This window comes from Veillonella sp. ICM51a (assembly GCF_000524355.1).
Taxonomy (GTDB): domain Bacteria; phylum Bacillota; class Negativicutes; order Veillonellales; family Veillonellaceae; genus Veillonella; species Veillonella atypica.
Map to the genome: position 1 here is coordinate 1 of NZ_JAPX01000011.1, position 45,761 is coordinate 45,761.

Annotated in this window: 47 protein-coding genes; 37 read left to right on the forward strand and 10 right to left on the reverse strand. The window is 39.6% G+C overall.

Annotation, left to right across the window (positions count from 1 at the left end):
* The first annotated feature begins 97 nt into the window (after positions 1 to 97).
* The 4 genes from HMPREF1504_RS01290 (at position 98) to HMPREF1504_RS01305 (ending at position 4,222) form a co-directional block, all read left to right on the forward strand.
* Complete coding sequence (locus tag HMPREF1504_RS01290; protein ID WP_038122762.1) at positions 98 to 1,084, forward strand: IS30 family transposase; 987 nt, start codon at positions 98 to 100, stop codon at positions 1,082 to 1,084.
* 561 nt (positions 1,085 to 1,645) lie between these two features.
* Positions 1,646 to 3,112: a DASS family sodium-coupled anion symporter gene (locus tag HMPREF1504_RS01295; protein ID WP_005381470.1), complete on the forward strand. Its 1,467-nt coding sequence runs from the start codon at positions 1,646 to 1,648 to the stop codon at positions 3,110 to 3,112.
* Between the two features lie 145 nt (positions 3,113 to 3,257).
* Positions 3,258 to 3,662: a PACE efflux transporter gene (locus tag HMPREF1504_RS01300; protein WP_005384425.1), complete on the forward strand. Its 405-nt coding sequence runs from the start codon at positions 3,258 to 3,260 to the stop codon at positions 3,660 to 3,662.
* Between the two features lie 59 nt (positions 3,663 to 3,721).
* Positions 3,722 to 4,222 carry a hypothetical protein gene (locus tag HMPREF1504_RS01305; RefSeq protein ID WP_038122766.1) on the forward strand — a complete coding sequence of 167 codons (501 nt, stop codon included), beginning with the start codon at positions 3,722 to 3,724 and terminating at the stop codon, positions 4,220 to 4,222.
* Positions 4,223 to 4,347: 125 nt separating this feature from the next.
* On the opposite strand, the gene HMPREF1504_RS01310 is transcribed toward HMPREF1504_RS01305, so the two are convergent.
* The gene (locus HMPREF1504_RS01310) at positions 4,348 to 4,623 is read right to left on the reverse strand and encodes a membrane protein (RefSeq protein WP_005381441.1); all 276 of its coding nucleotides are present in this window, start codon (positions 4,621 to 4,623) and stop codon (positions 4,348 to 4,350) included.
* A gap of 713 nt (positions 4,624 to 5,336) precedes the next feature.
* Here HMPREF1504_RS01310 and HMPREF1504_RS01315 point away from each other — a divergent pair.
* The 6 genes from HMPREF1504_RS01315 (at position 5,337) to HMPREF1504_RS01340 (ending at position 12,043) form a co-directional block, all read left to right on the forward strand.
* The gene (locus HMPREF1504_RS01315) at positions 5,337 to 7,337 is read left to right on the forward strand and encodes an S-layer homology domain-containing protein (RefSeq protein ID WP_038122769.1); all 2,001 of its coding nucleotides are present in this window, start codon (positions 5,337 to 5,339) and stop codon (positions 7,335 to 7,337) included.
* 239 nt (positions 7,338 to 7,576) lie between these two features.
* Complete coding sequence (locus tag HMPREF1504_RS01320; protein WP_038122771.1) at positions 7,577 to 8,062, forward strand: GNAT family N-acetyltransferase; 486 nt, start codon at positions 7,577 to 7,579, stop codon at positions 8,060 to 8,062.
* A gap of 157 nt (positions 8,063 to 8,219) precedes the next feature.
* Positions 8,220 to 8,969, forward strand: coding sequence for a DUF969 domain-containing protein (locus tag HMPREF1504_RS01325; protein WP_038122773.1), 750 nt, complete (start codon positions 8,220 to 8,222; stop codon positions 8,967 to 8,969).
* Position 8,970: 1 nt separating this feature from the next.
* Positions 8,971 to 9,900: a DUF979 domain-containing protein gene (locus HMPREF1504_RS01330; protein ID WP_005381544.1), complete on the forward strand. Its 930-nt coding sequence runs from the start codon at positions 8,971 to 8,973 to the stop codon at positions 9,898 to 9,900.
* 53 nt (positions 9,901 to 9,953) lie between these two features.
* A complete protein-coding gene (pcp, locus tag HMPREF1504_RS01335; protein ID WP_038122774.1) occupies positions 9,954 to 10,607 on the forward strand; it encodes a pyroglutamyl-peptidase I in 654 nt (217 codons plus the stop codon).
* 107 nt (positions 10,608 to 10,714) lie between these two features.
* Positions 10,715 to 12,043, forward strand: a complete 1,329-nt coding sequence (locus tag HMPREF1504_RS01340) for an S-layer homology domain-containing protein (protein ID WP_038122776.1) — start codon at positions 10,715 to 10,717, stop codon at positions 12,041 to 12,043.
* 164 nt (positions 12,044 to 12,207) lie between these two features.
* Here the strand turns inward: HMPREF1504_RS01340 and HMPREF1504_RS01345 are convergent, their stop codons facing one another.
* Positions 12,208 to 13,401: a protein kinase gene (locus HMPREF1504_RS01345; protein ID WP_038122778.1), complete on the reverse strand. Its 1,194-nt coding sequence runs from the start codon at positions 13,399 to 13,401 to the stop codon at positions 12,208 to 12,210.
* A gap of 159 nt (positions 13,402 to 13,560) precedes the next feature.
* Here HMPREF1504_RS01345 and HMPREF1504_RS01350 point away from each other — a divergent pair, with 159 nt between their 5' ends.
* Positions 13,561 to 13,962, forward strand: coding sequence for a hypothetical protein (locus HMPREF1504_RS01350; protein WP_038122780.1), 402 nt, complete (start codon positions 13,561 to 13,563; stop codon positions 13,960 to 13,962).
* A 303-nt stretch (positions 13,963 to 14,265) separates the two neighbouring features.
* On the opposite strand, the gene rbsB is transcribed toward HMPREF1504_RS01350, so the two are convergent.
* The 7 genes from rbsB to HMPREF1504_RS01385 form a co-directional block, all read right to left on the reverse strand.
* Entirely contained in the window at positions 14,266 to 15,168 is a 903-nt protein-coding gene (gene rbsB, locus HMPREF1504_RS01355; RefSeq protein ID WP_038122782.1) for a ribose ABC transporter substrate-binding protein RbsB, read from the reverse strand.
* 9 nt (positions 15,169 to 15,177) lie between these two features.
* Positions 15,178 to 16,113: an ABC transporter permease gene (locus HMPREF1504_RS01360; RefSeq protein WP_038122784.1), complete on the reverse strand. Its 936-nt coding sequence runs from the start codon at positions 16,111 to 16,113 to the stop codon at positions 15,178 to 15,180.
* Positions 16,113 to 17,594: a sugar ABC transporter ATP-binding protein gene (locus tag HMPREF1504_RS01365; protein WP_038122786.1), complete on the reverse strand. Its 1,482-nt coding sequence runs from the start codon at positions 17,592 to 17,594 to the stop codon at positions 16,113 to 16,115. Before HMPREF1504_RS01365 ends, HMPREF1504_RS01360 begins: the two co-directional genes overlap by 1 nt.
* Positions 17,595 to 17,639: 45 nt before the next feature.
* Positions 17,640 to 18,053, reverse strand: coding sequence for a D-ribose pyranase (rbsD, locus tag HMPREF1504_RS01370; protein ID WP_038122835.1), 414 nt, complete (start codon positions 18,051 to 18,053; stop codon positions 17,640 to 17,642).
* 204 nt (positions 18,054 to 18,257) lie between these two features.
* Positions 18,258 to 19,145, reverse strand: coding sequence for a ribokinase (gene rbsK / locus HMPREF1504_RS01375; protein WP_038122787.1), 888 nt, complete (start codon positions 19,143 to 19,145; stop codon positions 18,258 to 18,260).
* A 186-nt stretch (positions 19,146 to 19,331) separates the two neighbouring features.
* The gene (locus HMPREF1504_RS01380; protein ID WP_038122788.1) at positions 19,332 to 19,508 is read right to left on the reverse strand and encodes a hypothetical protein; all 177 of its coding nucleotides are present in this window, start codon (positions 19,506 to 19,508) and stop codon (positions 19,332 to 19,334) included.
* 24 nt (positions 19,509 to 19,532) lie between these two features.
* Positions 19,533 to 20,189, reverse strand: a complete 657-nt coding sequence (locus tag HMPREF1504_RS01385) for an NAD(P)H-binding protein (RefSeq protein WP_038122790.1) — start codon at positions 20,187 to 20,189, stop codon at positions 19,533 to 19,535.
* A 213-nt stretch (positions 20,190 to 20,402) separates the two neighbouring features.
* Between HMPREF1504_RS01385 and HMPREF1504_RS01390 the strand changes: the two genes are divergently transcribed.
* The 23 genes from HMPREF1504_RS01390 to HMPREF1504_RS01500 all read left to right on the forward strand — a co-directional run bounded on the left by HMPREF1504_RS01390 (position 20,403) and on the right by HMPREF1504_RS01500 (position 41,172).
* A complete protein-coding gene (locus HMPREF1504_RS01390) occupies positions 20,403 to 20,648 on the forward strand; it encodes a type II toxin-antitoxin system prevent-host-death family antitoxin (protein WP_005381552.1) in 246 nt (81 codons plus the stop codon).
* 2 nt (positions 20,649 to 20,650) lie between these two features.
* On the forward strand, positions 20,651 to 20,971 hold the full coding sequence (locus HMPREF1504_RS01395; protein WP_038122792.1) for a type II toxin-antitoxin system RelE/ParE family toxin: 321 nt from the start codon (positions 20,651 to 20,653) through the stop codon (positions 20,969 to 20,971).
* A 190-nt stretch (positions 20,972 to 21,161) separates the two neighbouring features.
* Positions 21,162 to 21,629, forward strand: coding sequence for a hypothetical protein (locus tag HMPREF1504_RS01400; RefSeq protein WP_005384467.1), 468 nt, complete (start codon positions 21,162 to 21,164; stop codon positions 21,627 to 21,629).
* Positions 21,630 to 21,813: 184 nt separating this feature from the next.
* Complete coding sequence (locus HMPREF1504_RS01405) at positions 21,814 to 22,122, forward strand: MazG-like protein (protein WP_038122793.1); 309 nt, start codon at positions 21,814 to 21,816, stop codon at positions 22,120 to 22,122.
* A 103-nt stretch (positions 22,123 to 22,225) separates the two neighbouring features.
* Positions 22,226 to 23,800, forward strand: a complete 1,575-nt coding sequence (locus tag HMPREF1504_RS01410) for an energy-coupling factor ABC transporter ATP-binding protein (protein ID WP_038122797.1) — start codon at positions 22,226 to 22,228, stop codon at positions 23,798 to 23,800.
* The gene (locus HMPREF1504_RS01415) at positions 23,793 to 24,602 is read left to right on the forward strand and encodes an energy-coupling factor ABC transporter ATP-binding protein (RefSeq protein WP_038122800.1); all 810 of its coding nucleotides are present in this window, start codon (positions 23,793 to 23,795) and stop codon (positions 24,600 to 24,602) included. Before HMPREF1504_RS01410 ends, HMPREF1504_RS01415 begins: the two co-directional genes overlap by 8 nt.
* 9 nt (positions 24,603 to 24,611) lie before the next feature.
* The gene (locus tag HMPREF1504_RS01420; protein ID WP_038122802.1) at positions 24,612 to 25,280 is read left to right on the forward strand and encodes an energy-coupling factor transporter transmembrane component T; all 669 of its coding nucleotides are present in this window, start codon (positions 24,612 to 24,614) and stop codon (positions 25,278 to 25,280) included.
* A 339-nt stretch (positions 25,281 to 25,619) separates the two neighbouring features.
* A complete protein-coding gene (locus HMPREF1504_RS01425; protein ID WP_038122804.1) occupies positions 25,620 to 26,120 on the forward strand; it encodes a GNAT family N-acetyltransferase in 501 nt (166 codons plus the stop codon).
* A 76-nt stretch (positions 26,121 to 26,196) separates the two neighbouring features.
* On the forward strand, positions 26,197 to 27,063 hold the full coding sequence (hisJ, locus tag HMPREF1504_RS01430; protein ID WP_005384476.1) for a histidinol-phosphatase HisJ: 867 nt from the start codon (positions 26,197 to 26,199) through the stop codon (positions 27,061 to 27,063).
* A 305-nt stretch (positions 27,064 to 27,368) separates the two neighbouring features.
* On the forward strand, positions 27,369 to 28,973 hold the full coding sequence (gene hisG / locus HMPREF1504_RS01435) for an ATP phosphoribosyltransferase (RefSeq protein ID WP_038122806.1): 1,605 nt from the start codon (positions 27,369 to 27,371) through the stop codon (positions 28,971 to 28,973).
* Between the two features lie 80 nt (positions 28,974 to 29,053).
* The gene (gene hisD / locus HMPREF1504_RS01440; RefSeq protein ID WP_038122807.1) at positions 29,054 to 30,331 is read left to right on the forward strand and encodes a histidinol dehydrogenase; all 1,278 of its coding nucleotides are present in this window, start codon (positions 29,054 to 29,056) and stop codon (positions 30,329 to 30,331) included.
* 51 nt (positions 30,332 to 30,382) lie between these two features.
* A complete protein-coding gene (hisB, locus tag HMPREF1504_RS01445) occupies positions 30,383 to 30,982 on the forward strand; it encodes an imidazoleglycerol-phosphate dehydratase HisB (RefSeq protein ID WP_005375466.1) in 600 nt (199 codons plus the stop codon).
* 60 nt (positions 30,983 to 31,042) lie between these two features.
* Entirely contained in the window at positions 31,043 to 31,774 is a 732-nt protein-coding gene (gene hisA, locus HMPREF1504_RS01450) for a 1-(5-phosphoribosyl)-5-[(5-phosphoribosylamino)methylideneamino]imidazole-4-carboxamide isomerase (RefSeq protein ID WP_038122809.1), read from the forward strand.
* Complete coding sequence (gene hisF / locus HMPREF1504_RS01455) at positions 31,768 to 32,526, forward strand: imidazole glycerol phosphate synthase subunit HisF (RefSeq protein ID WP_038122812.1); 759 nt, start codon at positions 31,768 to 31,770, stop codon at positions 32,524 to 32,526. Before hisA ends, hisF begins: the two co-directional genes overlap by 7 nt.
* Positions 32,527 to 32,546: 20 nt before the next feature.
* Positions 32,547 to 32,861 (forward strand): phosphoribosyl-AMP cyclohydrolase, encoded by a 315-nt coding sequence (gene hisI / locus HMPREF1504_RS01460; protein WP_005375309.1) that lies wholly within the window; start codon positions 32,547 to 32,549, stop codon positions 32,859 to 32,861.
* Between the two features lie 64 nt (positions 32,862 to 32,925).
* Positions 32,926 to 33,255: a phosphoribosyl-ATP diphosphatase gene (gene hisE / locus HMPREF1504_RS01465; RefSeq protein ID WP_038122815.1), complete on the forward strand. Its 330-nt coding sequence runs from the start codon at positions 32,926 to 32,928 to the stop codon at positions 33,253 to 33,255.
* Positions 33,256 to 33,265: 10 nt separating this feature from the next.
* Entirely contained in the window at positions 33,266 to 34,348 is a 1,083-nt protein-coding gene (gene hisC, locus HMPREF1504_RS01470) for a histidinol-phosphate transaminase (protein WP_038122816.1), read from the forward strand.
* Between the two features lie 16 nt (positions 34,349 to 34,364).
* Positions 34,365 to 34,976 carry an imidazole glycerol phosphate synthase subunit HisH gene (gene hisH, locus HMPREF1504_RS01475; protein WP_038122819.1) on the forward strand — a complete coding sequence of 204 codons (612 nt, stop codon included), beginning with the start codon at positions 34,365 to 34,367 and terminating at the stop codon, positions 34,974 to 34,976.
* 196 nt (positions 34,977 to 35,172) lie between these two features.
* Positions 35,173 to 37,005, forward strand: coding sequence for a carbon starvation protein A (locus HMPREF1504_RS01480; protein ID WP_005381399.1), 1,833 nt, complete (start codon positions 35,173 to 35,175; stop codon positions 37,003 to 37,005).
* 242 nt (positions 37,006 to 37,247) lie between these two features.
* On the forward strand, positions 37,248 to 38,522 hold the full coding sequence (locus HMPREF1504_RS01485) for an ammonium transporter (RefSeq protein WP_005381549.1): 1,275 nt from the start codon (positions 37,248 to 37,250) through the stop codon (positions 38,520 to 38,522).
* Positions 38,523 to 38,594: 72 nt separating this feature from the next.
* Positions 38,595 to 38,957 carry a P-II family nitrogen regulator gene (locus HMPREF1504_RS01490; RefSeq protein WP_005375366.1) on the forward strand — a complete coding sequence of 121 codons (363 nt, stop codon included), beginning with the start codon at positions 38,595 to 38,597 and terminating at the stop codon, positions 38,955 to 38,957.
* A gap of 128 nt (positions 38,958 to 39,085) precedes the next feature.
* The gene (locus HMPREF1504_RS01495; protein ID WP_005381559.1) at positions 39,086 to 40,708 is read left to right on the forward strand and encodes a hypothetical protein; all 1,623 of its coding nucleotides are present in this window, start codon (positions 39,086 to 39,088) and stop codon (positions 40,706 to 40,708) included.
* Between the two features lie 110 nt (positions 40,709 to 40,818).
* On the forward strand, positions 40,819 to 41,172 hold the full coding sequence (locus HMPREF1504_RS01500) for a hypothetical protein (RefSeq protein WP_038122821.1): 354 nt from the start codon (positions 40,819 to 40,821) through the stop codon (positions 41,170 to 41,172).
* Between the two features lie 96 nt (positions 41,173 to 41,268).
* On the opposite strand, the gene HMPREF1504_RS01505 is transcribed toward HMPREF1504_RS01500, so the two are convergent.
* Positions 41,269 to 41,982 carry a copper amine oxidase N-terminal domain-containing protein gene (locus tag HMPREF1504_RS01505; protein WP_038122823.1) on the reverse strand — a complete coding sequence of 238 codons (714 nt, stop codon included), beginning with the start codon at positions 41,980 to 41,982 and terminating at the stop codon, positions 41,269 to 41,271.
* 436 nt (positions 41,983 to 42,418) lie between these two features.
* On the opposite strand from HMPREF1504_RS01505, the gene HMPREF1504_RS01510 reads away from it, so the two are divergent.
* The 3 genes from HMPREF1504_RS01510 to HMPREF1504_RS01525 all read left to right on the forward strand — a co-directional run.
* Positions 42,419 to 43,252 carry a hypothetical protein gene (locus HMPREF1504_RS01510; RefSeq protein WP_038122825.1) on the forward strand — a complete coding sequence of 278 codons (834 nt, stop codon included), beginning with the start codon at positions 42,419 to 42,421 and terminating at the stop codon, positions 43,250 to 43,252.
* 431 nt (positions 43,253 to 43,683) lie between these two features.
* Positions 43,684 to 44,040 (forward strand): hypothetical protein, encoded by a 357-nt coding sequence (locus tag HMPREF1504_RS01515; RefSeq protein ID WP_038122827.1) that lies wholly within the window; start codon positions 43,684 to 43,686, stop codon positions 44,038 to 44,040.
* Positions 44,041 to 44,568: 528 nt separating this feature from the next.
* A partial coding sequence (locus HMPREF1504_RS01525; RefSeq protein WP_038122833.1) for a hemagglutinin repeat-containing protein occupies positions 44,569 to 45,761 on the forward strand: 1,193 nt, incomplete at its 3' end.

The window sequence follows — 45,761 nt, forward strand, 5'->3', positions numbered from 1 at the left end:
TTTTACCTTGAATTTATAATCTAAGTGCAACTAAAAAAGATTCATGGCTTTCTGATAAAATAGTGTTTGCAAAGACATCTAAAAATCAGGAGGAGCCATGAATCATTATACTCATTTTACACTAAAAGAGCGCGAAATTCTAAAACATTTTATTGATATAGGAAAAAATCAAACAGAAATTTCAATTTTACTTGGGAAAAATAAATCGTCTATATCAAGAGAAATCAAAAGAAATAGTCAAAATGGCGAGTACATACCTTGTGAAGCCCATGACAGATATAAAAATAGACGCTTTAATTGTAAACCAAGAAAAAAGCTAGATAATCCAAGTCTATATGAATGTGTAAAGAATTTATTTTTGAGACATCAATGGTCTCCGGAACAGATCTCCTCTCGATTGAAATTTGAAAATTCAAGCTTCACTATTAGTTACAATACAATTTACAGGGAAATATATAATGGTCGTTTTGATGAAAAAGAATTATCACATGGAAATAGAGGAGTTGTTCGCAAACTACGACATCGTGGTAAAAGTCGTCATACAAAAAATTATGAAGAAAGACGTGGAAAAATTCAAATTAGTAATTTAATTACAGATAGACCAGCTCCTGCAAATAATCGAGAACGATTAGGTGATTGGGAGGCTGATACAGTTATGGGGCAGACTGGTAAGGCTTGCTTAGTAACATTAACTGATCGAAAAAGTAGGTATCTGCTATGTAAAAAAATTGCAAAAAAGAATGCATTTTTAGTCAAACAAGCGATGATTAAGCTTTTAAAAAATCAACCTCTAGAAACAATAACTCCAGATAGAGGGAAAGAGTTTTCTAAACATGCAGAAATTAGTCAGGAGTTGAATTTAGTAGAATTTTATTTTCCATTTCCACATCATCCTTGGCAAAGAGGAACAAACGAAAACACCAATGGATTGCTTAGAGAATATTTCCCGAAAACTGTGGATATTAATCAATCAGATAGCTATGTTGAAGCAAAAATGAAAGAAATAAATCTTAGGCCGCGCAAATGCTTAAATTGGAAAACTCCATACGAGGTTTATCATTCAGTAGAGTTGCATTTGACTTGACAATTCAAGGGAGAATATCCTAATATGGGACTCTATATTGGAGCGCCAATTATACTAGGATTATTATTCTTATTTAATCGATATAGATAAATAAAGGGGCTGTAACAAAACAGCCCCTTTTGTCTCTGTGCCAATAATTTATGGAACGTAAAAAGACAGCCCTGTACAAGTATGCGACTTTAGTAGTGTCTGTTAGTACATAGCGTAAAGAAACCCCTACACAAGCACAGCGACTTTAGTAGGACAAGGCCAATGGCCTTGTCCGTTAAGCTAGCTGGAGCGAGCATGTGTAGGGGTTTCTTTCGCTTTAAATTCTTATTCCTGCCGCATAGTTTTCATAGAGTTCTTTATAGTGACCACCACGCTCTATCAGTTAGTGATGTGTCCCTTGTTCTACAATGTGCCGTTTTCTACTACTAGTAGGATGAAATTTATTACTAAAAGTTTATTATCAATTAATAAGTGTTATGATTGAGTTTATATCATCTTATTAAAATTTTTGATATACTAAATAGGTATTTTTTTGCAATTTTTGTTTTGAAGTAGTAAGGAGAGTTTCTGATGAAGTTGAATTGGAAATTATTCGCACCGCTTGTAGTAGCTATTATTGTATGGCTCATCGGTGCTCCTGAAGGTCTTAGCGCAAATTCTTGGATTTATGTAAGTATTTTCGCAGGCCTTGTGGTAGGGTTGATTTTAGAGCCAATCCCACCAGCTTTCATCGGTATCATTGCAGTTACCGTATCTATGTTGTTTAAGGTTGGTCCTGCCCCTGTGGTAGATAAAGCAACCGGTGTCGCTAAGGCGATTACTGATGCGCAAGCTATCAGCTGGGGCCTTAGTGGTTTCTCTAATGCCATCGTATGGTTGATCTTTGCCGCTTTCATGATTGGTATTGGTTATGAAAACTCTGGCCTTGGCCGTCGTATTGCTTTGTTCCTCGTAGCAAAGCTTGGCAAGTCCTCTTTAGGTCTTGGTTATGCTATCGCTATTACGGACCTTGTATTGGCTCCATTTATTCCAAGTAATGCGGCTCGTTCTGGTGGTACCATTTATCCAATCGTATCTAGTATTTGTCCGATGTTTGACTCCTATCCAGATAAGAACCCTCGTAAAATTGGTTCCTATTTGAACTGGGTAGCGTTGGCAACTACATGTGTGTCTAGCTCTATCTTCTTGACTGGTGCAGCGCCAAATCCATTGGCTCTAGAATTGTCTGCTAAATCTGGCATCGTAGCGGCGAACTGGGGCACATGGTTCCTCGCATTCTTGCCAGTAGGCCTTATCTTGTTCATCATCACTCCATTATTGACCTATGTATTCTGCAAACCAGAGGTGAAAGGCTCCCCTGAAATTGCAGCCTGGGCAAAGGATGAGTATAAGAAACTAGGTTCCATGACACGCAGTGAAATCTTCATGGCCTTAATTTCTGTATTGGCTCTTGTACTGTGGATTGGTGCTTCTACATTCAAAGTAAACCCTACAACAACAGCTTTGATCGTTATTATCTTGATGATTTTCACTAAGATTATGACATGGCAAGACTTCCTTGCTAACAAACCAGCATGGAATGTTTTGACTTGGTTTGCGACACTCGTACCTATGGCTTCTGGCCTTAAAAATGTAGGTTTCTTGGAATGGCTTGCTAAATCTGCTGGTGGTTCTTTGGTTTCTTTAGATCCTACAATGGCAGTTCTTGGCTTGTTATTAGCATTCTGCTTACTTCGTTACTTCTTTGCTTCTGGCACTGCTTATGTAACAGCTATGGTAGGCTTGTTTGCTACTCTAATTCTTCAAATTCCTGGTGTTGATCCAGCTCAAGTTATGTTAATTCTGTTAGTACCAATGGGTATTATGGGTATCCTCACACCATATGGTACTGGTCACAGCCCAATCTGGTTTGCTAGTGGCTATAACAAAGGTCCTGAATTCTGGAAATTAGGTGCTATCTTTGGGATTATCTACCTCGCTATCTTTATCGTAGTGGGTATTCCATGGATTCAGTTCGTAATGCCACTTTTAGGCTAGTTTTAAAGCCCTAATATATCTCTCTGCGCTCCAGTTCTTCGCAAGTCGCTCGATAGATATATTAGGGCTTTTTCATACCTAAAATGAAACGCTAGATTGTGTTATAATAACGCATATAGAGGTTGCATATAAACGCGAGGTATATATGTCTATTCTTGAACGTACGATACAATCAGTAATATTTGAACTGGGTGCGATTTTAATCGGGATGCTAGTCATTGAATTTATTCCTCATGAGGGGCAACCATTGTTGTTGATGATATTAATTTCGTTGACTGCAGTCATATGGAATTTCATATTTAACTGGATCTTTGATAAATTAGTACCAGGTGATCGATTGGCACGAGGTCCCGTAATTCGCACGATTCATGCTGTATTGTTTGAAGGTCTATTATTGGCGGCTACGGTGCCAATGATTATGTATATGATGAGTATCACCCTGTGGATGGCTTTTATTACGGATATTTCTATGACATTGATTATCTTGGTATACACCTATGTCTATAACTGGGTATATGATCGGGTACGTTTATTTTTTGTGAAAGCTTAATATATGTATTTGAGGTAAGTACCTCTTGTAAAGTATATATCGTATAAGAGGAGGTTCTTATGTCTACAAAATCTATTACAGGCACCGGCCTTTTGTTGGCCGTAGCCTTGTTAGCGCAAAGTTTGCGTCTTATGTTTCCATTTATTCCGAATCAGATCAGTATGTTCCTTATTGGGTCTATCACATCGGCTACATTTGTGCTTGCCACATGGCGTTATGGATGGAAAAATGGTCTTGTTATTGCCTGGGTTGCACCAGTTGTAGCACATTTACAAGGCATGTTACCATTGCCACCATTTATTTTTATTACAGGATTAGGCACGACAGCCTATGTATTAGTCGCACATTGGTTGCAATATAAACAAAAACTTTTACTTATCATTGTGGCTGCATTGGTGAAAGCAGGTGTTCTATTTGGTGGATATTCGTTGTTTTTCTCTTTGTTCCAACTTCCACCAAAGATTGTAAATGCTATGCTCTTTGTATCTAGTTGGCCACAATTTGTGACATCCTCATTAGGGATTATATTGGCATTGCTAATTATGAAACGTGTTAAATAGGTTTGATGGTTCTTTTATAATACATCAAATAGATAATAAAAAGGTGTTACACATCCTCGTTGTATTGATAACAGCTAGTACTGTTTCAATAGGGGATGTAGTAACACCTTTTTATATTTGATATTCTATTGTTTTTTCTTCATAGATTTAAGAATAAAACCACCCACAGTTCCGGTGATACCGAAACCTAAGAGCCCCATACCAATTGTATGCATTAAAATACTTGTTTGATTGTTTTTAGAGATTTCTTGTGCCGCTTGCATTGCACTAGTAGCTTTTTTGGCAATCTCCACATTGTTAGCTGATGGATCTGGAATAACAAATAAGATTACGATGGCAATAATTAAACTAATAATACCAGCAATGAATAAATACTTTCCACGTTGGTTTACTTTTTCCATAATACCCTCTCCTTTATATATTACGAAATAAGATATATACTATTTGGTTTAATTATATACTGTATGTATATAAATGTAAATTGATAAATTTGATATGTGGGTTTTGGGATTAAAGGATTAATGAGTCCGATAAGAATTAAGTGAAAATTATCGGTTTATAAATAATTTAAAAAAAGTAAAAAAAGTACATGTTTTATTTCAAAGGGAAGTAGATATTGAGAATATATAAAAATACATAAAAATACTTAATAATTCAATATAGCATATAGATAGTATTCATATGTGATTCACGTTAAATTCATGAAAGTAGAATGGAGATGGTGTGTATAAGATTGTTGTATCTTATTAAAACATTGATTATTTATAAGTAAAAGAGTCTATTATAGTAAAAGTACATAAAATTTTCCAATTTTTAAACTTATCATAAAAATTGATGAGTATATGAATATGTTGAAGAACAATGGCAATCAAGCTATTTTTAATGTATATGAAGAGTTATTAATGAACTTTATATGGAAAAAAAGCTTGTACATATCGTAAAATTTTGATATGCTGTGCAAGTAATTAACAATATAAATTTTTCTTAAACTGACTTAGATGTTATTTTTGAAGAGAAAAAATATATTTAGGTTAGGCTAAAGAGAGAGGCGAATAGAGAGGCTGAAAAATTGTATTGTATATTGTTAAGGATTTTAATTTAGTGAGGGTGTAAGATGAGAGAAAACAAATATTCCAAAAAATTAGCGTTTGCAGTATTGGCTGCTACAGCTGCTGTAGGCGTATCCGCAGTGGCGCCTGTTAGTGCGGCTGAAATCCAAACTGCACAAGGTTTTATTTTTGCAGCAGGTAATGCAACAGAGTCTCCAGATACTACGCACAATAGTGTTTCTTATGGTACTGTTGCATCTGGTACAGCTACTAGCATCGCAGTTGGTCAAGGTAATAGTATTACAAGTGCTACTGGTTCTAGCAGTGCTTATGGTAACCAAAATACAGTTAATGGTGACCAAGCTAACGCATTTGGTGATGGCAATACTGTAGAAGGCTCTTATGCACAAGCATTTGGTGATAGCAATGTTATTAATGGTACACATGCTATTGGCTATGGTTATAAAAACACTGTAGGTGAATCGACTTCTAATTTCCGTGATCGTGATTATGATAACGAACCAGATAGTGCAACATTACGTCCAGGAGATTGGAAATCTAATTCTGTAGCTATTGGTTCCGAAAATACTGCATTAGGTAGTTCTGCATTAGCAGTAGGTAATGGGTCTCAAGCTAAAATGAGTGAAGCTATTGCTATCGGCCACGCTGCAGATGCTGAACGTACTTGGTCTACTGCAATTGGTACACGTGCAAATGCATCTGAAGTTCGTTCTCAAGCTATTGGTTATGAAGCGCAAGCTGCTGGATACAAATCAAATGCAATTGGTTCTAGTGCACAGGCAACTGGTGCACATACTAATGCAATCGGTTCTTCCGCTATTGCTTCTGGTGACCATGCACAGGCTTATGGTGCGGGTGCACAAGCTCGAGGTCTACGTGCTAATGCTTTTGGCTCTGATGCACATGCTACAGCTGACCATGCTATGGCAATTGGTGACCACTCCGTTGCGACTGATGCAAATTCGGTTGCTATTGGCTTCCAATCTCAATCTGCTCCGGCAACAGCTGTAAATAATGCTTCTATCACAACAACTAGCATTACAAGTGGTGCTCCAATCGCAACTCATACATATGGTGGTTTTGCTGGTGTAGGTTCTGCAACTAAAGGCTCTGTTTCTGTAGGTCAAGTTGGTCAAGAACGTCAAATTAAGAACGTAGCAGCAGGCGAAATCTCTGCTACATCTACAGATGCTGTAAATGGTAGTCAATTGTTCTCTGTAGCAAAGGATTTACAAAATCAAATCGATAACTCTACACCAGGTACCATCAACAATAACATTACTAACTTGACTAACCGTGTCGGCGATGTAGAACAACGCGTTAATAAAGTAGGTGCAGGTTCTGCTGCATTGGCTGCGTTACATCCATTAGACTTTAACCCAGATGATAAATGGACAGTAGCTGCTGGTTATGGTCACTACCATAATGCTAACTCTGCTGCATTGGGTGCTTTCTACCGTCCTAATGAAGACACAATGTTCTCCATCGGTAGCACAGTAGGTAATGGTAATCCTCAATTAAATGCAGGTGTATCCATTCGTCTTGGCAAACGTGCACCTGAATCTCGTTCCCGTGTAGCTATGGGCCGTGAAATTGCTGAATTGAACGCACGTCTTCAAGATATTGAAAATAAATACAATAACTTGTTACAAGTATTGAACCCACATGCAATCGATCCTAGCAAAACTGCTGAATTCCCAGATGTTCCTCGCAATCACTGGGCTTACCAATACATTAGCCAATTGGCTGGTAATGGTATCCTTGTTGGTTACCCTGATGGCACATTCAAAGGCGATGCAACAATGACTCGTTACGAATTCGCAACTATGTTGTACCGTGCTCTTCAAAACGGTGCACCTATCGATGATAACATGCGTCGTGCTATGGACGAATTCCAACCTGAATTACAAAATATTCGTCTTAACCATTACCGTGTTGACCGTATTTCTGGTGGCGATAATGACCGTCATAAAACAGAACGTGTTCGCGTTAACAACGAACCTAAAAACCAACGCGACGTATATGGTTCCCGTATTAGCCAATAATACATTGACTATAACTTCCCCTCGAGCTTGTGAAAGCTCCAAAACAGGATGTATCCTCGTGATGCATCCTGTTTTTGTTTTATTATAAAGCTTATAAAACTTCATCAAATATTTATGTAAAATTATTGCATTTAGATACATATAGGAGTATAATTACGTTTATGATAATAAATATACAGAATATATGTATAAAATATAAATATAGTAGTTTGATAAAGATATAAAATGAGGGCAAGACAATGAAAGAATTCAGACAATTAACAGTAGAAGATACAGCGGAATACCATAAGGTTTTAATTGATGGTTATGCAGCTATTAAAGATTTTCCAATCACCTTTGATGCCATCGATTTTACCGAAGAAGAATCTAAAGAGTGGATTGAAAACTATCCTGTATATGGATTGTATATTGACGGACAATTAGTGAGCTCTATTACATTCTGCATGCCATGGGTTAAATACTCTACACCGGATAAATTTCCACATATTGCCCATTTCGTAACAGCACCAGCTTTCAAAGGCAAAGGCTATGCACGGGAAACACTTGGTTATGCAGAAGAGTTGTTAAAAACTCAATTTAAGACACCAGCTGTTACATTGGGGACGGCTAAAGAGCACCCATGGTTGCCTAAGATGTATGAATCCTTTGGATTTAAAGCTTATGATAAAGTACATTTTAGAGGAAAACAACATACAACGGTATTGTTTAAAAAAGACTTGATATAACTAATACAAGCACCTCGTGAGGATATTCCTCGTGAGGTGTATTTTTTTGTACAAGATAGTGCAGAATTTTTACATTTGGATATATAATATATACATGTATGTCATATCTATGCGTTCGTTTTGAATGGTAGATGGTTTATTGAAAGGATGTGAGACTATGTTAGTCTTATCTGGTATTTTAGTGATGGTCATCGGTCTGATGCTGCGCTTTAATGCCTTGTTAGTTGTCGTAGCCGCAGGTTTTGTAACGGGCCTTGCAGGTGGTCTCAGTATCAACGATATCGTTGGTGCCATTGGGGAGGCTTTCGTTAAAAATCGTTATATGTCATTATTTATTTTGATTTTACCTGTTATTGGTCTTATGGAACGTCATGGTTTACGTGAACGGGCAGAAATTTTGATTGGCAAGATCAACGCTGCTACGGCTGGTCGTATCTTTATGATTTACTTATTTGTGCGCCAAGTAACTGTAGCTTTTGGTATTAACATGTCCGGTATGGTTGCCATGGTACGTCCGTTGATCGCACCTATGAGTGAAGCTGCAGTAGCTCAAGGTCGCCCAGTATCTCAACGTACCCTTGATAAGGTGCGTGGTATAGCTGCTTCTGCAGATAATACAGGCAATTTCTTCGGTCAAAACTTGTTCCTTGCTGCTGGGGGGTTATTGCTTATCAAAGGTGTTATGGAACAATTAGGCTATTCTGTAGAGTTAACAGATATGGTGTTATACGGATTGCCAACTGCTGTTTGTGCCTATATCGTTAACTTCATTCGCTTTATTATCTTTGATAAAACAATTCAAGCCTCTGTAGCTCGTGACGAAGAGGATATGAAAGCTGGTAAATTAGTACCTAATGAATTTAATATCCTTGTTACACCAGAAGAATTAAAGAAGGAGGCTGAATAATATGTTAGAACTTATCTATAAAATGCAGCCCTTAGATTATGTATATCTTCTCGTAGGGATTATTCTATTTATCTTTGCCATTCAATCATTCCTTGATAAAGAACATAAATATCGCATTGGTACAGGTTTATTCTGGCTCTTGTACAGCGTGTCCTTTATCTTTGGCTCTTATCTATCAAAGGAAATAAATGGCTGGCTCGTTATCGCCATGGCTGCTATCGTCTTGGTAAAACAACTCGGCAAAGGTCATTACTTTGAATCTCCTATTGAATTCAAAAAAGGCGAAGCAGTTCGTATTGGTAATGTTATTTTCGTACCAGCGTTGCTTGTTGGTATCATCACATTTATCATTGGCTTCTTTACTAAATTAGGCGCTCTTGTAGGTCTTGGTATTGCGGCCATCATCGCAATGTGCGCTGCTCTTTACATCACTAAGGGTTCATTTAACCAAGGTTTCCATGAAGGTCGTCGTCTTATCGATGCTATCGGTTGGACTGCTATCTTGTCCCAATTATTAGCGGCCCTAGGCTATCTATTTAATTTGGCTGGCGTTGGTAAAATTATCTCTAGTGCTGTAGCTAGTGTGGTGCCTGCAGATAATGTATTCCTCGTAGTTGTAGCATACTGCATCGGTATGGTCATCTTTACAATGATCATGGGTAATGCTTTTGCAGCCTTTGCGATGATTACAAGTGCCATCGGTGTTCCAATGCTCGTTGTAGCCCATGGTGCAAACCCAGCTGCTATTGGTGCTATTGCAATGCTTGCTGGCTATTGCGGTACCTTGATGACACCTATGGCTGCCAACTTTAACATTGTACCGGTAGCGCTTCTTGAAATGCGTGATCAATACGGTGTTATTAAAGCTCAACTTCCAATTGCATTGATTATGCTCGTGTTGAACATCCTATTGATGTACTATTTTATTTAAGACCTTGTTCTGTGGATGAACAATCTTTTGAAATATCCTTATGAGGTGTTATGATGAAAACTATTTTAATTACTGGATTTGATCCATTTGGTGGCGAACCTATTAATCCTGCATGGGAAGCTGTAAAAACGATGGATGGTTATACTGATGGCGATTACAAGGTGGTAACTCAAATGGTGCCAACTGTACGTTATACTTCTGTTGATACTGTGAAAGCAGCGGCTGAACAATGTAAGCCAGACTTTATTCTATGTGTAGGTCAAGCAGGGGGCCGTCCAGATATTACAGTGGAACGAGTTGCTATTAACTGCGATGACTTCCGCATTCCAGACAATGCAGGCAATCAACCAGAGGATGAGCCAATCGTAGCTGATGGGCCTAGTGCGTACTTTGCTACATTGCCTATTAAAAATATCGTCAATGCATTGCATCAAGCGAGCATTCCTGCAAAAGTTTCTAATACGGCTGGTACCTTTGTATGCAATCATTTGATGTATGGTGTATGCCATTATGCGGCACAAAAGGGCAATATCAAGGCTGGTTTTATGCACATTCCGTACTTGCCATCTCAAGTGGTGGATAAACCAAATCAACCAAGTATGGCTGTTGAAACTGTGCGTGCCACATTAGAAACCATCGTTCATGTATTGGCTCATGGTGAAAGCTACAAGGCACAAGATATTAACTATACAACACCTCATGAATAGGCGGTATCTTTAATACGTGTATCGCATGTTATATAGTATGATGATGCGGTGTAGAGCATATAGATTCATATATTTTGTTTGTGTATAGATGAGAGTGGGTTATCTCTATGAATAAAAAATTAGTAGCAAGTTTAGTTTCTTGTTTTGTATTGGGTTCTGTCAGTGCCTATGCAGCCAATCCATTTAGTGATGTAGAGCCTTCTAGTTGGGCCTATCAATCAGTAGAACAATTGGCATCTGCCGGTATTATTAATGGTTATCCAGATGGGACTTTCAAAGGCAATAAAGATATTACACGCTATGAAATGGCTCAAATGGTAGCGAAAGCCATGGCGAATCAAGACCGCGCTAATGCAGAACAACAAGCTATGATCAATCGCTTGGCCGATGAATTTAGTAATGAACTCAATACATTGGGCGTGCGTGTAGCAAAATTAGAAGATCAAGTGGGCAATGTAAAGGTAACCGGTAATTACCGTTTACGTTATCGCGGCAGCCAATTGAAAAATGATGCGTATGCTTATGGAAAGCATTCCGCCTTTGATTATCGGGCGCGTGTGATTTTTAATGCTAAGGTCAATGATAAAACCGATGCCGTTGTTCGTGTACAAGGTTCCGGTGAGCTCGGCAATAGCAATGCTAATATAGCTCAAGTAAATCTTGCCTATGTAGATCATCATTTTGGCAAGGACACAACATTGCGCGTAGGTCGTCAACTTTATACGCCTGCACTAGGGCTCATGTATGATGACCTCATCGATGGGGCGCGCCTCATGTATAAACATGGTAAGCTAGATGTATCCGCTAGCTATGGTTACTGGTGGGGTGGTGCAGGTACGTACCAAAATAAGGAAAATACTATCTCTGCAGCTATGCTAGAAGTGAAAGGTAAACTTAACAAACATGTTACCCTTGGCGGTATGTATGGCCGATTCCATAATGGTAAATTATACCAAGGTCAAGACATTGATGCGGCTACAGGTAAACAAGTTAAATCCTTTATCGATTCCCCGTACAAAAATATTTGGGGCCTTAACGCGAATATGAACTTCAACCGTTGGAACGTATTCGGCGAATGGCTTACAGCACCAGGCATATCCAATTCCCAAGCTTGGATGGCTAGTGTAGGTTATGGTAATTACAATATTAGTAAAGCTCGTACTTATAGCGTACGTGGTCAATATTACTATGAAGAAGCTAACTCGCCTGTCTTCAGTAGTGCCTTTGCACCGGCCTATAGCTTCTACAATCAACACTATGTGGATACTAAGGGCGTTGCTCATGTACGTAATGGTTTTAAAGGCTTTGTAGCTAATGTAAACTACGTACCATTCCAAAATGTATCCATCGGTGCTTACTATGGCTTCGGCAATAAAGACATGGACGGTAATAAATTAGGTGATTACTGGCGTACAGACGTGAACTTTATGTTCTAATCTCAGAACGTCCTATACATGTGGTTTCAGAATTAGTACAGGCCTGTACTAATTCTCAGAAAGGATATATAGGGGTACTACAAAATAGAACAGGCCTGTTCTATTTTGTAGTAGGGGTTGTTCAAAATGTAATAAGAGGCTGTCATTGTTGACAGCCTCTTTTGCTATTGTTGAGCTATATTGGGATGAATAAAATTGATGTATTTTTCGTCGAGTAAACGTATGAAATAAGCAGATCGTTGTTGGATATAGGATTCTAATATATCTAATTTTGCATCTGTTAATATATCTGATGGAATACGATTAAATTTAAAATTTAGTAATGGTGTTAACATGGCACGGTGCGAATCGTGAAGATATAATTTTGCCAATGTATCAAAGGAGAGTCCCCAAAAACTGATATCTTTCACACCATTTAAATCGGCATATTCATCGTTAGTTATATTGTAGAATAATGAATTTCCATGATCAAATAAAGGTGCAGGACCTAGGATACGATTGCTTTCATTATCGATGAGAACACCAAAATTGTTGAGGTGTCGATCAGTATTATGAATGAGTGCATCAAATACCATCATATCAGAAAATGGGATAATACCGTACAAGCTAGCTATATCGTGCTGTGTGTCATATAACATAAGTTCGTCACGAGATATCGTTTCTTTTAGAAGACCAGATATAGGCATGTATCCGACCTGTTCCGATGTGAATAGAGGGCACGCACTAACTAGTTGGTCGTGGAATGTAGTGAGTTTATATTCCACATGTGCTAACCCCATAGCTGCTGCAATTTGACTAGCATATACTTCACTGAGTGCCTCAAGCCCTCCATTGGCATAGCGAGGTGTTGAACCTTTATATAAATAAATGACATCATTTTCACGATGCCAACATTTACGGAGCATGCCGTTTGTCGTGTATTCTGGGGTTGTTACAATGCCTTGTATATGACTATCTTCACCTGTGAAAGCGATGCCTGCTACAGTTTCGCTAAATGAATTGTCGTATAAATTAACATCTGACCATGAAATAGTAGCATGCGCTGGTTTTACCCAAAATGTATCATTTAGAGATAGACCATAGGTCACATCTAAATACCGATAGGGATTCTCTGTATCTGCAATGGCATCTAATAAATTTTCAACAAATGCACGGTTATTTGGAATCTTGCGTTGTAATAACCAGTTTTTTAGTCCTTTTATGGTAGGTTGCATATTTATTGGTAATGTCGCATTATCTATGATTGTTAAATTAGAAATATCCATGCGAACCAATGTGGTTAAGTTGACAACGTCTTCGTGCCTCTCGATGCGAAACTGCAAGAGAGGGGTATCCTTGTTGAGTAATACATACTCCATGTGAATCCTCCTTTCCTTTGAGTTTTATATATGCTCATTATAGCATAAGAAAAAACCTTTCTATGGATGTAGTTACAACTCAGATTATCTGAGTTTATTAGCTTTTAGATTGGATGCTATAATAAACTCAGATAAAGTTGTTTACGGAGAGTAATGATAATGTATGAAATTGTAAATGAATCTAATTTAACAATAGCATTTGATATGAATACACAACTATCTCCTTTTGGAGCCTTTGGTATTTATATCAAACAAGGGAATCATTGTTGCTCAGCTATCATTGATACCGGTGATTGGTGGGGGATACATAGAGGTTATAATGAGCTTGTCGACATGAATCAAACTTGTAAAGGAAAAGCGAGTTTTCGCCATTATCTGAGTAACGGTGGCAATAAACTTATATTTACATTAGATTCCAAAGGTGGTCTTAACATCAATGTTGTTATATGTGAGTATAATTACGAGTGTAAGATGACTATTGAAAGCTTAGACCAAACGTATTTACCCAAGTTTATTGAGTTTTTCAAAGTTTTTCTTGAGCGAGAACCTAAAGAAATTTAGTTTATATTGCATAAATTTAAAAAATTATTGAAGTAGGCATATAATAGCTATATATTTTATAAATTAGTACACACCTGTACCAATTTCAAAGTAGCTTATATATGTGGTTTCAGAATTAGAACAGGCCTGTACTAATTCTCAGAAAGGGGATATAGGGGTACTAAAAAAATAGAACAGGCCTGTTCTATTTTGTAGAAGGGGATGTATTCGAGCCCCTATCTCCTAATGTTCTATAATTTAGCAATTAAAAAGAGTCGCACCATATGATGCGACTCTTTTTCTGTACCCAGTTTCTATATACAATTATTTTGTAACAACTTTAAGATCTACAGGGATTTTAGCTTCTACAGCTTCGCCTTTGATAACTTTTTGAGCTGTATCGATAGCGATTTTACCCATTTGGTCTGGTTGTTGAGCAATCGTTGCAGCCAATGTGCCGTCTTGAACAGCTTTGTCTGCGTCAGCAGTACCGTCGAAGCCTACGATGAAGATTGTTTTGCCTGCGGATTTAGCTGCTTGGATAGCGCCCAATGCCATTTCGTCGTTATGAGCGAAGATAGCTTGTACGTCTGGGTTAGCTTGCAAGATATTTGTTGCTACGTTCAAACCTTTTGTACGGTCGAAGTCAGCGCTTTGTTTTGCTACTACTGTTAAGTCTTTGTCAGCTACGTTGTGGAAACCTTGGCCGCGTTCACGAGTTGCGGAAGCACCAGGGATACCTTCGATTTCAGCTACTTTTGCAGCTTTGCCTACTTTATCAACGATTAGTTGAGCTGCCATTTCGCCGCCTTTTACGTTATCGGAAGCGATATGAGCTACTACTTTGCCTTTGTCAGCAGAGCGGTCAACAGTGATTACAGGAATGTTTTTAGCGTTTGCTGCTTCTACGGAAGTAGAGATAGCTGCAGAGTCTACAGGGTTGATGATCAATACGGAAACGCCGCTTTCAATCAAGTCGGAAATATCATTTGCTTGTTTTGCAGGATCGTTTTGAGCATCAACGATTTTAACTTTAAGACCAAGCGCTTTAGCTTGAGCCTCAACGCCTTCTTTCATAGATACGAAGAATGGGTTGTTCAATGTGGAAACAGAGAAGCCAATAGTGCCGGATTTTTTGTCGCCACCGTTATCAGCGCTTTTACCACAGCCTGCTACAAGACCGATAACCATAACGGCCATCGCCAACAGTAACAATAGTTTTTTCATAGGAACCTCCTAGGCTTTCTTACGGTCTGCAAGAACAGCCAGTAAAATAACAATACCTTTTACAACTTGTTGATAGAAACTGGAAACGTCGAGAATATTTAACCCGTTGTTGAGGGTACCGATAATTAGGGCACCAATTAATGTGCCAACGATATGACCAAGACCACCAGCAAGGCTTGTACCGCCAAGAACTACTGCTGCGATAGCGTCAAGTTCGTAGCCTGCACCTGCTGTAGGTTGTGCAGAGTTAAGACGAGAAGTGATGATTGCACCAGCGATACCACAGAGCATACCAGTCAAGGCATACACGAAGATTTTAACGCGGTCAATCTTGATACCAGCAATGTAACTAACCTTTTCACTACCACCTACGGCGTATGTTTTACGGCCTAAGGATGTGCGGCTCAATACGAACCAGAGGATGATGAAAGCAAGGAACATTGTGATGGCTGGAACTGGAAGGCCTGCAATATCCCCTTGGCCAAAGCCGTGGAATAGAGGATCTTGTGTAAGACCGGAGATTGGGTTACCGTCTGTGAATACTAGTGTCGCACCACGGTAGATTGTCATGGTCGCCAAGGTAGCGATAAATGGAGCTACGCGGCCATAAGTAATAACGAGACCGTTAATACCGCCCAATACAAGACCTGCACCGGCGGCTAATACGATAGCCAATACAGGGTCAGTACCAGTTACGATGAGGTTGGCCATTACTGCACTAGAGAGGGCAAGGATGGAACCAACAGATAAGTCGATACCGCCCGTTAAGATAACGAAGGTCATACCAAAGGCGATGATCGCATTGATGGATACTTGGCGTAACAAGTTACGCAAGTTAGAGAATTCAAGGAAACTGTCGTTCATGACAGAGATAATGATAAATAATAGGATGAGGCCGATGAGGGGGCCTAATTTTTTCACATATTGTAGAGCTTTGCTGTCCATTATTGTCCTCCTGTGGCTAATGTCATAATCGATTCTGGTGTTGCATCGCTGCGGTCCAAGATACCTGCTACGCGACCTTCATGAATGACCATAACGCGGTCGCTCATGCCGAGCACTTCAGGTAACTCAGAGGACACCATGATAATGGACACACCATCGTTCGTTAATTCGTTCATTAAATCATAAATATCACGTTTCGCACCGATATCGATACCGCGTGTCGGTTCGTCCATGATGATAATGGATGGCTTTTTACCAACCCATTTAGCGATAACCACCTTTTGTTGGTTACCACCAGATAGGGACGATGCCGGTTCGTGAATAGATTGTGTTTTAACGCCTAGCTTTTTAGACAATTCGTTAGCAAAGGAATTGAGCTTGCCCTTATCCAGCACATGAGATGGACAAATGTCGCCAAGGTTCGGCAATGTAATATTGGAACCGATGGAGAAATCGAGGATCAAGCCTTCGCTCTTTCTATTTTCTGTGATGAAAGCAATGCCAGCTTTGATGGCATCTTCTGGTTTTTTACAATTGAGAACGGATCCGTTAACTGTTACGGTACCGCCATTGTGTTTATCTACACCAAAGATAGCGCGCATGATTTCTGTACGGCCAGCGCCCATAAGGCCTGCTACGCCGAGGATTTCGCCTTTGCGCAATGAAAAGGAGATTTCGTTGTCGAAACCTTCTGGTTTGAGGTTATCGACGCTCATCACAACTTCGCCTGGTGTAGTTGTACGAGCAGGGTAGAACTCGTCGATAGAACGACCTACCATGTGGCGTACCACTTCATCTACAGAAATCTCAGCAGTTGGTTTTGTAATGATGGTGTGACCATCACGCATAACCGTGATGGTATCGCATTCGCTAAATACCTCTTCCATACGGTGAGAGATATATACGATTGCCACGCCACGGGCTTTCATTTTGCGCATCATTTTGAACAATGTCGCCGTTTCACGTTCTGTGAGGGCTGCTGTCGGCTCGTCCATGATGACAACCTTGGCATCTAACATCAAGATACGAAGGATTTCCGTCATCTGTTGGTGACCGACGGAGCAAAGACCTGCTTCCGTTGTGAGCGGCAATTCGATACCTAGTTCGCGGCACGTATTTTGTGCTTCTTCGAGCATCGCTTTTTTATCGAGCATACCGAATTTATTGCGCTTCGGTCTCATTAAATATAGATTTTCTAACAATGTTAGATTTGGCCAAATGTTGAGCTCTTGGTGGATGAACGCCACACCGTTTAGCTCGGCCTCTCTCGGGTTCGGGAAGGTGCGCTCTACGCCATCGATGGTGATTTTACCAGCGTCTGCCTTGTGAATGCCCGTAAGGATATTCATGAGGGTGGACTTGCCGGCGCCGTTTTCGCCCATCAAGGCGTGAACCTCGCCCTCCTTGAGGGTAATACTTACATCGCGTAGTACTTGGTTTGTACCAAATGCCTTTGCAATGCCTGACATAACAATTTCCATAACTACTCCTATATGATTGGTGAAAGTATATCTTAATCTATTGCTCTAGGGACGATCGCTGAAAATACAATCGGCACGCAAGATAATGTTCGCATACGGAGATGCTTCACCAGTTCTAATAATGCATTTGCATTGTTTTGTTGCTTCTTTGAAAGCTTCATGGCTCGTTTCAATCCATTCGTATTGATTGGATGGGAAGGTAGACTCCAAGAAGTCATAAGCTTCAGGATTATTTTCCTTAATTTCCTTTGCCACATGAATCGCTTCGGATTTCATATGCTTAGCGATGATGGATACCACTTGCTCGAAGCTTGGTACACCAAAATCTAAGGCTAAGTCAATCTTTTGAACTCCTTCGGGTACTGGCAATCCGCAGTCGGAGATACAAATTGTATCTGTGTGACCTAAATCAGCAAGCACCTTAGCAATATGGCTATTTAAAATACCGTGTCGTTGCATATAAATTCCTTTCATTCCAATGAATGAGGCTGCTAAAGCCTCGTTCATTGTTCCTTTTATTATATAGAGGTCGAAAGTATTCGTTATTAGGTAAATGTTTGTTGGAGCTGACTAGGACTTTCAAAGCGACTTTGGCCCTGCGAAGGCCGTAGGCCGTAGTCAGACCCGGCCGGTGGAGCTTTTAAAGTCCTAGTCAGCTCCCCACTATTTATCTGATAAGAATGCGTCGACCTCATCCTTCGTAGGCATGCCACCTTGGGCGCCTAAACGTTGGATGGAGAGGGCCGCAGCTGCGTTACCGTAGTGCAATGCGTCGGCTAAGCTTTTACCATTGACGATAGCTGTTGCAAAGGCACTGTTGAAGGTATCGCCTGCGCCTGTTGTATCTACTGGTTCTACCTTGAAACCAGATACGGTGTGGATTTCGCCGTTGTAGGCATAGCCCACGCCTTTACTGCCAAGAGTAACGATGATTTTGTTTTCGTTTGCTAACAATGTTTCCTCTGTAGATTGGTTAGGGTAGAGGGCAGATAACTCATGTTCATTTGGCGTGATATAGGTTGCTAATTCTAACCATTCAGGATTGAGGTCCGCCGCTGGAGCCGGATTTAAGAGGACCTTTACATTAGCATTGTGACAACGACGAACGATATATTCGATAGTTGGAATAGGAATCTCGTTTTGTACCATTACAAGATCTGCTTGTTCGATAGCAGACCAAGCATTATCTACGACAGATTGGTCCACCTTAGCATTAGCACCTGCAATAACAATAATACTATTGTCACCTTCAGCCAATGTGATGTGGGCTGTGCCAGTTGTAGTATTTGGAACCGTAACGATGTAGTCTGTATTGATATGATTTTCTTTGAGGTTATCCAAAATCATTTGGCCGTATGCATCTTCTCCGATGCAACCTACCATGGTAACCTCTGCGCCTAGGCGAGCGGCAGCAACCGCTTGGTTTGCACCTTTGCCACCGTGAGCGATGTGCAATTCGTTGCCCATAATTGTTTCGCCTGCTGCGGGACGCTTATCCGCGAGGACCACAATATCCATGTTGCAACTACCTATAACAACAATGCGATTCATGATATCTCCTTACCTGTTTATTAGTGTATCTTAATTCTGTTATTAGTATAGCGTAAATAACGTTGTTTATCTACATAAATAACCATAAATTATAGGTATAAAAAATCGGTATACATTTTCTTAAGTAAGAAATGTATACCGAATGAATTTTATAGTTTTATAAACCGTAAGGATATTAATATTAGGTTAGTCTAATTGATGTATCATTTTATCAATACTATTAAAAGTTTCCTCTATGGTTGTTGTACGTCCTTGAATGATATCATTTTGTCCTTCCACTAGAGCGGTTAATATTTCTAACTGGGATTTTAATTTATTATATGTTTTACTTTCTAGGATGATTGTATCATTTGAATTTCCCATAGATATCTCCTAATATATGGTAGCTTATAAAAACGATGGTTTATCGTAGTGTGTACCCGGTTCACCCACACCAATACTGGCACGGCTGAGTGGCGTTTCATCTTCAACGTGTAGGATATCATACACGGCTTTTACCACAGCTTCTCGTGTAATTTGTGCGTCGTTGAATGGAGCCCCTACAGGGATTAATTCATAATTTGTGTTCTCCATATTGTTATAGAGCCAAGGTAGACGTAAAATCGTGTAGTTCAGATTGGATTCTCGTAATACGTTGCGCGCCTGACGTTCGCCTTGTACATAGCTAATTGGTAGACTATCGAAGGTAAATTTTTCTAAAGCTGTTGGAAATTCACCAGATAAGCCAGCCATGGATAAGCCGATGATGCGACGAATGTTTTGGCGAGCAAGTGCTTTCACAATAGCTGCCATATCACTGCCCGTTTCCATGGCACTAAGGAATACGACTTCTGTATTCTTAACGGCTTCCTCTAATTTTTTAGGATTTTGAAAGGATCCTTCGATAACGGTTATCTGTTCGTGTTCTAATATTTCGGGATGAATGCGTGTGCTCAATTGACGTCCATATAATGTGATGTGCATATCTGTATATGTTAATAACGTCGCCGTTAAGCGTTGTGCAATTTGGCCTGCAGCGCCTAAGATTGTAATATATTTGTACATGTAGACCTCCTGTGTGGGCGTAATTAATATATGCATTATATCATAACTATGTGACGAGGAAGTGAGAATGGTATGTATAGTGAGGTTACAATTTATTCGTTTATATAATGCTGTAAAATTTATTGTTGAATTTGCATGATAATTTAACTACAATAATAATAAGACATTTGAAAAATGAGTGTTATATTACTAAAGTTTCTTGGAGGTGATAGTATGCCGAATATAAAACCTATTTCAGATTTACGTAATTATTCTGAAGTATTGCGTGATGTTGCTATAGATAGTCCCGTATTCTTAACTAAAAATGGTAGAGGTCGATATGCAATTATGGATATTCAAGACTATGAACGTGTAATGGCTACGATAAAACTTATGGGCGCTTTAGAGACCGGTCGCAAATCTGGTGAAGAACAAGGGTGGATTTCATCAGAGCAACTAAAGAGTGAATTGGGGATTTAACTATGGATCATCAAATTAGTTATGCACCTAAAGCACGAGAAGATTTGCTTAAAATAAAATCCTTTATAGAAGAAGAAACCGGGGATATTGAGTTAGCTAAGAAAACTATTTCGGATATAGTGACTACGAATGATTCTTTAAGAGCTTTTCCAGAAATGGGACAGCGATTATTGATAAACATGGGAAGTAAAATTGAATATAGATATTTGCTTTGTCATAATTATTTAAGTTTTTACCGTTATTTAGATCGGACTATTTATATTGATAGAATATTAAATAGTAGACGTGATTATCTTAAAATACTATTGAATGAAGTACATTAGTTTTTAAAGGCACTATCATTAATAGATGGTGCTATAAAATGATTTTAATAGTAACATGAAGATGCGTGAACACTCTTTATAATTTGAATGCATTGTGATTTAATGATATAAAAGTAAGATTTTATTTAATTTTAATCTGTAATTGAAAGAGAAAAGGCATTCATTACAAAATTATTTGGAGGGAATTAACATGAAGTTTTTAGATCAATTAGGAGATGCTGTAAAGGATGTAAAAGAATTAGCTAAGTCTAAAGCTAGTGTTGTAAAAGATTTAACTGCTGATGCTGCACAAGAAGTAAAGATATTGGCTAAAGAAAAAGCAAAAGATGTGAAGGCTAAATCCGCTGATGCAGCGCAAGAAGTAAAGGTATTAGTTCAAGAAAAGACAGCAGATGTTAAAGCTAAATCTGCTGATGCAGCACATGATGTAAATGAATTGGTAAAAGCAAAGTCTGCAGATGTGGCAAAAGATTTAGAAGCTACCCTTAAGGTAAAGGCTGAAGAGCTAAAACAAAAGGCTAGAGAAGTAAAAGATATAACGGCGGATGCGGCAAAAGATATTACTGAAACCGTTAAAGAAAAATCTGCAGGGGCGGCAAAAGATATTAGAGCGAAAGTTGCTGAAACAACTAGCGAAGATAAAACTTCAGGAAAATAAAAATGAGAATGACTTAATATTTCTTAGTTGGGTATTAAGCCATTCTTATTCTATTTTTAACACCAAGAGAACAGGTAAATCTAGATTTTAGCTATTTAATTGATTTAGCATATATTGATAATAGATTAAGACGAATCAGGTTATACTAGATTTGGGTATTAAGAAATCTTTCTAGGAGGACATCATGGATTTAAAAGAAGTAAACTTACTTTCAAAAGAAATAAGAAATAAATATTTTGAACTAGAAAAAGAGATACATGGTTCTGTTTGGTCGGTAGAAGAAGATGCGTTGGCATTCTTAACTGATGCGGGCTTAGTGGGTCGATTGACTATGGATAATCAAGGTCGTTGGCCTAGTGCAGACAAAGAATTGTTACCATCTAAAATCGGCGAATGTGTATGGTGGTTAGCAATCCTTGCGGAACGCATGGATCTAAGCTTTGAGGAATGTGTAGAAACGTTTCTCTCTGAAAGATTAAAAGATCTGAAGTGATTTTATACAAGTTGAGATATTACTTTTAACCGTCATGCGTGCAAAAGTCCTCGAAGAGTGATAAAATATAGATTATATATTCATTTTTAGAAAAGAGGCTATTATGGAACGGATAAAGGATCTCGTGTACACCCATGACCAGGGTGGACAGTTTAGATGGGTAACGGTGAGCACCTTAATGCTTGCGTTAGGTACAATTTTGCACTTGGTGAGTCCTAGTTTTGCAGGGATTACGCCAAACTGGATGATTTCAGCGTACTGTGTAGCGATCTTGTTGACGAAACCTAGTGTATCTCAAGCATTGGGCATTGGTTTAGTGGCGGCCTTGATTGAGGTGTTGACATCAAAATCTGGTTTCCCATATGGTAACTTGTTATCCGAACCAGCTGGTGCATTGGTGATAACATTTATTTCTCGTACCATGACATCTATGAAAATCGGTAAAATTGGTTCCTTTGAAATCACGCCGATTGTAGGTTCATTCTTTACGACTGTTGTATCTGGTGGTATTTTTGTTACGTTGTTATGGCAAATTGCAAACTTGCCTAATAATGTATATCTTTATGCTATGTGGCCTCTTGTGTTAGTGGTAGCGGCTGTAAATGCAGCGATTACACCAGTGTTGTACATTCCGGCTCAAAAGATGTTCGCTAAGCGAGGCATGTTGCCTACCGGTAGCGAAGCTTCTAGCGACCATAGTGGTCTCGTTATTACGCCAGAACGGGATGCAAAGATTTCCATTGAGCATATGAACTATTACCATCCTAAGGCGACTGCGCCTACGTTAAAGAACATCAACCTCGATGTGCATGATGGTGATTTCCTCGTTGTAACAGGTCCTGCCGGTTGTGGTAAAAGTACGCTTTGTATGGCCATGGTTGGGGCGGTGCCAAAATTCTATGGCGGTCGTCTAGAAGGTATGGTATTTGTAGATGGTAAGGCTACAACGCAATTATCGATTCCTGAGTTAGCAAATCATGTTGGCGTTGTTCTTGCCGATTATGATACACAACTCGTAACGATGACGGTTCGCGAAGAAGTAGCCTTTGCCATGGAAAACCGTGGTTACGATCGAGCAACCATCGATGCTCGTTGTGCAGAGGTGTTTAAACAAGTTGGTATTGAAGGCCTTGAAGACCGTAAAATTACGAGCTTGTCCGGCGGTCAACGTCAACGGTTAGCGATTGCTTCCGTGCTGGCAACCAATCCATCTGTCCTCGTTCTCGATGAACCAACGAGTTCTCTTGACCCAGATGGGACAGCCGAACTATATCGCCTCGTTAGTGATTTGAACCGCAATCATGGTATCACTGTTGTGGTTATCGACCATGATTTGCATGCTGTATTGCCATATGCTAATCGCATGGCGCTTATGGTGGACGGTGAAATCGTATGCGATAACGATGTGGCTACAACATTGGAATATATGTATAACCAGGATATTTATGTAGAAGCATTGCCATCCGTATTTACAACGTATATGGAATTGGAAAAGGCCGGTTACCATAGTGATGAACCTTGGCTTAGCATCGAATCAGCTATTAAGGGCCTTCATCACATTGAAATGGCCAAGGCTATCGACCGTTCTCGTTATGAACATACAAGTGATGCTGGTGAAAGCCAAGTTCAACATAGTAATCATGTAGGTGAAAGCACAGGAGGTGGCGCACATGCTTAAGGTAGAAAACTTACGATTTGGCTATGTGCCTACCGTAGATATTTTTAGAAATGTAAACTTTACCATTCATGAAGGCGAATTTATTGCTGTGGGTGGTAAAAATGGTTGTGGTAAAACGACGATTACCCGTCTCTTAGTAGGCCTCGAAAAGGCTGCTGAAGGCCACATCCGTTATAACGGCAAGGATATTACATCTATGCCACCATCTAAACGCGGCCAATTTATTGGGTATGTATTCCAACAACCAGATCGCCAAATGTTTAGACCTACTGTGGCTACAGAGGTGGCGTTTGGTCCTGAATCCTTAGGTCGTTCTAAAGATGAGGTTACACACATTGTAGACGAAGTATTAGAACGCTGCGGTATTAGTCATTTGCGCAATGAGTATCCACCTACATTGCGCCGTGGCGAAAAACAACGTGTTGCCATTGCATCTGCATTGGCTATGCAGTCTAAAATTCTTATCCTCGATGAACCTACAAGTGGTCAAGATGGTAAGGAAACAAAAGAATTGTTAGCCTTGCTCCGTCAGTTGAACAACGAAGGTATTACAATTTTATTGATTACTCATGATATGGAAATCATGGCTTCTGAATGTTCCCGTGCCATCATCATGGGCCATCGCACCGTATCCTTTGACGGTACACCAGAAGAATTATTTTCGAAATCTACCGATGAATTACATGATCTTGGCCTCACAAAACCACCAAGTGTAGAGCTTTCACAAGCGGTACCAGGACTAGGCTACTGCAAATCGATGGATGAATTACGGACGCGCCTTATCGCGCAATTGGCAGAATAGGAGGGGACCATGGAACGATTAGTACCATTAACAAAAATTTTGATGACCCTCGCTGTATCCATATGGGCCATCTTCTTGCGAGACTGGATGTCGTTGATGGCATTGGTTGTCGTAGAATTAGTAGCATTGTTGTTGACCGGTTTATTATGGAAACAATACAAGGCGGTGTTTGCTTTAGTTGTGTTCGCCGTATTCCTAGGAGCTGTTCAATACTTAGGTAGCGGGGACGTTGTATCTGCCGTTGTATCTGGTCTTCGTATGCTTGCCATGACACTCGTATTTATTGCACTTTTGGCAACGACTAAATTACAAGATTTAACCGCGGCCCTTGTAACACAATGCAAAATTCCTTACGCATATGCATTTATGTTTACAGCAGCCCTCCGATTTGTACCAGATTTTCTTGGTGAAAGTAAGGCTGTTCAAGAAGCTCAATCTTGTCGAGGCCTTTCCTTAGAAGGTAATATCTTTAAACGCATGAAATCCTATGCCTCTGTTATACAACCATTGCTGCTAAAATCCTTGGGCCGCTCTGAAACGATGGCATTATCCTTGGAACTTAGAGGCTTTGGTGGCAAGACACATAGCTTTGCTGCATCCGTAGGCCTTAAACTATTAGACTATATAGTGATTGTTGCGTTAGTTGTAGTTACGCTTATTCTATTTGGAGTATTATAGAGATATAATTGACTATCTTCTATTACTAGTCAGTGTTATATATTTATGATATACTACAAATAGGTAGTAAAGCGTACAAAATTACCTACAATATAACAAAAAAGGACGAGTTGCAGCTCGTCCTTTTTCTTGCTTATTTTTTTGTCTTATTGTTGAGCCAATAGTTATAGGTAGTTACAACTAAGGCTACAATAAGAGGGGCAAGCAAGGTACCCCAAAGCGTACAAAATAACGCCTCCAATATAACACCTCCTTTCTTCTGGAGGTTCTTTTATTATATCATTTTATAGACATAAACTGATAATTTATATAATAATATAAATTGTTTTAGAGGAATATATGAGTGAATTAATAATTCGATCAATTGCAAAAGATGATGTGTTTGCTTGTTTAACTATTTACAACTACGAGGTCGAACACGGCGTAGCTACCTTAGACCTCGAACCACGCACATTAGAAGAGTGGCATGAATGGTATAAGGCTCACAGCGATGAGCATCATCCTATTATTGTAGGCATCATTGATGATGTGGTGGTAGGCTATGCATCGCTTTCACCATATCGATTAAAGGATGCTTTCAAAAGTACTGTAGAATTATCTATTTATATTCACCAAGATTACCGTGGACAAGGTGTGGCAACACAGTTGATGGAACGTATTTTAGAGATGGCTAAAGAAGATACAATGCTTCATAATGTAGTATCTGTTATTACGGCAGGCAATGAAGAAAGCACGAAATTACACAATCGATTCGGCTTTACCTATTGTGGACTTACCCCTGAAGTTGGTTTTAAACATGGAAAATATCAGGATACCGAAACTTACGCATTATTGGTATAATAATAGATATTAAATCATTCATATATTCGTGGGGTTGCAGATTATATGTTACGCATAGACAGGGGTTAAGTAAGTTATGATAAATATGAAAGCAGAACGGCAATTCATAGGCAATAGTACGTATCGTAGCCGATTGGTAGATGGTCATTTTCATACTGAATTATGTCCACATGGTAGCGGTGATAGAACGGCATTGATGATTGAAAAAGCCATTGAATTGCGCATCGAAAAGGTGTGTTTAACAGAGCATGCGCCGTTGCCAAAGGCCTTTGAGGCAGAGTACGGTGGTGACAAGGTTGCTTATGATACGGCGTCTCTTAAACTCAATCAAGTGGATTCTTATCTTGAATTGGGACGTGAATTACAACGTGCCTATGGTACGCATATCGATATTTCCCTTGGCTTTGAGGTGGATTATATCCCTGGTTTTGAAAGCGACATTCAAGACTTTCTTGATCGCTATGGTCCATTGACAGACGATAATATTCTATCTGTTCACTTTATGGATGGCGTAGGTGGCAAATACTACTGTGTTGACTATAATACAGAGGAATTTGAAAAGGGCTTTGGTCCTTGGATTTCTAATCAAAGTGAATTGTACTATAAATACTTTAGTATCATTCGCCAAGCAGTGCGTGCTGATTTGGGTGCCTATACGCCAAAACGAATCGGTCATTTTGATTTAATTAAGAAATACCAACACCATTTCGGTTTTGAACACCATTTAGATAAACGAAATGCTCAATTAGTGAGCGATATATTACATATTATGCGCGTTCAAGGTAGAGAACTAGACTATAATATGAGTGGATTCTTTAAACCTGATTGCGGTGAGATGTATCCGAGTCGTTTTATTCAAGGGATAGCTGCCATTATTGGTGTACCCTTTGTGCTAGGATCTGATGCGCATAGTGTAGCAGATGTAGCAAAGGTTTGGGACTAGATATATTATGTGATTATGATATAATAAAAGTAAGAAGAGCCAATTAACGTTGTGGAATGCGTTAGGCTCATCTCCAAGAAAATAGAAAATGAGAAATGGCCTAATGTCCCTTACGGGGTGTTAGGTCATTCTTTTTAGTAATTTATACTTCAGTATAAGTAGTAAAATATGAATATTTTATTGACTTTTTTTTCTATAAGTATTATTATAATTTCATGCTTTAGCGTGATAAAGTGATAAAATCCAAAAGAATCTATATATTTTAAATAGTAATATTAGCATGGTTTATAGAAAGGATGATCCTCATGGTACAGAAACAGTTGCCTACAGGTTTTCGTGATGATATAGGGGCTGTAGCGGAGCGCAAGGATGATGTGAGTCAGTATTTGCTTAGCCTTTGCCGCAATCGTCAGTATACAAAAATTTCTACACCTCTTGTAGAATACAAAGATGTGTTTAATGGTTATACATTAGGCCGTGGTCAACATATGTACGAATTCTTTGGTAGTTCTGATGCATCTGTGGTTATCCGTCCCGATTTAACCATGCCAATCGGTCGTTTTTTGGCGACTACGAATATTGAATTGCCTCGCAAGTTCTACTATCTTGGCGATGTATTGATGAAAAACAAACAGCATCGTGGCGATATTAACCAAGTTACACAAGGTGGTATCGAAATGGTCGGCTATGAAGGTATTGATGCCGAGCTAGAATGCTTTGCCATCATTAAAGAGGTGAATGAATCACAGCTCAATAATACCTTATTATTAGAAATTGGTGATGCTCGTTTCTCCCGTGCTATCACCGATGCATTGGGCTTGACCGATGGGGAACGGACAGATTTGCTCGATGCGTTATTTACAAAATATTTGCCACGCTATAACGAATTGATTAGCGAATTTAAAAATAATGCATTGTATCCATTCCTTATGATTTGGCCTCGCTTATTCGGCACTGTAAATGATATTAAAAATGAGCTTAGTCAAGTCATCTTGCCTGCAGGGGCACAACGTATTTTAGATAGCCTTATGGACCTAGCGGGACAAATTGAAGCGACTGGCCAACAAGTTCGCATTGATGTGTCTACAGAACCACTTCAATCCTATTACACAGGCCTTACCTTTAGAGGTTATGTAGATGGCGTATCTCAATACATCGTCAGCGGTGGTCGCTATGATGGTCTCTTATCTGGATTTGATGGCACACCGATGCCATCCGTTGGTATGGCTTTCAACATCGATGTCCTTACAGATGTGCTTATGCAAGGTGAAAGCAACATTCAAGATAATGGCAAATTGCGCATCGCCTTGACAAAGGGGCGCGTTGAAAAGGATTTTATTCCACTCTTAGAGTCCTGTGGTATTGACTGCGAACCATTACGCAACAAAGCGCGTAAGTTGATTATCCCATTGGGGGATTCGGTAGAGGTTATCTTAGCGAAGGGCCCTGATGTAACGACATATTTGAATAATGGTGTCGTTGATTTAGGCATCGTTGGTAGTGATGTACTGGATGAACAAGACAATACATCTTATGAAATGCTAGATTTGAAAACGGGCCAATGCCAATTTATCTTGGCCTCCTTAGAAGGGTACAATCCGAAGGAAGGCCGTCGTCAACGGATTGGTACAAAATATCCAACTATTACAAAACAATATTTCGGATCCCAAGACGTAGAAATCATTAAAATCGAAGGTTCCGTTGAATTGGCGCCCCTCGTAGGTCTGGCCGATGCCATTGTAGATATTACGGAAACGGGTACAACGCTACGAGAAAATAATCTTAAAATCTATGATTGGCTCCAACCAATCTCAACGCGCCTTGTGGCAAATCCATTGGCATTAAAACAAAAAAGAAATACCATCTTTGCGTTGATTGACCAATTACAATCGGCTATTGATAAAAAATAGATTGCCTATGCTATTGCGATGTGATGAGAAACGTTTACAATAGAAGTATTCATATACATAGTTTGAAATGAGGATATACAATGAAAATTTACAAAGAATCTCTTGATGCAATGCTTAGCATTGTCCGCCAATATACACAACAAACAACAGATATGGAAATTGAACGCCGCGTGTACGATATTATCGAAAATGTGCGTGCTAATGGCGATGCAGCACTCCGTGAATATTCTGAAAAATTCGATGGCGTAAAGCTTGATGATTTCAAGGTGGATCAATCTATCATCGATGCGGCATGGGACAATTTACCAGAAGACTTGAAACACGCTTTATTGGTAGCGAAGAAAAATATAACTGAATTCCATAGCCGTGAAATTGAACAAGGCTTTGTCGATATGGATACACCAGGCATTACACGTGGTCAAAAGGTAACGCCATTGGCTCGTGTTGGTCTCTATGTTCCAGGTGGCACAGCGGCATATCCATCTACCATTATGATGACTGCATTGCCTGCAAAAATCGCTGGTGTTAAGGAAATTATCATGGTAACACCTCCTCAAAAAGATGGCATTAATCCTGCTGTGCTAGGCGCTGCAAAACTTGCTGGTGTTGATGCGGTATACCAAGTGGGGGGTGCTCAAGGTGTTGCGGCTCTTGCATATGGTACTGAACAAATTCCAAAGGTAGATAAAATTGTAGGCCCTGGTAATATTTATGTGGCCACTGCCAAGCGCCAAGTATTTGGTCAAGTTGATATCGACATGATTGCAGGTCCTAGTGAAATCGGTGTCATCGCTGATGAAAGTGCTAATCCAGTACATCTTGCTGCGGACTTATTATCTCAAGCAGAACATGATCCACGAGCTCGTGCCATCATGGTTACCAATAGTGAAAAACTAGCTAACCTCGTATCTGATGAGGTAGAACGCCAACTTTCACAATTACCTCGTGAAAACATTGCTCGTCCAGCTATCGAAAACAATAGCTATATTGCTGTTATGGATAGCGTAGAAGATATGTTTACCGTGATGAACGAAGTAGCACCAGAACATTTGGAAATTCAATTACCGGACCCTATGGAATATATGAGCATGGTAGAAAATGCAGGTTCCGTATTCCTTGGCAGATATGCCTCTGAACCATTGGGCGACTATGTAGGCGGTACAAATCACGTATTACCTACGAGTGGTACTGCAAAATTCTCGTCCCCACTTGGTGTGTACGATTTCGTAAAACGCATTTCCTTTACTCAATTTAGCCGTGAACGCTTACAAGAGGTTGCGAAGGATATTACTACCTTGGCTCGTACAGAAGGTCTTGAAGCACATGCTCGTGCTATTGAAGTGCGCTTTGAAAAATAATTGTATGGATGGGAACGCCTTAAAGGGCTTCCTTAATGATAAGAGGATACTATGATGAGAACAAATCGGTCAGCTACGGTAACTCGTAAAACGGGCGAAACAGATATTACAATTACACTTACCCTAGATGGAAATCAGGACATTCACGTCGATACAGGCATCGGTTTTCTTGATCATATGCTCCATTTGTTGGCTAAGCATGGCCGTTTTGGTCTTGCTGTAAAAGCCGTAGGCGATACGTACGTGGATGCGCATCATACGGTAGAGGATATTGCATTGACCTTAGGGCAAGCATTGACACAGGCTCTAGGTGACAAGGCGGGTATCGAGCGTTATGGCGATGCGTGGGTGCCTATGGATGAAGCGTTGACACAGGTTGTTATCGATCTTAGCGGTCGTCCATACCTCGTGTTTAATGGTGAGTTTACGACTCCTGTATTGGGGGGTAATTTTGAAACAGAATTGGTAGAGGATTTCTTCCAAGCATTGGCTGTGAGTGGCGCCATGAATTTACATGTGCGCAACGAATATGGTCGCAATACGCATCATATTATTGAAAGCATGTTTAAGGCTACGGGCCGTGCATTGCGTAAGGCGGTTACCATTAACCCAGACATTCAAGGTGTGAATTCTACAAAGGGTATGATTTAATAGAGCCCTTATGAATGGTGAAAGCAGGGCCACATAAGGCTCGTGAATAGAGGAGATACTATGATTTTTCCAGCTATAGATTTACAAGATGGTCGCAGTGTACGCCTATATAAAGGGGATTTTGCAAAGGAAACCATCATCAATCCAGATCCGGTTGACCAAGCATCTCAGTACGAGGCTGCTGGCGTTGGCGCTTTGCACCTCGTCGACTTAGATGGGGCAAAGGCGGGGAAACCAGTTAATGTGGATATCGTTAAACGCGTGCGCGCTTCATTTACAGGTGTGTTAGAAATCGGTGGCGGTATTCGTGATAAAGATGCGGTAGACCTATATTTAGAAATGGGCGTCAATCGCGTTATTCTCGGTTCCGTAGCTCTTAAAAATCCTGAATTGACGAAACAGGTTATCGCTGAATATGGTCCAGAACGCATCGTTATCGGCGTAGACGGTAAGAATGGTAAGGTTGCTGCAGAAGGTTGGCTCGATCAATCTGATGTGCCTATGACCGACCTTATCGGTGCTATGGTGGCAGCCGGTGCGAAGTATTTTATCGTTACCGATGTGGATCGAGATGGCACAATGCAAGGTGCTAATGAAGACTTATTGGGTTCCTTACAAGAACAATTTCCTACGGCCCGTATTGTTGCATCCGGTGGTGTCCGCCATTTAGAGGATATTAAGAATCTTGAAAAACGCGGTGTTGTAGACAGCATTGTAGGTAAGGCTCTATATGAAGGCACTATTACATTAGAAGAAATTGCTGCGTTTAATAAGGAGAATACATCATGTTAGCAAAACGGATTATTCCTTGTTTAGACGTAGATAATGGTCGCGTAAAAAAAGGTGTTAACTTTGTAAATCTCGTTGATGTAGGTAGTCCCATCGATATTGCAGCTACCTATGAGGAACAGGGGGCAGATGAACTCGTATTCCTCGATATTACGGCTACAGTAGACCGACGTACGACGATGCGCGATGTGGTTACAGATATTTCAAAACATGTGTTCATGCCCCTCACCGTAGGTGGTGGTATTAAAACAGTGGACGATATGAGCGCATTGCTGAAAGCTGGCGCCGATAAGGTATCGCTGAATTCAGCGGCTTTAGCGCGCCCAGAACTCATCAGTGAAGGCGCTCAAAAGTTTGGTAATCAATGTATGGTGGTAGCTATTGATGTAAAAACTGATCCAGAGACTGGTAAATGGTATGTGTATACCCATGGCGGTCGTAAGCGTAGCGATTGGGAAGCCCTAGCGTGGGCTAAAGAAGCGGTGAGCCGTGGCGCTGGTGAGTTATTGGTGACAAGCATGGATAAGGATGGCACCAAATTTGGCTTTGATATTAAACTATATAAGGCCTTGGAAGAGGTCGTAGATGTACCGATTATCGCCTCCGGTGGAGCTGGTACGGTACAGCATTTTATCGATGTTTTTACCGAGACCGGCGTTACGGGTGCATTAGCAGCATCTATATTCCATTTTGGTGACATCAGCATTCCCAATTTGAAATCACAATTGAAAGCAGCGGGCATTGCTGTTAGATAGGGTAGGAGATTGTAGCATACATGAAACCAGACTTTAATAAAGGTGGCGGCCTGTTACCGACGGTCGTTCAAGATAATACAACAAAAGCAGTGCTCATGGTGGCGTGGATGAACGAAGAAAGCTTTCACAAAACACTAGAAACCAAGGAAACTTGGTTTTGGTCTCGCTCGCGCCAAGAACTATGGCATAAGGGTGGTACAAGTGGCAATGTACAACATGTGGTGGATATGAAGCTCGATTGCGATGGCGATACATTACTGGTTCTCGTCAATGCAGAAGGTCCTGCGTGCCATACGGGAGCTGTGAGCTGTTTTTTTAACGATGTAGAAGCGTAGAGAAATATATGGAGTATAATGTGAGATGACGCGTAGGCGTTAGCTTTCACAAAGGAGAAGAACAATGGCCAATCAACAAACATTAGAAGAATTATACGCCATTATTAAGGGGCGCAAGGAAACACCAAAGGAAGGATCCTATACAAATTACTTGTTCGATAAGGGACTCGATAAAATCTTGAAAAAGGTAGGCGAAGAAGCAACAGAAGTTGTCATCGCCGCTAAGAACGAAGATCCCCGAGAACTAGTGTATGAAACAGCAGACGTACTCTACCATTTGCTCGTATTGTTGGTGGAAAAGGGCGTTTCTTACGAAGCCATCTTAGAAGAGTTGGCAAGCCGTGAAGGCGTCATCAGCAAAACACAGGAACGCAAAGCGATTACAGATTTGTAAGGAGTAGAGTATGAAGAAGATTATTGGCCAATTAAAGCCTTATGTGCCAGAGGAACCGGCAGAGTCCGTCAAAGCTCGCCTCGGTGTGGAGCGCCTTGTGCGATTGTCAGCCAATGAAAACCCTTATGGTACATCGCCAAAGGTGCGCGACGCAGTACTAGACTATGTGACGAACAATGATGCCAATCTATATCCAGATGGCAACGCATCATCCTTGCGAAGTATCTTAGCGGACTATTGGAAGGTAGTAGAAAATCAACTTGTTATTGGCGTCGGCCTTGATGAAGTGATTTCCATGGTAAATAAAACATTTATCAATGCCGGTGATTCTATCGTTATCAGCGTGCCCGCATTCTCTGAATATGGTCTTAATGGCCTTGTAGAAGGTGCTGTTATCCGCGAGGTTCCGTGTATTGAGGCAACAGGGCAATACGATTTTAAGGCGATGCGTCAAGCTGTAGATGATACGACGCGCCTCGTATGGATTTGTAATCCTAACAACCCAACAGGAACCTATGAATCTGTTGAAGATATTCGTAACTTTATCAGTACATTGCCGAAAGATGTGTTAGTTATCATCGATGAGGCGTATATCGATTTTGTAACCTCCGTAGAGGTGCCAACAGCACGAGCATTGCTGGATGAATTCCCTAATGTGTTTATCATGCGTACATTCTCAAAGGCCTATGGCCTTGCGAACTACCGTGTTGGCTATATGATGAGTAGCGCTGAATTAGCTAATTATATACAAACGATTCGCTTGCCATATAACTTGAATACATTGTCCCAAGTGGCTGCTGAGGCGGCATTCGGCGATTGTGAATTTTTGCGTAGCACTGTAGAGAAAAATGCAGCGGAACGCGTGTTGTGGGAACAAACCTTGGATGAAGTCGGTGGCACGTATTATAAAAGCGGTGCTAATTTCATCTTTATGTCCGTACCGAATGCGGAAGGTCTCGCTGATGCATGGCTCGCTAAGGGTTATCAAGTGCGCCGGGGACAACGGGATAATTGGTTGCGCGTAACATTGCCGACTGCTAGTGACGGTGCTATTATGCGCTCTATTTTGAAAGACTATATGGCTCGCCAATAAAAGAAAGGATGTCACTATGATTGCCATAATTGATTATGATGCGGGCAATACATTTAATGTACAAAAAGCATTACAACATATCGGACTTGATGCGGTGTTGACCGCTGATCGAGAGACGATTTTGGCTGCTGATGGTGTGATTTTACCAGGTGTTGGCGCCTATGCATCGGCTGTTTCCGTCCTTCGTGAGCGCGGCCTTATCGAGGTCATTCATGAGGTGGTGGAGCGCAATATACCATTGCTCGGTATTTGTTTAGGAATGCAGCTTTTATTTGACGAATCTGAAGAATATGGTCCAACACCAGGGCTGGGCATTATACCGGGCATTGTGAAAGCTATTCCTAATAACCTCGGCCTTCGTGTACCTCATATGGGGTGGAATCAAAATACACTATGCCGTAAAGATAGCGTTTTTTCTGATGTAGCTGATAAATATACATATTTTGTACACTCTTATTACGTAGAGACAGATTCTCAATATATTACAACAACTGCAGATTATGGAATTAAGGTACCGGGTATTGTAGAGAAGGGGAATGTGTATGGCATGCAGTTTCACCCTGAAAAAAGTGGATCTGTTGGACTTAATCTGTTACGTACGTTTGGAAATATCATATTAAAAAAATAAAATAGTCTTCGATATATGCTTTTAATGAATAATGAGTATCTAGAATGAGAAAGTGTAAATTGACATATTTTTGTTTAGATATACAATGAGTATGTAAGTACTCATCAAATTATAAGCTACAGTGGCATTGGAGACCTAGTTTTATTAGAAATATTTATTCGGCACCTCCGATGTCATGTACATAGGAGGTGTTTTTATGGTTATGAATGGTATTTACTTAGTTATAGCCTCCGCGTGTATTCTAATTTTAGCGTACCGCTTTTATGGGGCTTTCATAGCGGCCAAGGTGCTCACACTCGATCAGTATCGCCCAACGCCAGCTATGGTTCACAATGATGGTCACGATTACGTGCCAACAAACAAATGGGTAACATTTGGTCATCACTTTGCAGCGATTGCTGGTGCAGGCCCTCTCGTAGGTCCTGTTATCGCAGCCCAGTTCGGGTATTTGCCTGGTGCATTATGGATTCTAATTGGTTCCGTACTCGCTGGTGCCGTACATGACATGGTTATCTTGTTCGCATCTGTTCGCTATGATGGTAAATCCATCGCGGATATTGCCCGTGAAGAAATCAGTAAATTTGCTGGTTTTGGCGCGATGCTTGCTACATTATTCTTATTGATCATTACCCTTGCTGGTATGGCTGTAGTAGTAGCTAACGCATTGCATAATTCTCCTTGGGGTTTCTTCTCCGTATTTGCTACGATTCCAATCGCTATTTTCATTGGTATTTATTTGAAATGGTTGCGTCCTGGTAAAATTCAAGAAGCCACTATTATCGGTGTAGCGTTGATTTTCGCAGCTATTATCTATGGTCCAAACGTAGCAGCTAGCGAATATGCTTCTTGGTTTACATATGATTTGCAAACCATTGAAATCATGCTTGCAGTATATGGTTTCTTTGCAGCAGCATTACCTGTATGGTTATTGCTTGCTCCTCGTGACTACTTGTCCACATACCTTAAAATCGGTACAATCGGCGCATTGGCTCTTGGTATTATCATTGTAATGCCTGAAATCCAAATGCCAGCTGTTACCCCTTATATCTGGGGCGGCGGTCCTGTATTGAAAGGTTCTGTATTCCCTTACATCTTCATTACTATTGCATGTGGTGCGTTATCTGGTTTCCATACTGTTATCGCAACTGGTACAACACCAAAAATGCTTACTAATGAAAAAGAAATTTTACCTATCGGTTATGGTGCGATGTTAACAGAAGGCTTCATCGCTATGATGGCGTTGATCGCAGCTACTGCATTGCATCCAGATGATTACTTCGCAATTAACTCCACTGTTGAATCCTTCAAAGCATTAGGTCTTCAAGTTCATGAATTGCCAGCTTTGTCTGCAATGGTTGGCGAAGACTTGATGCACCGTCCTGGTGGCGCCGTATCCCTTGCGGTAGGTATGGCTCATATCTTCTCCAGATTGCCTAACATGGATCACTTGATGGGTTACTGGTATCACTTCTGTATTATGTTCGAAGCATTGTTTATTATGACTTTGATTGATGCTGGTACTCGTGTAGGTCGTTACTTGCTTCAAGAATTATTAGGTCATTTCCATCCTAAATTCAACGACCAACATTGGGCTCCTGGTGTATATGGTTGTGCAGCGCTTATATGCGTATTGTGGGGCTACCTAGTTCTACAAGGTAACATCGGTATTATCTGGCCTCTATTCGGTGTATCTAACCAATTATTAGGTACTATGACATTGGCCGTAGGTACTACAGTTATCATGCGTCTTGGTCGCAAACGCTATGCATGGGTAACAGGTATTCCTTGTATCCTTATGGCTATCGTTGCCATTGCGGCAGACTATGAAAACGTATTCTACAGCTATGTTCCTGCTGGTAAATGGATTCTAGTAGCGTTCAGTGCTGCTATGTTCCTCATGATTCTCATCGTATTAGTAGAGGCTATACGTAGCTGGATTCGCTTATCTAGCATGCCTCAAGACTACCGTACACAAACTGAAATCGAAGCTGAAAGCCTTGTAAAATACGGTAAAGAAGTAAAAGCATAAATCTGATTTGTTATACTACATGAAAACGCACTCGCCTTGGTGGGTGCGTTTTTCTATTTGCTTTCATATAAATTTAATTACACCTTATCATTTTATATAGTCTATAGAATTTATTGACATATATAGAGATATGCTATAGGATGTTAGTAGAGATACATCTCGATAATAAAATAGTTAGGTAACGGCGCCTAGTTTTCAGAACATTCTGAGACTAGGCGCTTTTTGTATGAAAGGAGTCTATTATGATAGGTATCGATACAGGTAATACAGCATGGGTACTCATAGCAGCTGCTATGGTGTTTTTCATGACACCAGGGCTTGCCTTATTTTATGGAGGTATGGCGCGTAGTAAAAACGTACTTAGCACTATCATGCAGAGCTTCTTTCTAATTGGTGTTATCTCCGTTGAATTTATGCTCATAGGCTATACATTAATCTTTGGTGATGATGTACATGGTATCATCGGAAGTCTGCATAAAATTGGCCTTATGGGGACTGAGAATAGTATTATGGAAGGTGCGAATATTCCAGAAATGGCATTCATTGCCTTCCAATGTATGTTTGCTATCATCACACCAGCCATCATGAGCGGTTCCATTACGGGACGTATGCGTTTTGCTCCATTTGTGATATTTGCCATTATCTGGTCTATATTAATTTATAATCCAATGGCCCATTGGGTGTGGGGCGGTGGATTTCTCGCCAATCTTGGGGCCCTCGACTTTGCTGGTGGTCTCGTTATCCATGTATTATCTGGTGTATCAGGCCTCGTACTTTGTTTGCTCCTAGGTCGACGCCGTGGTTATGGGCGCATGCCAATGCTACCGCATCATTTGCCAATGACTGTTCTCGGTGGCGCCATGTTATGGTTCGGTTGGTTCGGCTTTAATGCCGGTTCTGCTCTTGGGGCTGGTCCTTTGGCGGCCAATGCGGTGTTGACGACTCAAATGTCTGCTGCTATCGGCATCGTTGGTTGGGTATTGGTAGAAAGATATCACCGTGGTAAACCGACCGTGTTGGGTGCCGTATCTGGTGGCGTATCCGGACTTGTTGCGATTACGCCAGCAGCTGGATTTGTAACACCTGTAGCAGCCATACCAATCGGTTTCGTTGGTGCTATCTGTTGCTATGTAGCGGTCGCTGTGTTAAAGAGCAAGTTTGGTTATGATGATTCTCTTGATGCTTTTGGTATCCACGGTGTAGGTGGTATGTGGGGTGCCATTGCTACCGGTCTATTTGCTACGGTCAGTGTAAATCCTGATGGTGCTGATGGTTTATTTTATGGTGGTAACTTACTCATTCCTCAACTGATTTCTCTCGTTGTAGCCATTGCCCTTGCTATCATCGGCACAACTATTATCTTCAAGGTTGTTAGTCTATTTATGGACATGCGTGTTAGCATTAGTGCCGAATCCTTGGGCATCGACATTAGTGAACACGGCGAAGGTGCGTATAATCAATCTGAATTTAAAAGCAGTGGACGTTTTATTACCTCTGACCAACATTCCTTGGTATAACGTATTTATGGTGAAAGCTAGCTTTCACAGATGGTACAATAGATGTAATGAAAACGTAGATGAGGTGATACTATGAAACGGATGAAAAAAGTAGATATCATTGCTCGGGCAGAGCAATTAGAAGATTTAAAAGAAGCCTTGAATCGCATTGGCATTCAAGGGATGACGGTCTCCCAAGTATTTGGCTGTGGATTGCAAAAAGGGCATACAGAAGTTTATCGTGGGCAAGAGTATGCGGTCAATCTTGTACCAATGGTGAAGGTTGAAACCGTTGTATGTGACGTGCCTGTTGATCTTGTAATGGATACGGCGCGCGATACTTTGCAAACTGGCGAGGTAGGAGACGGTAAGATTTTCGTGTACGATGTAGAAGATTCTATGCGGATTAGAACCGGTACGCGCGGTACGAAGGCCGTTACTGATGATGAAGCTTAATTAATCATATATTTAATTAATCATATATGTAATACGCGAGCTGCTACATACCTTGGTGTGTAGCAGCTCTTTGTGTTTATACATTTGTGGGTGATTGGTTTTGTAAAATTTAATGCTATAATAATTGTATGACTAGACGATTACGCTCGTATTGGAGCAAATATATACAACTATATAAGCGAGGTATACTAGGCATTATTGCATTTATTGGAATTACGGTAGTCATTATCTCCATCTTAGCTACTATTGCGAGTAGAGGCATGGGTGTTATTTTTAATGAGGTAATAGCACGTCAGACCATGATGCGAGGGACTATTACCGTCGCTAGCCTGAGCGCCACCCCATGGGGGACCATATCCTTTGAGGATTTGCAATGGGCTGATGACGATGGACATCAGTTGATGACCGTACCTTCCGGTAAGATACGCGTTAATATGTGGGATGTGATTACTCGTAATTTTAAGGCATCTGCCATACGAGGCATAGAATTAAATGATGCGGTCATTGTAGTAGATTTAGATGACGATAATCGGGTCGATTTTGTGCCGGCTTCTCCTGATATTAATAAACCCTTATCTGAAGTAGAACAGCGACCTAAAGCACCTAAAAAAACGACCCTAGAACGTCAAGAAGAGCTAGGGAAAAAGGTGCGTAACTTTAATTGGAATGGTCAACATATCGATGCGATTGTGAAGCTTTCAGACTGCCAATTGGAAATATTCCAAAAGAATCGACATTATGTGATGAAGAATGTGAATGCTCGATTTGATATTGATACGAATCGTGCCATTCGCATGAATCTAACAACTGGTAAATTCGGAGGCACCGCCATTGGGGATGGCCTCACATTGGAAGGCCGTATCGATCTAAAAGATGTGCTTAAGCATCGTATGCCTACGCTGAATATGAATCTAAATATTTATGGTGTAGATCCGGCATCCTTAGGATTTGGTGATAGTATTCACGATAAGATGACCTTGCTGACAGCAGTGACGGGGGATATTAATCGGCCCTTTGCATCGGGACGTGTTACCATGCCAATCCTTAGAATCCCTGCACTAACCTTTGAAAATGTGGTAGGCGATGTAACCTATCAAGATGGCATACTGGATTTTAAAGAGGTATATGCGAATGTATTTGGCGGTAAGTTAAAGGCTAAAGGTGTATATAATCTAGATACGCGGGCCTATGAATTAACGGGGGTCGCTACGGATCTAGATAGTAGCATGGCCTTAAAAACACCGGATTTTGCTGTTCCTGTATCGGCGAACCTTAATTTTTCAAGTAAGGGACAGCCTAAAGATATGGTGGTGTGGGGCGATTTTACATCTGGTACAGGTCGTTACATACTCATACCTATACAATCTATTACGGGGCGCTTTCACAATCAAGGACGTCATTTATCGTTCTTTGATGTGAAAGTACATACATCGGTAACAACTATCTCAACGGATGCATTGCATATCGATAATGGCGAATTAACATTGGGACCATTGAATATTACATCCAATGGGGGTAGTAATTTTGCCATTTATGATGAAAGTACCTTTGGCGAGCTTGGGCGTACGATGGATGGTATAAAAAGTGACATGGCGCAGGCAAATCAGAATATGAAACGCGCTCAAGGTAATAGTCAATCGATGAATCAAGAAGGTATAAAGCCACCAAGTGATGCAAAAGGCGTTTTAGATGATGCCAAAGAAGCAATCAAAGGATTTTCCGATAGCTTGAAATCGATTAAGATTCGATGAAGTTTGAAAATTTTCATGTTCAGCTTATCTCCTAAGTATAAAATGCGAAATGTTATCAAAACATTTGATAACATAGTGGATTATATATGTGTTTTATTAGGAGGTTTCTTATGAGAAAAGCTAAAAAATTATCTTTAACACTTATGGCGTCTGTTATGGCTTTAGGCGTTATAGCATTTACAGCACAACCAGCTAACGCATCTTATGGCTATAAATATACTGATTCCATTCGTCCACCAGTTTTGACACCTACACCATCTACTGGTAGAGCACCTGTGGAACCTGTAGCCACTACAGTTACACCAGCTCCTGCTGCTAAAACTACAACAACAGTAGAGCCTACTAAAGCGGTTGGTTCTGTAACAACAGCTAATACTACAAATAATACAGATAAAACAGCACAAGATATTCTTAGCTCTTTGCTTTCCTTGTTGCAAAACTTGTTTAACACTCTATTTAAATAATAGGGGATAACAAAACGGCGGTCCTTATTGGAACCGCCGTTGTTGCATATACAAAAGCCCTTCGGTTGCGTCCGAAGGGCTTTACTGTTTGTATTATTATTTTGTGTTTTTGTCAGTTGTTTGTGTATGTTTAACCTTGATAAGAGGTTCGTCCTTTGCAGCGGATTTTGTGTTGGATTCCACTTTAGAACTCGTTTCTACCTTGGCAGACGTATTATCTGATGGTGGCAAGAATGTACTGATTTCATTTTTGTGAGGCCCGTTCGTATTGGTTGTGGATGCTAGTTGCGCCCGTTGTGGAGCGATGAAAATTTCATCCTTCGTAATTTTTACGTCATTCAATAGTAATTTGAATGCGCTAGGACTTACGAATAATTGACCATCTATCATGCGCGGTGTAGGAAGCATAGATTCAGATGTATCAAGGTTGATAATTTGCAATTTGCCTTTTCTTACGATTTGCGCTTGATCTGGTTGGATGGCTAGTGTAGCAATGCTCATGTCTACCAATGCAGTTTTTGTTGGTGCATCCCAAGCTACCTTATAGCCTAACGCTTCCGATACTTGGCGCAATGCTACGAGTGGTTGTCCATCTACATAAGCTACATTTTGATGGTCTTTTACAGGCTCTAATACCTTGCCATCCACGTTGACATGATGTTGTGTCGGTACGGATGCAGGTTTCTCTAAATTTTGAGCTGGCGCAGGTGTTTCCATGCCGATTGCTGCATGTGCTGGTTGTGCCATGCCTACTGTGAAAGCTAGCGCACCTAGAGCGATGCTAGATAAAATAAGCTGTTTTAATTTCATAAGGGACCTCCATAAGGTGTTATATCGTTCTGAATATAGTAATAGTACCAAATGTATATGAATATTTTATTATAAATTTTAATTTTATACAATCTATATAAGTGTATGTCTATATCTGGTATAAATTTTATATCTCAACCTACGACTAATAGTGTTAATATAATAGTAGATAATGATTTTTCTTATGGTGGAAAATATCTACTGCCACATAAGCATATATGGATTAATGATGAATGCGTTATTAAAGAGTCGGATTTAGAGTTTTTTTTACAACTCCTTGTTTAGAGGGGCATACAATAAGTGATATTTTTGTTAATGAGTTATATGATGAAAAATCTTTGTTCATTTTTTAATCTTTTAGGAAAAGTAGATCCTTTGGCGGGGAAATAAAGCCACATTCTGCTAATTCTAAAAAGAAACTTAGTAAGGAATATAGATGATAGAATTAGAACCTATTAAACAGATAAAAAGTCCAAGTTCAGAAAATGTTATAATTTTTGCTTTGCGATGTGCAAATTATATAATTATAAATGATAAACTTAATGGTCTAATTATTTTGGACATGGATTGGAGCGAAGTTAATAGAATTTATATAGGCGAACAATTATTACTTATTGAAGCTATATATACAGATATGCTGAAAAACAGAATTGTATTTAAATTAGAGTCGTCTTTATGCTTTGTAGATATTGATACACATTTTGTTAAGTTAATACCTATTCCTAATAATATTAAGGAATTCTATTTTTATCAATTATACAAATTTAATGATGACATAATTTTAATGCATACCAATAAAGGGGTAGTATCTTTGTCATTGGTTGATTATTCTGTTCATATTATAAATGAAGTAGCAGAATATGATGAAAAATTTGCATACGTTGTTTATGAAAGTGAAACAAAAGAGTCCTATTCTCATAATGGACAATTAGTTTGTTTGGATACAGATAATATAACTATATTAGATTATTTTAAAAAGGTTCAGATTAAAAACCCTATTTTTGTCCCGTATTTTGATGTATCTGTGACGGATAGATATGGTTTAGCTATTGGAGAGGAACAATTACAGATTTTTAACCTAAATGGAGATAAAAAAAGTAGGATATTATCATATAAAAGACCGTGGTATGGTGAGCGGGCTGATATAGTTGGAAAAGATGATGGACTCCATTTATATGTTATAACTCGTAATGATTTGGACGAATTAACAAGTCTTTCAGAGTATTTAATTCCGTTTGATAAGATGCCTAATCATATAATTTTAATATAAGTGTTAGCAAATTATTGAGGTGAAAATGTTTTTAAAAATATTTAATTTAATCTTTTGGGGTGGAATGATTTTTTCCTAGTAGGCATTACATTAATGCTTGTTATGGATCCTGAGGTTACTAGTGACGAGTTTTTGATATACTTCTATGGTAGTGCTTATATTATTAGTGGAATATTTATGTTGGGATGGTACTTTATATATAAGCTCTTAAAAAAATGATTATATTTGAATTAATCTTAAGGTTATGATTCTTTAAACTCGTTAGGACGTTATAGTTTAATCTTCAGTGATAAGTATTACTGGATGATTTAGAACTATAGAGTCTTTTTATTTTACGCTCATTTGAGGTGTGAGAGTACGTTATATATATGTTATAGAGATGAAAGAGAGTTTATTTCATGTGATTAGTTTGGACTAAGGATGTCTTAGGAATGTCAGTTGCTCAAAATGTATTATCTGAGGTAGGAAATCAACCATGGGTTGGATATGTGTATTATGCAGAGAATGCATCAAAATTTACTCGAACTGTAGCGAAAGTTGGAGGGCCTGTTTCAATAGGTTTCTTACTTAACGATATGCAAAATGATTACCAAATGTACAGTGGTCGAGAACTAGCGAAAGCATGGGGGGCCAACTTAATTCCAGTTGTTGGCGGATTGGCTGGCGGAGCTGTAGGTAGTGCTGGTGGTCCTGTAGGGGCTTTTGCTCTTGGTGTTACTGGTGCAACATTTGGCGATTACATTAAAGATGAAATTAAATTTAATTTGAAAAAGGATGTAGATAAGTAATGTATCAAGATCTGATTATAATACTTGGTATTATATTTCTCATATACAAACTTATTACGCATAAAGGTAAGCTTAGTTTAGCTCGAATTATCTATACTTTTAGCTTAGTACTCGGATTTGGAATATTTTTCATACGTAATTTAATATCTCCATTAACTATGTTGTTGTGGTGGATATTTTGTATGGGGATTTCTTTAGTTGGAATGTACTTTATGATTAAGAATAATGAGTTTGAAAGTGATAAAGTAGAGAAATATCAGTCCAATTTTAAAGCAGGCGTATATGCTTGGTTATTTCTAGTCGCTTTATACATATATTTATATGTTTTAACCTATTATTAGATACTTTGATAATGTATATAGTAGTCTTTATTGAATAACATGTAATGCTAATATAATGTACATAAATCTAAAAAGGACGCTATAGTCTAATCTTCAGTAATATATACTGAATGGTTTAGAACTATAGCGCCTTTTTATTTAATCGTTCATTTGAGGCCTGCGTGGATGTTATAGATAAGTCATAGAGATGAGAAAAGTTTTATTTTATGTGTTTATTAGATTTGTTGGTGAAACAATTTCAGGTAAAACAGTCAAACTAGTGGCTTCCAATGATGTATCTTTACAAGCGGCAACAAATACAAGTGAAACGCTTGAAAACGCCAAAAGTAAAGGCTGGTCTGTTGGGGCTAATATAAGTGTTGCTGGTGGCGGTATACTTGGATTTGATGCAAGTGCTAATGCTGCAAAACAAAAGGGTAATACAAAGGTAACAACACATACTGGTACTACTGTTGTAGGTTCGGATGCTGTTACTATTACATCAGGAAAGGATACCCATATCAGTGGTTCCAAGGTAATTGGTAAATCTGTAACAGCAAACGTAGGTGGCAATCTTTCTATTGAAAGCTTACAAGATACAAAGACATATGTAGGTGAAAGCTCTAATAAAGGGTTTAGTGTATCTACAAATGCGGGTTCTCTAAGTAATGTATCTATGAGTTCAAGCAAAGGTAAAATGAAAAGTGATTATGCGAGTGTTACTGATCAAGCTGGTATTTATGCAGGTGACGGTGGATTTGCAATTAACACGGCTGAAACAACATCATTAACAGGAGCTGTTATAGATAGTACAGCAAACTCTAATAAAAATAAACTTTCTACTGGATCATTAGTTGTTAAAGATATTGAAAATACGGCAGAATATACATCTCGTAATGTAGGTATGAGCTATAATCACGTTGGTAATTTTAAGAACCTTAGTAAAGCAGGGCAAGATGCCGTGTGGAATACATTAGGGAAATTACCTAATCTGTTGCCAGATTCTAGCAAATCGGCTTCTTCTACTACAACATCTGCTATTTCAAATGGTACAATAGAAGTACGAGACGCTAACTTTAATATGCAAACACTGTCCCGAGATACAAAAGATAGCTTGAATAAGCTTGATGAAATCTTTGATAAAAAGAAAATTGAAGAACGTCAAGAATTATCTAAACTATTTGCAAAAGAAGCCTTTGGCCAATTACATAATTGGAATCCAACCTCTAAAGAAGGTAAAGCTGCAAAAGCGATAGCCCATGGTGTAGTCGCTGAAGTATCTGCTCGTATGGCAGGAAATAAACCTGGTAGTGGTTTTTATACTGGTGCTACCAATGAAGCATTAATTGGAGAAATTCAAAAAATTGCAAAAGAAAAACCTGATGTAGCTCAAACATTAAG

What these genes read in the sequence shown, in the direction of transcription:
- HMPREF1504_RS01290 (WP_038122762.1), top strand. Translation starts at nt 98, where the DNA reads ATGAATCATTATACTCATTTTACACTAAAAGAGCGCGAAATTCTAAAA.
- HMPREF1504_RS01295 (WP_005381470.1), top strand. Translation starts at nt 1,646, where the DNA reads ATGAAGTTGAATTGGAAATTATTCGCACCGCTTGTAGTAGCTATTATT.
- HMPREF1504_RS01300 (WP_005384425.1), top strand. Translation starts at nt 3,258, where the DNA reads ATGTCTATTCTTGAACGTACGATACAATCAGTAATATTTGAACTGGGT.
- HMPREF1504_RS01305 (WP_038122766.1), top strand. Translation starts at nt 3,722, where the DNA reads ATGTCTACAAAATCTATTACAGGCACCGGCCTTTTGTTGGCCGTAGCC.
- HMPREF1504_RS01310 (WP_005381441.1), bottom strand. Translation starts at nt 4,623, where the DNA reads ATGGAAAAAGTAAACCAACGTGGAAAGTATTTATTCATTGCTGGTATT.
- HMPREF1504_RS01315 (WP_038122769.1), top strand. Translation starts at nt 5,337, where the DNA reads ATGAGAGAAAACAAATATTCCAAAAAATTAGCGTTTGCAGTATTGGCT.
- HMPREF1504_RS01320 (WP_038122771.1), top strand. Translation starts at nt 7,577, where the DNA reads ATGAAAGAATTCAGACAATTAACAGTAGAAGATACAGCGGAATACCAT.
- HMPREF1504_RS01325 (WP_038122773.1), top strand. Translation starts at nt 8,220, where the DNA reads ATGTTAGTCTTATCTGGTATTTTAGTGATGGTCATCGGTCTGATGCTG.
- HMPREF1504_RS01330 (WP_005381544.1), top strand. Translation starts at nt 8,971, where the DNA reads ATGTTAGAACTTATCTATAAAATGCAGCCCTTAGATTATGTATATCTT.
- pcp (WP_038122774.1), top strand. Translation starts at nt 9,954, where the DNA reads ATGAAAACTATTTTAATTACTGGATTTGATCCATTTGGTGGCGAACCT.
- HMPREF1504_RS01340 (WP_038122776.1), top strand. Translation starts at nt 10,715, where the DNA reads ATGAATAAAAAATTAGTAGCAAGTTTAGTTTCTTGTTTTGTATTGGGT.
- HMPREF1504_RS01345 (WP_038122778.1), bottom strand. Translation starts at nt 13,401, where the DNA reads ATGGAGTATGTATTACTCAACAAGGATACCCCTCTCTTGCAGTTTCGC.
- HMPREF1504_RS01350 (WP_038122780.1), top strand. Translation starts at nt 13,561, where the DNA reads ATGTATGAAATTGTAAATGAATCTAATTTAACAATAGCATTTGATATG.
- rbsB (WP_038122782.1), bottom strand. Translation starts at nt 15,168, where the DNA reads ATGAAAAAACTATTGTTACTGTTGGCGATGGCCGTTATGGTTATCGGT.
- HMPREF1504_RS01360 (WP_038122784.1), bottom strand. Translation starts at nt 16,113, where the DNA reads ATGGACAGCAAAGCTCTACAATATGTGAAAAAATTAGGCCCCCTCATC.
- HMPREF1504_RS01365 (WP_038122786.1), bottom strand. Translation starts at nt 17,594, where the DNA reads ATGGAAATTGTTATGTCAGGCATTGCAAAGGCATTTGGTACAAACCAA.
- rbsD (WP_038122835.1), bottom strand. Translation starts at nt 18,053, where the DNA reads ATGCAACGACACGGTATTTTAAATAGCCATATTGCTAAGGTGCTTGCT.
- rbsK (WP_038122787.1), bottom strand. Translation starts at nt 19,145, where the DNA reads ATGAATCGCATTGTTGTTATAGGTAGTTGCAACATGGATATTGTGGTC.
- HMPREF1504_RS01380 (WP_038122788.1), bottom strand. Translation starts at nt 19,508, where the DNA reads ATGGGAAATTCAAATGATACAATCATCCTAGAAAGTAAAACATATAAT.
- HMPREF1504_RS01385 (WP_038122790.1), bottom strand. Translation starts at nt 20,189, where the DNA reads ATGTACAAATATATTACAATCTTAGGCGCTGCAGGCCAAATTGCACAA.
- HMPREF1504_RS01390 (WP_005381552.1), top strand. Translation starts at nt 20,403, where the DNA reads ATGCCGAATATAAAACCTATTTCAGATTTACGTAATTATTCTGAAGTA.
- HMPREF1504_RS01395 (WP_038122792.1), top strand. Translation starts at nt 20,651, where the DNA reads ATGGATCATCAAATTAGTTATGCACCTAAAGCACGAGAAGATTTGCTT.
- HMPREF1504_RS01400 (WP_005384467.1), top strand. Translation starts at nt 21,162, where the DNA reads ATGAAGTTTTTAGATCAATTAGGAGATGCTGTAAAGGATGTAAAAGAA.
- HMPREF1504_RS01405 (WP_038122793.1), top strand. Translation starts at nt 21,814, where the DNA reads ATGGATTTAAAAGAAGTAAACTTACTTTCAAAAGAAATAAGAAATAAA.
- HMPREF1504_RS01410 (WP_038122797.1), top strand. Translation starts at nt 22,226, where the DNA reads ATGGAACGGATAAAGGATCTCGTGTACACCCATGACCAGGGTGGACAG.
- HMPREF1504_RS01415 (WP_038122800.1), top strand. Translation starts at nt 23,793, where the DNA reads ATGCTTAAGGTAGAAAACTTACGATTTGGCTATGTGCCTACCGTAGAT.
- HMPREF1504_RS01420 (WP_038122802.1), top strand. Translation starts at nt 24,612, where the DNA reads ATGGAACGATTAGTACCATTAACAAAAATTTTGATGACCCTCGCTGTA.
- HMPREF1504_RS01425 (WP_038122804.1), top strand. Translation starts at nt 25,620, where the DNA reads ATGAGTGAATTAATAATTCGATCAATTGCAAAAGATGATGTGTTTGCT.
- hisJ (WP_005384476.1), top strand. Translation starts at nt 26,197, where the DNA reads ATGATAAATATGAAAGCAGAACGGCAATTCATAGGCAATAGTACGTAT.
- hisG (WP_038122806.1), top strand. Translation starts at nt 27,369, where the DNA reads ATGGTACAGAAACAGTTGCCTACAGGTTTTCGTGATGATATAGGGGCT.
- hisD (WP_038122807.1), top strand. Translation starts at nt 29,054, where the DNA reads ATGAAAATTTACAAAGAATCTCTTGATGCAATGCTTAGCATTGTCCGC.
- hisB (WP_005375466.1), top strand. Translation starts at nt 30,383, where the DNA reads ATGATGAGAACAAATCGGTCAGCTACGGTAACTCGTAAAACGGGCGAA.
- hisA (WP_038122809.1), top strand. Translation starts at nt 31,043, where the DNA reads ATGATTTTTCCAGCTATAGATTTACAAGATGGTCGCAGTGTACGCCTA.
- hisF (WP_038122812.1), top strand. Translation starts at nt 31,768, where the DNA reads ATGTTAGCAAAACGGATTATTCCTTGTTTAGACGTAGATAATGGTCGC.
- hisI (WP_005375309.1), top strand. Translation starts at nt 32,547, where the DNA reads ATGAAACCAGACTTTAATAAAGGTGGCGGCCTGTTACCGACGGTCGTT.
- hisE (WP_038122815.1), top strand. Translation starts at nt 32,926, where the DNA reads ATGGCCAATCAACAAACATTAGAAGAATTATACGCCATTATTAAGGGG.
- hisC (WP_038122816.1), top strand. Translation starts at nt 33,266, where the DNA reads ATGAAGAAGATTATTGGCCAATTAAAGCCTTATGTGCCAGAGGAACCG.
- hisH (WP_038122819.1), top strand. Translation starts at nt 34,365, where the DNA reads ATGATTGCCATAATTGATTATGATGCGGGCAATACATTTAATGTACAA.
- HMPREF1504_RS01480 (WP_005381399.1), top strand. Translation starts at nt 35,173, where the DNA reads ATGGTTATGAATGGTATTTACTTAGTTATAGCCTCCGCGTGTATTCTA.
- HMPREF1504_RS01485 (WP_005381549.1), top strand. Translation starts at nt 37,248, where the DNA reads ATGATAGGTATCGATACAGGTAATACAGCATGGGTACTCATAGCAGCT.
- HMPREF1504_RS01490 (WP_005375366.1), top strand. Translation starts at nt 38,595, where the DNA reads ATGAAACGGATGAAAAAAGTAGATATCATTGCTCGGGCAGAGCAATTA.
- HMPREF1504_RS01495 (WP_005381559.1), top strand. Translation starts at nt 39,086, where the DNA reads ATGACTAGACGATTACGCTCGTATTGGAGCAAATATATACAACTATAT.
- HMPREF1504_RS01500 (WP_038122821.1), top strand. Translation starts at nt 40,819, where the DNA reads ATGAGAAAAGCTAAAAAATTATCTTTAACACTTATGGCGTCTGTTATG.
- HMPREF1504_RS01505 (WP_038122823.1), bottom strand. Translation starts at nt 41,982, where the DNA reads ATGAAATTAAAACAGCTTATTTTATCTAGCATCGCTCTAGGTGCGCTA.
- HMPREF1504_RS01510 (WP_038122825.1), top strand. Translation starts at nt 42,419, where the DNA reads ATGATAGAATTAGAACCTATTAAACAGATAAAAAGTCCAAGTTCAGAA.
- HMPREF1504_RS01515 (WP_038122827.1), top strand. Translation starts at nt 43,684, where the DNA reads ATGTCAGTTGCTCAAAATGTATTATCTGAGGTAGGAAATCAACCATGG.